Source organism: Teichococcus wenyumeiae, from assembly GCF_003696345.1.
Lineage (GTDB): Bacteria > Pseudomonadota > Alphaproteobacteria > Acetobacterales > Acetobacteraceae > Pseudoroseomonas > Pseudoroseomonas wenyumeiae.
In genome coordinates this window covers 1-56093 of sequence record NZ_RFLX01000015.1, presented here as the reverse complement: position 1 = coordinate 56093, position 56093 = coordinate 1, and the positions used below count along the sequence as shown (strand labels likewise).

At 67.9% G+C, this 56093-nt stretch carries 52 protein-coding genes (1 of these 52 running past the window's edge); 19 read left to right on the top strand and 33 right to left on the bottom strand.

Annotation, left to right across the window (positions count from 1 at the left end; translation table 11 throughout):
• Both EBE87_RS18365 and EBE87_RS18355 read right to left on the bottom strand, forming a co-directional pair.
• Positions 1 to 581, bottom strand: the 5' end (the start) of a protein-coding gene (locus tag EBE87_RS18365) for an ABC transporter substrate-binding protein (protein WP_120636571.1). 1021 nt of this gene lie to the left of the window's left edge; only the first 581 of its 1602 coding nucleotides appear in the window; the start codon lies at positions 579 to 581; its stop codon lies beyond the left edge, outside the window.
• Positions 582 to 1212: 631 nt separating this feature from the next.
• Complete coding sequence (locus EBE87_RS18355; protein ID WP_120636573.1) at positions 1213 to 2211, bottom strand: Bug family tripartite tricarboxylate transporter substrate binding protein; 999 nt, start codon at positions 2209 to 2211, stop codon at positions 1213 to 1215.
• A gap of 372 nt (positions 2212 to 2583) precedes the next feature.
• Between EBE87_RS18355 and EBE87_RS18350 the strand changes: the two genes are divergently transcribed.
• Both EBE87_RS18350 and EBE87_RS18345 read left to right on the top strand, forming a co-directional pair.
• Positions 2584 to 3273, top strand: coding sequence for a glutathione S-transferase family protein (locus tag EBE87_RS18350; protein WP_120636617.1), 690 nt, complete (start codon positions 2584 to 2586; stop codon positions 3271 to 3273).
• 61 nt (positions 3274 to 3334) lie between these two features.
• Positions 3335 to 3730, top strand: a complete 396-nt coding sequence (locus EBE87_RS18345; RefSeq protein WP_233553001.1) for a DUF4112 domain-containing protein — start codon at positions 3335 to 3337, stop codon at positions 3728 to 3730.
• A 152-nt stretch (positions 3731 to 3882) separates the two neighbouring features.
• On the opposite strand, the gene EBE87_RS18340 is transcribed toward EBE87_RS18345, so the two are convergent.
• A complete protein-coding gene (locus EBE87_RS18340; protein WP_120636618.1) occupies positions 3883 to 4743 on the bottom strand; it encodes a DMT family transporter in 861 nt (286 codons plus the stop codon).
• Between the two features lie 116 nt (positions 4744 to 4859).
• On the opposite strand from EBE87_RS18340, the gene EBE87_RS18335 reads away from it, so the two are divergent.
• The 4 genes from EBE87_RS18335 to EBE87_RS18320 all read left to right on the top strand — a co-directional run bounded on the left by EBE87_RS18335 (position 4860) and on the right by EBE87_RS18320 (position 11303).
• Positions 4860 to 6248 carry an aminotransferase-like domain-containing protein gene (locus EBE87_RS18335; RefSeq protein ID WP_120636575.1) on the top strand — a complete coding sequence of 463 codons (1389 nt, stop codon included), beginning with the start codon at positions 4860 to 4862 and terminating at the stop codon, positions 6246 to 6248.
• 307 nt (positions 6249 to 6555) lie between these two features.
• Entirely contained in the window at positions 6556 to 8130 is a 1575-nt protein-coding gene (locus EBE87_RS18330) for a GMC family oxidoreductase (RefSeq protein WP_120636576.1), read from the top strand.
• Positions 8127 to 9533, top strand: coding sequence for a M20/M25/M40 family metallo-hydrolase (locus EBE87_RS18325; RefSeq protein WP_120636577.1), 1407 nt, complete (start codon positions 8127 to 8129; stop codon positions 9531 to 9533). The genes EBE87_RS18330 and EBE87_RS18325 overlap by 4 nt, the downstream gene beginning before the upstream one ends.
• Positions 9534 to 9722: 189 nt before the next feature.
• Complete coding sequence (locus tag EBE87_RS18320) at positions 9723 to 11303, top strand: ABC transporter substrate-binding protein (protein ID WP_120636619.1); 1581 nt, start codon at positions 9723 to 9725, stop codon at positions 11301 to 11303.
• Positions 11304 to 11457: 154 nt separating this feature from the next.
• Here the strand turns inward: EBE87_RS18320 and chrA are convergent, their stop codons facing one another.
• From chrA to EBE87_RS18255, 12 genes are all read right to left on the bottom strand, one after another.
• Entirely contained in the window at positions 11458 to 12711 is a 1254-nt protein-coding gene (gene chrA, locus EBE87_RS18315) for a chromate efflux transporter (protein ID WP_120636620.1), read from the bottom strand.
• Between the two features lie 202 nt (positions 12712 to 12913).
• Entirely contained in the window at positions 12914 to 13966 is a 1053-nt protein-coding gene (locus tag EBE87_RS18310; protein WP_120636578.1) for an alpha/beta hydrolase, read from the bottom strand.
• 548 nt (positions 13967 to 14514) lie between these two features.
• The gene (locus tag EBE87_RS18300) at positions 14515 to 16134 is read right to left on the bottom strand and encodes an AMP-binding protein (protein WP_199707064.1); all 1620 of its coding nucleotides are present in this window, start codon (positions 16132 to 16134) and stop codon (positions 14515 to 14517) included.
• Positions 16131 to 16880: an enoyl-CoA hydratase/isomerase family protein gene (locus tag EBE87_RS18295; protein WP_120636581.1), complete on the bottom strand. Its 750-nt coding sequence runs from the start codon at positions 16878 to 16880 to the stop codon at positions 16131 to 16133. The genes EBE87_RS18300 and EBE87_RS18295 overlap by 4 nt, the downstream gene beginning before the upstream one ends.
• Positions 16877 to 18073 carry a CaiB/BaiF CoA transferase family protein gene (locus tag EBE87_RS18290; protein WP_120636582.1) on the bottom strand — a complete coding sequence of 399 codons (1197 nt, stop codon included), beginning with the start codon at positions 18071 to 18073 and terminating at the stop codon, positions 16877 to 16879. Before EBE87_RS18290 ends, EBE87_RS18295 begins: the two co-directional genes overlap by 4 nt.
• The gene (locus EBE87_RS18285) at positions 18070 to 18768 is read right to left on the bottom strand and encodes an enoyl-CoA hydratase/isomerase family protein (protein WP_120636583.1); all 699 of its coding nucleotides are present in this window, start codon (positions 18766 to 18768) and stop codon (positions 18070 to 18072) included. The genes EBE87_RS18290 and EBE87_RS18285 overlap by 4 nt, the downstream gene beginning before the upstream one ends.
• On the bottom strand, positions 18765 to 19739 hold the full coding sequence (locus EBE87_RS18280) for an NAD(P)H-dependent flavin oxidoreductase (protein WP_120636584.1): 975 nt from the start codon (positions 19737 to 19739) through the stop codon (positions 18765 to 18767). Before EBE87_RS18280 ends, EBE87_RS18285 begins: the two co-directional genes overlap by 4 nt.
• Positions 19739 to 20716 carry a Bug family tripartite tricarboxylate transporter substrate binding protein gene (locus tag EBE87_RS18275; RefSeq protein ID WP_120636585.1) on the bottom strand — a complete coding sequence of 326 codons (978 nt, stop codon included), beginning with the start codon at positions 20714 to 20716 and terminating at the stop codon, positions 19739 to 19741. Before EBE87_RS18275 ends, EBE87_RS18280 begins: the two co-directional genes overlap by 1 nt.
• Before the next feature lie 624 nt (positions 20717 to 21340).
• Positions 21341 to 22150, bottom strand: a complete 810-nt coding sequence (locus tag EBE87_RS18270; protein WP_120636586.1) for an enoyl-CoA hydratase/isomerase family protein — start codon at positions 22148 to 22150, stop codon at positions 21341 to 21343.
• Positions 22147 to 23070 (bottom strand): hydroxymethylglutaryl-CoA lyase, encoded by a 924-nt coding sequence (locus EBE87_RS18265; RefSeq protein WP_120636587.1) that lies wholly within the window; start codon positions 23068 to 23070, stop codon positions 22147 to 22149. The genes EBE87_RS18270 and EBE87_RS18265 overlap by 4 nt, the downstream gene beginning before the upstream one ends.
• Positions 23067 to 23936 (bottom strand): CoA-binding protein, encoded by an 870-nt coding sequence (locus EBE87_RS18260; protein WP_120636588.1) that lies wholly within the window; start codon positions 23934 to 23936, stop codon positions 23067 to 23069. The genes EBE87_RS18265 and EBE87_RS18260 overlap by 4 nt, the downstream gene beginning before the upstream one ends.
• A complete protein-coding gene (locus EBE87_RS18255) occupies positions 23933 to 25060 on the bottom strand; it encodes an ATP-grasp domain-containing protein (protein WP_120636589.1) in 1128 nt (375 codons plus the stop codon). The genes EBE87_RS18260 and EBE87_RS18255 overlap by 4 nt, the downstream gene beginning before the upstream one ends.
• Positions 25061 to 25181: 121 nt before the next feature.
• Between EBE87_RS18255 and EBE87_RS18250 the strand changes: the two genes are divergently transcribed.
• A complete protein-coding gene (locus tag EBE87_RS18250; RefSeq protein WP_120636590.1) occupies positions 25182 to 25649 on the top strand; it encodes a MarR family winged helix-turn-helix transcriptional regulator in 468 nt (155 codons plus the stop codon).
• Between the two features lie 767 nt (positions 25650 to 26416).
• Here the strand turns inward: EBE87_RS18250 and EBE87_RS18245 are convergent.
• On the bottom strand, positions 26417 to 27307 hold the full coding sequence (locus EBE87_RS18245) for an AraC family transcriptional regulator (protein ID WP_120636591.1): 891 nt from the start codon (positions 27305 to 27307) through the stop codon (positions 26417 to 26419).
• A gap of 133 nt (positions 27308 to 27440) precedes the next feature.
• On the opposite strand from EBE87_RS18245, the gene EBE87_RS18240 reads away from it, so the two are divergent.
• Positions 27441 to 28196, top strand: coding sequence for an SDR family NAD(P)-dependent oxidoreductase (locus tag EBE87_RS18240; protein WP_120636592.1), 756 nt, complete (start codon positions 27441 to 27443; stop codon positions 28194 to 28196).
• 55 nt (positions 28197 to 28251) lie between these two features.
• Positions 28252 to 28698: a tautomerase family protein gene (locus tag EBE87_RS18235; protein ID WP_199707066.1), complete on the top strand. Its 447-nt coding sequence runs from the start codon at positions 28252 to 28254 to the stop codon at positions 28696 to 28698.
• A 175-nt stretch (positions 28699 to 28873) separates the two neighbouring features.
• Here EBE87_RS18235 and EBE87_RS18230 read toward each other — a convergent pair whose 3' ends face one another.
• Complete coding sequence (locus EBE87_RS18230; protein WP_120636594.1) at positions 28874 to 29761, bottom strand: LysR family transcriptional regulator; 888 nt, start codon at positions 29759 to 29761, stop codon at positions 28874 to 28876.
• A gap of 129 nt (positions 29762 to 29890) precedes the next feature.
• On the opposite strand from EBE87_RS18230, the gene EBE87_RS18225 reads away from it, so the two are divergent.
• From EBE87_RS18225 to EBE87_RS18215, 3 genes are all read left to right on the top strand, one after another.
• Entirely contained in the window at positions 29891 to 31246 is a 1356-nt protein-coding gene (locus EBE87_RS18225) for an acyclic terpene utilization AtuA family protein (RefSeq protein WP_120636595.1), read from the top strand.
• Positions 31247 to 31257: 11 nt separating this feature from the next.
• The gene (locus tag EBE87_RS18220; RefSeq protein ID WP_120636596.1) at positions 31258 to 31614 is read left to right on the top strand and encodes an AtuA-related protein; all 357 of its coding nucleotides are present in this window, start codon (positions 31258 to 31260) and stop codon (positions 31612 to 31614) included.
• A gap of 175 nt (positions 31615 to 31789) precedes the next feature.
• Positions 31790 to 32737: a Bug family tripartite tricarboxylate transporter substrate binding protein gene (locus EBE87_RS18215; RefSeq protein ID WP_199707069.1), complete on the top strand. Its 948-nt coding sequence runs from the start codon at positions 31790 to 31792 to the stop codon at positions 32735 to 32737.
• Positions 32738 to 33074: 337 nt separating this feature from the next.
• On the opposite strand, the gene EBE87_RS18210 is transcribed toward EBE87_RS18215, so the two are convergent.
• The gene (locus EBE87_RS18210; protein WP_120636598.1) at positions 33075 to 33497 is read right to left on the bottom strand and encodes a DUF6525 family protein; all 423 of its coding nucleotides are present in this window, start codon (positions 33495 to 33497) and stop codon (positions 33075 to 33077) included.
• A gap of 136 nt (positions 33498 to 33633) precedes the next feature.
• Complete coding sequence (locus EBE87_RS18205) at positions 33634 to 34602, bottom strand: aldo/keto reductase (protein ID WP_158600796.1); 969 nt, start codon at positions 34600 to 34602, stop codon at positions 33634 to 33636.
• Between the two features lie 330 nt (positions 34603 to 34932).
• Here EBE87_RS18205 and EBE87_RS28675 point away from each other — a divergent pair, with 330 nt between their 5' ends.
• The 4 genes from EBE87_RS28675 (at position 34933) to EBE87_RS18190 (ending at position 38176) form a co-directional block, all read left to right on the top strand.
• The gene (locus tag EBE87_RS28675; RefSeq protein ID WP_147425933.1) at positions 34933 to 35151 is read left to right on the top strand and encodes a hypothetical protein; all 219 of its coding nucleotides are present in this window, start codon (positions 34933 to 34935) and stop codon (positions 35149 to 35151) included.
• A 69-nt stretch (positions 35152 to 35220) separates the two neighbouring features.
• Positions 35221 to 36906: a DUF2491 family protein gene (locus EBE87_RS18200; protein WP_158600797.1), complete on the top strand. Its 1686-nt coding sequence runs from the start codon at positions 35221 to 35223 to the stop codon at positions 36904 to 36906.
• A gap of 29 nt (positions 36907 to 36935) precedes the next feature.
• A complete protein-coding gene (locus tag EBE87_RS18195; RefSeq protein WP_120636601.1) occupies positions 36936 to 37349 on the top strand; it encodes a DUF350 domain-containing protein in 414 nt (137 codons plus the stop codon).
• Positions 37350 to 37375: 26 nt separating this feature from the next.
• Complete coding sequence (locus EBE87_RS18190) at positions 37376 to 38176, top strand: hypothetical protein (RefSeq protein WP_120636602.1); 801 nt, start codon at positions 37376 to 37378, stop codon at positions 38174 to 38176.
• A gap of 166 nt (positions 38177 to 38342) precedes the next feature.
• On the opposite strand, the gene rsgA is transcribed toward EBE87_RS18190, so the two are convergent.
• The 5 genes from rsgA to EBE87_RS18165 all read right to left on the bottom strand — a co-directional run bounded on the left by rsgA (position 38343) and on the right by EBE87_RS18165 (position 43496).
• On the bottom strand, positions 38343 to 39419 hold the full coding sequence (gene rsgA / locus EBE87_RS18185) for a ribosome small subunit-dependent GTPase A (RefSeq protein ID WP_199707071.1): 1077 nt from the start codon (positions 39417 to 39419) through the stop codon (positions 38343 to 38345).
• 341 nt (positions 39420 to 39760) lie between these two features.
• The gene (locus EBE87_RS18180) at positions 39761 to 39964 is read right to left on the bottom strand and encodes a cold-shock protein (RefSeq protein WP_120636603.1); all 204 of its coding nucleotides are present in this window, start codon (positions 39962 to 39964) and stop codon (positions 39761 to 39763) included.
• Between the two features lie 219 nt (positions 39965 to 40183).
• Positions 40184 to 40390: a hypothetical protein gene (locus EBE87_RS18175; RefSeq protein ID WP_120636604.1), complete on the bottom strand. Its 207-nt coding sequence runs from the start codon at positions 40388 to 40390 to the stop codon at positions 40184 to 40186.
• 347 nt (positions 40391 to 40737) lie between these two features.
• Positions 40738 to 42303 carry an ABC transporter substrate-binding protein gene (locus EBE87_RS18170; RefSeq protein ID WP_120636605.1) on the bottom strand — a complete coding sequence of 522 codons (1566 nt, stop codon included), beginning with the start codon at positions 42301 to 42303 and terminating at the stop codon, positions 40738 to 40740.
• 20 nt (positions 42304 to 42323) lie between these two features.
• Complete coding sequence (locus EBE87_RS18165) at positions 42324 to 43496, bottom strand: lactonase family protein (RefSeq protein ID WP_120636606.1); 1173 nt, start codon at positions 43494 to 43496, stop codon at positions 42324 to 42326.
• An 82-nt stretch (positions 43497 to 43578) separates the two neighbouring features.
• On the opposite strand from EBE87_RS18165, the gene EBE87_RS18160 reads away from it, so the two are divergent.
• The 3 genes from EBE87_RS18160 to EBE87_RS18150 are packed head-to-tail and all read left to right on the top strand — an operon-like array spanning position 43579 to position 46899.
• Positions 43579 to 44517, top strand: coding sequence for a polysaccharide deacetylase family protein (locus EBE87_RS18160; RefSeq protein WP_120636622.1), 939 nt, complete (start codon positions 43579 to 43581; stop codon positions 44515 to 44517).
• A 43-nt stretch (positions 44518 to 44560) separates the two neighbouring features.
• Complete coding sequence (locus EBE87_RS18155) at positions 44561 to 46135, top strand: ABC transporter substrate-binding protein (protein ID WP_120636607.1); 1575 nt, start codon at positions 44561 to 44563, stop codon at positions 46133 to 46135.
• Positions 46132 to 46899: an IclR family transcriptional regulator gene (locus EBE87_RS18150; protein ID WP_158600798.1), complete on the top strand. Its 768-nt coding sequence runs from the start codon at positions 46132 to 46134 to the stop codon at positions 46897 to 46899. The genes EBE87_RS18155 and EBE87_RS18150 overlap by 4 nt, the downstream gene beginning before the upstream one ends.
• Positions 46900 to 46995: 96 nt before the next feature.
• On the opposite strand, the gene EBE87_RS18145 is transcribed toward EBE87_RS18150, so the two are convergent.
• From EBE87_RS18145 to EBE87_RS18105, 9 genes are all read right to left on the bottom strand, one after another.
• The gene (locus tag EBE87_RS18145; protein ID WP_120636608.1) at positions 46996 to 48603 is read right to left on the bottom strand and encodes an MFS transporter; all 1608 of its coding nucleotides are present in this window, start codon (positions 48601 to 48603) and stop codon (positions 46996 to 46998) included.
• Positions 48590 to 48973: a DoxX family protein gene (locus EBE87_RS18140; RefSeq protein WP_233553003.1), complete on the bottom strand. Its 384-nt coding sequence runs from the start codon at positions 48971 to 48973 to the stop codon at positions 48590 to 48592. Before EBE87_RS18140 ends, EBE87_RS18145 begins: the two co-directional genes overlap by 14 nt.
• Before the next feature lie 35 nt (positions 48974 to 49008).
• Positions 49009 to 50964: an amidohydrolase gene (locus EBE87_RS18135; protein WP_120636610.1), complete on the bottom strand. Its 1956-nt coding sequence runs from the start codon at positions 50962 to 50964 to the stop codon at positions 49009 to 49011.
• Positions 50964 to 51344 (bottom strand): DUF1427 family protein, encoded by a 381-nt coding sequence (locus EBE87_RS18130; RefSeq protein WP_233553005.1) that lies wholly within the window; start codon positions 51342 to 51344, stop codon positions 50964 to 50966. The genes EBE87_RS18135 and EBE87_RS18130 overlap by 1 nt, the downstream gene beginning before the upstream one ends.
• A gap of 47 nt (positions 51345 to 51391) precedes the next feature.
• A complete protein-coding gene (locus EBE87_RS18125; protein WP_120636612.1) occupies positions 51392 to 52228 on the bottom strand; it encodes an alpha/beta fold hydrolase in 837 nt (278 codons plus the stop codon).
• 144 nt (positions 52229 to 52372) lie between these two features.
• Entirely contained in the window at positions 52373 to 53020 is a 648-nt protein-coding gene (locus EBE87_RS18120) for a hydrolase (protein ID WP_233553006.1), read from the bottom strand.
• Between the two features lie 123 nt (positions 53021 to 53143).
• The gene (locus EBE87_RS18115) at positions 53144 to 53497 is read right to left on the bottom strand and encodes a response regulator transcription factor (protein WP_199707073.1); all 354 of its coding nucleotides are present in this window, start codon (positions 53495 to 53497) and stop codon (positions 53144 to 53146) included.
• Positions 53498 to 53608: 111 nt separating this feature from the next.
• Positions 53609 to 54226 carry a response regulator transcription factor gene (locus EBE87_RS18110; protein ID WP_120636615.1) on the bottom strand — a complete coding sequence of 206 codons (618 nt, stop codon included), beginning with the start codon at positions 54224 to 54226 and terminating at the stop codon, positions 53609 to 53611.
• A gap of 2 nt (positions 54227 to 54228) precedes the next feature.
• On the bottom strand, positions 54229 to 55659 hold the full coding sequence (locus tag EBE87_RS18105) for an MASE4 domain-containing protein (RefSeq protein ID WP_199707077.1): 1431 nt from the start codon (positions 55657 to 55659) through the stop codon (positions 54229 to 54231).
• Positions 55660 to 56093 lie beyond the last annotated feature (434 nt).

Below are 56093 nucleotides of genomic sequence, written 5' to 3'. Positions count from 1 at the left end.
GGGCCGCAGCCGGTGGTATCGCGGATCTGGGTGAAGGCGTCGGTCCTGGCCAGCCGCTCGGGAATAATGAAAGGTGGGCTGTTGCTGACCTGCGCCAGGGCATTCAGCAGCAGTGGAAAACGGCGCTTCATGCGGAAGCGCAGGCGGCGGTCGTCCACCACCACCAGTTCATCCACGAATGTCGCCAGCTTCTGGCCCATCGGGCTGCGCTTCATCCAGCGGTTCAGGCTGGCAACGGCATCCTGGGCGCGCACCTTCTCGCCATCGTGGAAGCGAGGGCCATCGCGCATGGTGATGGTGACGGTGCGGCCTTCATCCTCCTCGACCGCGCCTTCCGCCAGTTGCGGACGCGGTACGAAACCCGCATCCATGCCGTACAGCATGTCGTGGATCATGTAGGCATGGTTGCGGGTGACGTTCGCCGTGGTCCACACCGGGTCCAGGCTGGTCAGATTGGCTTGCGGAACCAGTTTCAGGACGCGCTGGCGGGCGGGCTGGGCGATGGCGAAGCGGGATGGTGCCGCCACGGCAAGGCCGGCGGCGGCGCCTGCCCCAGTGAGCAGTGAACGTCTTTGGATCATGAAGCTTCTCCCATTCTTGTCGCGCCATGGAATGGGAGGTTGCGCGAAAGTGCAACCCTTCTGGAGGTCCGGAGCATCAGCGCGTCGGCAGAAACCAGCGCAGCTGGCTGAGAAGCAGGATGATGCTCTGTCCGAGGTCGAGCCCCGAACCAGCCACTCTCTGAACAACGGATCCGAAAACCTACATCTGCCGACGCGCCGGCGGGAGCGACAGATGCAGCGCTTCAAGTGGCAGGAGCAGGCCCAGCGATTCCTCGCGGCATACATCATGATTTGCGGCCACTTTGGTCCAGTGCGGGACCTCATCGCCGCCGTATATGTGAAGGCCTCCCGGGCTGGCGCGAGGGGAGATGCGTCCAGACAGTGGCGCAAAATCGCGCACGCCTATGCATGCAGATAAACCCGGCGCTGCGCTGAACAGGTTGGCAGTCTTCGCCAGGTTGCTGGAAAGGAAGGCCGGGGGAAGGTAGCAGGAATCACCTGCATCAGGCACCAGGATGAGGCATGGCTCAGTCGCGCTGCCGAGCACGCCGGCCTGAGAACCGACTGATGCGGCGCATGTGCCAGGCCTCAACCCAGTGGCTGTCATGACCGGCCTCGCACCTCCTACCGATCCATGTCGATCTCCGCCCTAGTCCAGCTTCAGCCCGATGCGCTGGACGATGTTCTGGTAGAGCGCGAATTCGCGGTCCAGGAAGGCGCGGGTAGAGGCGGGGGTGCTATCCAGCACGGGGGTGGTGCCGGTGCTTTCCAGCCGCTCACGCACACGCGGCTCAGCGAGTGCCGCATTGGCGGCCTTGCTCAACGCCCCGGCGATGTCCTGCGGCATATCCTTGGGCCCGACCATCACCGTCCAGGTGGTCAGCTCGTAATCCGGCAGCACGGCTTCCGCGACGGTGGGCACGTCCGGGAAGTTCGGGTCGCGCTGGCGGGTGGTGACGGCCAGCAGCCGCAGCGCGCCGTCGCGCACTTGGCCGACGACGGAGCCAAGCTGGTCCACGGCATAGAGCGTCTCTCCCTTGATGAGGGACTCCGCGGTCTGCGAGCCGCCGCGGTAAGGGATGTGCTGTGCACTGGTGCCGGCAAGGTTCGCCAGATAGTCGGCGCCGAGATGCGCCACGCCGCCGACGCCGGAACTGGCATAGGCGATCCGCCCGGGCTCGGCGCGCAGCCGTTCGACCAGTTGCTGCAGCGTGGTGATGCCGGAATTGGCCGGCACCACCACGCCGAGCGGACTGGTGCCGACCACGGTGATCGGCGTGAAGTCTCCGGTCGGGTGGTAGCGCGCGGCGCTCGCGCCCGATGCGGGCGCAACGGCCAGGGTGGAAGCGGAGCCCACCAGCAGCGTGTAGCCGTCCGGGCGGGCGCGGCGGACATAATCCGCCCCGATCGCGCTGCCGCCGCCCGGGCGGTTCTCCACCAGGGCGCGGCCCTCGGCGGTGAGAAGCGGGCCGATGCGGTCCGCGAGGAGGCGGCCGGCCAGGTCATTCGCGCCGCCAGGGGCGAAGGGGACGATGACGGTGATCGGGCGGTCTGGAAAAGCGGCCCAAGCTGGTCGCGCAAAGGTGAGCCCGGTGGCGGTGAGGGCAAGAGTGGCGGTTCGGCTGCCAAGGCAGCGTCGGGTCAGCATGGTTACGTCTCCTCGCCGGCCTCTCGTGGGCCGGTCAGGGAGCAGTCTGCCCAAACCGGAGCGCAGCGTCACCCGCCGTAGTTCCCCGGACATTTGCGGACGGCCTCCCGGCCAGTCAGAGGCAGAAGCGGCGCCACCCCGGGGTGTGCGGCCCTGAATGCCCGGTGCTGATCTTCGCCAGGAGCCGCCCCCCTGGGGAGTGGCACCATAGCGCCCTTTCCCGCGAGTCTTGCCCATGGGGGACTTGTGCGATCATACTTTCCCCAACGCGCCGACCGGCGCGCGGCCGGCAGCCGCCATCTTCCAAGTGCTTCCCGCTTGTGGGCGGTCCAGGCCTTCCCTGGAAACCTGTTCCGGCACAAGATGCCTGCCATGGCCATGCAACTGCACGATCTGGCTGGCGCGGATCCTCGCCGGCGCTTTTCCCCTTATTGCTGGCGGACCCGTATGGCCCTGGCACACAAGGGCTTTGTTCCCGAAGCTCTGCCATGGCGCTTCACGGACAAAGCGGCGATCGCGGACTCCGGCAGCGACAAGGTTCCCGTGCTGCGGGACGACGGCCGCGTCATCGCTGATTCCTGGCATATTGCCGAATATCTTGAAGACACCTATCCGGACCGCCCAAGCCTGTTCGGCGGCCCGGGCGGCCGTGCCCTGGCCCGCTTCGTCAACGCCTGGGCGGATGCGACCGTGATCGCCGGGCTGGCGACGCTGATCGTGGCTGACATACCGGCCATTCTGGCGCCCGACGACCTGGCTTACTTCATCCGCAGCCGTGAGGCCCGCTTCGGACGCCCATTGCCGGAAGTGACCGCCGACCGGGACGAGCGGGTTGTGCAGTTCCGCCAGTCTCTGCATCCGGCGCGCATGATCCTGCGTGAACAGCCGTTTCTGCACGGCGATGCACCGGCTTACGCGGACTACATCCTGTTCGGCGGCTTCCAATGGGCGCGCTGCGTCAGCTCCTTCCCGATCCTGGTGGCTGATGACCCACTCTACGCCTGGCGGGAGCGCATGCTTGATCTGTTCGGCGGCCTGGCGCGGAGCGCCCCCACCGCCTGAGTGGTGTCAACGATGAGGCGTGGCAAGCGTTAGCCTGCTATCGCCTGTGCAGAGGAGTGTTATGGGCCGCTACACACCTCCGGTTGCTCAGCGGCTAGGCATGGGCACCGGAAGCGGGTCGGAGGCCCGCCTCGAGATCCTGGCGCGCCTTTTGGACAGCCGGTGGCGAGTTCCCGGTACCGGTATCCGGTTCGGCGCCGATGCCCTCATGAGCTTGCTGCCGGGCGTGGGCCCGGTGGTGTCCACGGTCGTCTCCGCATACATCATCTGGGAAGCGCGCCGGCTCGGCGTGTCCGGCGGAACTCTGCTCCGCATGATCGGCAATGTCGGCCTGGATTCGTTGATCAGCTCCGTGCCGCTGGCTGGCTCTGTCGGCGATGTCTTTTTCCGGGCCAACCTCCGCAACATGGCTCTCCTGCGGCGGCACATGGGGCGGCAGAACCATAAGCCGCGCTGAGAACGGCCCCGGCGCCAAGTCACCAAGGTGGCCTACCCTGCGCCCTTCCTGACCCAACACCACCCCGCACGACATGGCCACGGTCCCTTTTAAGAAGGGCTTCGATGACAGCGGCCAGTCCTCTCCCGGCCAGCAATTCGCCCTGCCTTCCGTCAGGCAGACCGCTTGGCGCCCGCGACGCAGAGCACCACGAGACCAGTGGTGGCGAGCATGGGCCAGGAGACGATCTCGCGCAGCAGCAGCGCGGACAGGACCAGGCTGATGAACGGCTGCAAGAGCTGGAGCTGGCCGACACGGGCAGTGCCACCCAGCGCAAGGCCGCGGTACCAGAAGACGAAGCCGATCAGCATGCTGAACACCGAGACGTAGGCGAAGCCCAGCCAGGCAGGGGCACCGACGGCTGTCCAGGAGGCAGGAAGCGTGGCCAAGGCGAATGCCGCCATCAGGGGCAGTGCCAGGAGCAGGGCCCAGGAGATGACCTGCCAGCCTCCGAGACGCCGGGAGAGGACGGCGCCTTCCGCATAGCCGAGGCCGCACAGCAGGACGGCCGCGATCATAGAAAGGTCGCCGCGGAGCGACCCGGCACCGCCATTGACCAGAGCGAAACCAGCGACCGCCGCCGCCCCGATGCCCGAGAAGAGCCAGAACATCGGGCGCGGCCGTTCGCCTCCGCGTAGAACGCCGAACAGCGCCGTGGCCAGCGGCAGGAGGCCGATGAACACCACGGAACGCGCCGCGCTGATATGCTGGAGCGCCAGGGCAGTCAGCAGCGGGAAGCCCACCACCACACCGGCCGCCACGGGGATGAGGGCAACCCAGTCCGCACGCGCTGGCAGCTTCGGCCGGAACATGGCCAGGATGGCGGCGGCCAGAACGGCCGCGACCACGGCCCGCCCTGAGGTCAGGAACAGCGGTGATAGGTCGGCGACGGCAAGGCGCGTCGCTGGCAATGAACCGCTGAAGATCACCATGCCCATCAGGCCGTGAATCCAGCCCTCCACCGAACGATCCATCCACATTCTCCTCGGCGGCATTCATTGGAGAACTGGCTGCCCTATGCCAGAAACAGTTCGAGCAAACTGTACGGGTGCAGGTGGCAGCACAGTTGCTGCCTCCAGGAGGAGTGGGCATGGGCGCGACACGTACGGGGGAGGTCATGGAGGCCATCCGGGCGAAGCTTGCCAGCCGCGCCCTCGCAACGGGCGACCGGCTGCCTTCGATCCGCCAGTTCGCGGCGGCCATGGCCGTCGCGCCCTCCACGGTGGTTGAGGCCTATGACCGGCTTGCGGCCGAGGGCCTGATCCGCTCCCGCCGTGGCTCTGGCTTCTACGTGACGGGAACGGGCCTGCCGCCCATGGGCCTGGCAGCGGCCGGAGCGCCACGCGACCAGGCCGTTGACCCGTTCTGGGTCTCTCGGCAGTCGCTCGATGCGGACCCCGCCGCACTGAAGCCTGGGTGTGGCTGGCTTCCGGCGGGTTGGATGCCCCATGCCGCGCTGCGCCGCGGCTTCCGGGCCCTGGCACGCGCCGATGACAGCACGCTGGCGGATTACGGCCCGACCCGTGGCTCCCTCGTCCTGCGCCGCCTGCTGGCCGGGCGCTTCGCCGGGGAAGGCTTGGATATTGGCCCTGACCAGCTGCTGCTGGTGACCTCCGGCACCCAGGCCATTGACCTGATCTGCCGGTTCCTGCTCAGGCCGGGCGACACGGTATTGGTCGACGACCCCTGCTACTTCAACTTCCAGGCGCTGCTCCGGGCGCATCAGGTGCGGATCCTGGGTGTGGCCTATACCCGGTCGGGGCCTGACCTGGATGCCTTGGCGGCAGTGCTCCGGGCGGAGCGGCCGCGCCTCTACATCACCAATTCCGCGCTACATAACCCGACCGGCGCCACACCCAGTGCCCAGACGGTGCACCGCCTGCTCACCATGGCGGCTGCGCACGACCTGACAATCGTCGAGGACGACATCTTCGCCGACTTCGAACCCGAGCCATCCCCGCGCCTGGCGGTGCTGGATGGCCTGCACCGGGTGGTTCGCATCGGCAGCTTCTCCAAGACCCTCTCGGCCTCGATCCGCTGCGGCTACATCGCCGCTCGCGCTGACTGGATCGAGGGGCTGGTGGACCTGCAGCTTGCCACCGGCTTCGGCGGACCAAGCCCGGTGGCGACCGAGGTCATTGCCGGTGTCCTCTCCGGCGGCAGCTACCGCAAGCACATGGACGAGCTGCGGCAGCGGCTCACGCGCGCCCGGCGCGACACCGCTCGCCGGCTGGAGCCGCTCGGCATCCAACCCTGGCTGATGCCGCGTGGCGGCTTCTACCTGTGGTGCCAGCTTCCCGCAGGCCAGGACTCAACCGACATCGCGCGCGCTGCCCTGGCCGCCGAAGTCGTGCTGGCGCCAGGCAACGTCTTCAGTGTGTCGGGAACCGCGTCCAGCTTCCTGCGCTTCAACGTCGCACAAGCCGTCGATCCGCGGGTGTACGAGGTCCTGGCGCGGGTCATGGCGGCAGCGGGGTAGGGCGCGGTTCAGTCCTGCTTATTTCCGGAAGCGGAGAGACCGCTTCCGGCCACACCTTTCCGTTCCAGTCGGCACGGTTCTGAACAATGGTGCCGCAAGACTGCTGTTGCTCTGCAACGCAAAGTGCGTGCCGCGCGGCTGATCGAGGTCCGCGCTTCGCGGCATCGGCGCTTGTTCGGAAAAGACGCCGGCGAGTTGCCACGCGCCGCCATGACGGTGCAACGCCTGTTGAGCGACACGCCGGGTGGACTTCCCAGCAGCACGAAGAGCGCCCACAATCCCCGCAGGCAGGGGGAAGCGACCGGGCATGATCGAGGCCGAATACGATACCATTGTCATCGGCGGCGGCTCCGCCGGCGCCACGCTGGCCGCCCGCCTCAGCGAAGACCCGGCGCACCGCGTGCTGCTGCTGGAAGCCGGGCAGGACCTGCGCACCGCCGACACGCCCGAGCACATCCAGATCCCCAACCCGATGCGCGCCATCGGCGACGACGACTTCCGCTGGCCCGCCTTGCTGGCCCGCCGCACCGAGCGGCAGGAGCCGCGGCTGCTGTGGCGCGGGCGGGCCATGGGCGGCAGTTCCACCATTAACGGGCAGATCGCCATCCGCGCCGTGCCCGACGACCTGGACCGCTGGGAAGCCCAGGGCTGCGCCGGCTGGGGCTGGGACGCGATGCTGCCCTACTTCCGCAAGCTGGAAACCGACCGGAACTTCCCCGACGCGCCCTACCATGGCGACAGCGGCCCCATCCCGGTCTACCGAGCACCAATCGAGGACTGGGGCAGCGTCGATTGCGCGCTGCGCGAGGCGTCGCTGGGCCTTGGCTACGGCTGGTGCGAGGACCACAACGCCCCCACCGGCACCGGCGCCTCGCCCTATGCCATCAACAGCACCGCCGGGCGCCGCGTCTCCACCAATGACGGCTACCTGGAACCCGCCCGCGCGCGCGCCAACCTGCGCATCGTCGGGCATGCGCTGGTGGAAAGCATCCTGCTGGAAGGCAACCGCCCGCATGCCAGCGGCGTGCAGGTGCGCGTGGGCGGCGAAACCTATCGGCCGCGCGCCCGGCGCGAGGTGATCCTCTGCGCCGGCGCCATCCATTCCCCCGCCATCCTGCAGCGCTCCGGCATCGGCCCGGCGGCGCTGCTGGAACGGCTGGGCATCGCCGTGCGCGCGGACCTGCCGGTGGGCGAGAACCTGCTGGACCACCCGATCATCGGAGCCTTCCTGCACCTGCGGGACACGGCGCAGGTGGGCACGCTGATGCACCGCCACACCAACTGCTGCCTGCGCTACGGCTCGGGCCTCGGCGGCGCGGGCGAGAACGACATGATCATGATCGCCGGCAACCTGGCCGGCGCCGCGCTGTCGAAGAACGGGCCGGATTCCACGCGCGGCCGCATCGCCGTCTCGGTCTACCAGGCCTTCAGCCAGGGCCATGTCCGCATCACGACCCCCGACCCCACGGTCGACCCGGCGGTGGAGGAACGCATGCTGTCCGACGAGCGCGACCTGATGCGCATGCGGGACGGGGTGCGCCGCCTGCGCGAGATCTGCATGGCGGAGGGCGTGACCAAGGTGGCCCACCGCGCCGAATACGGCCTGACAGGCCGCTCCATGGAAGATGCGTTGACAGATGCCGAGCTGGACGACTGGCTGTTCAGCGAATGCGGCGACGCGCAGCACGCCAGCGGCACCTGCCGCATGGGCGCCGAGGATGACCCCCGCACGGTGGTGGACAGCGAGTGCCGCGTGCTGGGCTGCACCGGGCTGCGCGTGATCGACGCCTCCATCATGCCGGAGGTGCCGCGCGCCAATACCCACCTGACCACCGTGGCGATCGCCGAACGCATGGCCGACCGGCTGAAGGCGGCGTCGTGAGCGGGGCCGTCGCCGACGCGCTGGCCGCGCAGTCCGACGCCGTCCGCGCCCGGCTGGAAGCACTGATCCGCCTGCCCAGCGTCAGCACCGACCCGGCCTACGAGCCCGGCATGCGGGCCACCCGCGCCTATCTACTGGACTGGTTCCGCGAGATGGGCCTGCAGGAGGTGCAGGAGCTTGATGGCGGCGGCCACCCGGCGCTCTACGGCAGTTGGAGCGGCGCGCCGGGCAAGCCGACCCTGCTGATCTACGGCCACTACGACGTGCAGCCGCCGGACCCGCTGGAGGAATGGATCAGCCCGCCCTTCGAGCCCACTGAGCGCGACGGCTGCCTGTTTGGCCGCGGCGCCTCGGACGACAAGGGCTCCAGCGTCATCGCCATCGCCGCCGTGGAGGCCTGGCTGCGGCAGCCCGGCGGCTGCCCGGTCAATGTCAAACTGTTCCTGGAAGGCGAAGAGGAAGTCGGCAGCCCGACCTTGCCCGCCATTGTCGCCAGATACGGCGCGCTGCTGCGGGCGGATGCCATGCTCTCGGCCGATGGCGGCCGCGCCAGCGCGACCATCCCAACCATCAATGTCGGCGCGCGCGGCAATACCGGCTTCGAGGTGAAGCTCACCACCGCCGCCAAGGACCTGCATTCCGGCAAATATGGCGGCGCCGTGCGCAACGCGCTGCACGAGATGGCGAAGCTGGTCGCCAGCTTGCACGACGCGGAAGGCCGCATCGCCGTCGCCGGCTACCTCGACAGCGTGGCACCGCCCGGCAACCAGGCCCGGCACGACACCGCCGCCTTCGCGGTGGACGAGGCCGCCTTCTGCGCCGAGGTAGGCGCCGCCCCGCTGGGCGAGCCCGGCTACACGCTGCGCGAGCGGCTGACGTTGCGGCCGTCCATCGATGTCAACGGCATGTGGGGCGGCTATACCGGCGTCGGCGCCAAGACCGTGATCCCGCGCGAGGCCCGGGCCAAGCTGACCATGCGGCTGGTGGCGGGCCAGGACCCGGCGCAGGCGCGCGCGCTGGTGCAGGCACATCTCCAGGCGCAATGCCCGCCCGGCGTGCGGCTGGAGTTCAGCACGCAGGGCGGCGGCTCGCCGGCTTCCAGCCTGCCGCTCGGGCACCCGCTGGTGCGCGCCGGCAGCACGGTGCTGGAACGCCTGCTGGGCCAGCGGCCGGTGCCGGTGCGACTGGCCGCGACGGTTCCTATCACCGCGTTGTTCAAGCGGCTGCTGGGCATCGAGACGCTGATGTTCGCCTTCGGCCTGCCGGACGAGGACGTGCACGCGCCCAACGAGTTCTTCCGCCTGTCCTCCATCCCGCTGGGCCTGCGTGCCTGGGTGATGCTGCTGGAGGAACTGGGCCGGGTGGACCCCGCTGCGTTCCACGGAGCTGACGCTGCGCCGTGAGGCGGCTTTAATCCGCCTGCTCGCCTTCGCTGTGCTGCCTGCCTTGCCGCGACGGACATGGCGGCGGCTGACTCGCTGCCCAGCGCGCGTGCTGGCGTACCTTGCAGGAGCCACTCGAATCAGCGGCCTTGGGGCCAAGTGAGAAAGCTGCGTATCGTGACTGATTCGCAGCCCTTGAAGGAGACCTTCATGCGTCGTCGTTCACTGCTGCAGGGAATGGCAGTCTCCACCGCCGCCCTGGCCGCCCCGGCCCTCGCGCAGGGACAGTCCCGCACCCTGCGCTTCATCCCGCAGATCGACCTGGCCTTCCTCGACCCGCATTGGACCACGGCCAATGTGACGCGCAACCACGGCTTCATGGTGTTCGACACGCTCTACGGGCTGGACCAGAACGATGTGCCCTACCCACAGATGGCCGAAGGCCATGTGGTGGAGGATGACGGCCGGCGCTGGACCATTCGCCTGCGCGAGGGACTGTTGTTCCATGACGGCACGCCAGTGCTGGCGCGGGATTGCGTGGCCAGCATCCGCCGCTGGGGCGCGCGCGATGCCTTCGGCGGTGCCCTGATGCGGACGACCGAGGAGATCGCCGCTCCCGACGACCGCACCATCGTGTTCCGCCTGAAGAAACCTTTCCCCCTGCTGGCAGATGCGCTGGCCAAGACCACCGCCATGATGCCGGCCATCATGCCGGAGCGGATCGCGCGCACCGACCCTGGCGCGCAGATCACCGAGATCATCGGCAGCGGCCCCTTCCGCTACGTGCAGGAGGAGCGGCTGCAGGGTGCGCGCAATGTCTATGCGCGCTTCGACCGCTACCGGCCGCGCGAGGGCGGGCCGGCGCTGGGCACCGCCGGGCCCAAAGTCGCGCATTACGACCGCGTGGTCTGGACCACCATCCCGGATTCCGCGACCGCCGCCGGCGCGCTGATGACCGGCGAGCAGGACTGGTGGGAGCAGGTGGCGCATGACCTGAAGCCCATGCTGGCCCGCAACCGCGACATCCAGCTGCGGGTGCAGGAGGAAGCGGGCACCATCGGCATGCTGCGGCCGAACAGTACCCAGGCACCCTTCAACAACCCGGCCATCCGCCGCGCCGTCATGGGCGCCATCGACCAGGCCGCCTATATGCAGGCCATTGTCGGCGACGACCCCGCCAACTACCACGTGCCCACCGGCTTCTTCTGCCCCGGCACGCCGATGGCCAGCGAGATCGGGCTCGACCCGCTCCGCAAGCCACGCGACGACGAGGCGGTGAAGGGCGACATCCTCGCCGCCGGCTACAAGGGCGAGAAAGTGGTGCTGCTGGTGCCGACCGACTACGTGACGATCAAGGCGCTGGGCGATGTCGCGGCTGACATGCTGCGGCGGATCGGCATGAATGTCGATTACATCGCGACCGACTGGGGCTCGATGCTGCAGCGGCGGAACAACCGCGGCCCGGTGGAAACCGGCGGCTGGAGCCTCTTCGCGACCAGCTGGACGGGCACCGACTGGCTCAACCCGGCGACGCATGTGGGCGTGCGCGGCAATGGCGCGGCGGGCTATGCCGGCTGGTACGAGAGCGCCAAGCTGGAGGGCCTCTGCAGCGACTGGTTCGATGCGCCGGACCTCGCTGGCCGCCAGGCGATCTGCCGGGACATCCAGCATGTTTGCATCGAGGAAGTGCCCTACTACCCCCTTGGCCAGTTCAAGCAGCAGACGGCAACGCGTGGGGTGCAGGGCCTGCAAACCGGCTTCACCAAGTTCTGGGGCGTGCAGCCAGGCTGACCGGCGGAAGGCCCGGACAAGGCGTCCTCATCAAGGCACGGGCGGCATCCGTTCCGCCACCCGTGGTGCGACGCCGCCGCCTCAGCATTCCGATGGTGCTGGCGCTGCTGCCGGCGGCGCTGAAGCACCGATCGCCGCAGAGCCAGCCGCCTGATCATCCGGCACCCGGCAGGGCAGCCGCAGCCAGCCCCGCGGCACTGGTGAGCACTACCACCAGCCATGCCGGAACCCGCCACAATACGAGCGCAGCAAAGGCCAGCAGCGCGATGGCGAAATCCGCCGGGGTGCGAACGGTGGAAGTCCAGATCGGGTCGAACAGCGCTGCCGCCAGGATGCCGACGACAGCGGCGTTGACGCCCATCAGCGCGGCGCGTGCGGCCGGGCGTTGCCGCAGGGCGTCCCAGAACGGCAGCATGCCGTACATCAGCAAGATGCCAGGCAGGAACACCGCGAGGAGCGCGATTGCACCGCCCAGGACGCCGTTGGGCCAGGGGGACTGCGCCGCGCCGAGGAAGGCCGCGAAGGTGAAAAGCGGACCCGGCACGGCCTGCGTCACACCGTAGCCCGCGAGGAAGGCATCGGCCGAGATCCAGCCGGTTGGCACCATCGCCCGCTCAAGCAACGGCAAGACCACGTGGCCGCCGCCAAAGACCAGTGATCCAGCGCGGTAGAAGGCGTCGATGGTCTCCACGGCGTGAGAGCCGGTCGCCGTGGCCAGCAGCGGAAGCCCGATCAGCAGGACGGGGAACAGCGCGAGGGCGAGCACCGCCGCGGCGCGCGGCACCCGGAAGGGCAGGGCGTCGTCGGATGCCGCCGCCGTGGTGCTCCGATACAGCGACAGCCCGGCCGCCGCCCCCGCCAGCAGGACGCCCACCTGCGTGAGCGCCGAGGGAAGCAGCAGAAGGGCAACAGCTGTCAGAATGGCCAAGGTGGCCCGCGGCCGGTCCGGGCAGAGGCCATTCGCCATGCCCCAGACCGCCTGTGCCACGACGGCGACGGCCACCAGCTTGAGGCCATGCACCACGCCCGCGCCGGTCTCGCCGGCCAAGGCATCGACACCGTAGGCGGTCAGCAGCATCACCAGCGCGGAGGGCATGGTGAAGCCCAGCCAGGCTGCCGCGCCCCCCGGCAGGCCGCCACGCAGCAGCCCGAGCGCGAAGCCCACCTGGCTGCTGGCCGGGCCGGGCAGAAACTGCCCGAGGGCCACCAGATCGGCGTAGCCTTTCTCGTCCAGCCAACGCTGCCGCGTGACGAACTCCTCACGGAAGTAGCCGATATGGGCGATCGGCCCGCCGAAGGAGGTCAGCCCGAGGCGGAGGAAGACCAGCAGGATCTCGAAGAAGGAGTTCCGCGCCGGAGCTTCCCCCTCCCTGTTCGGTGCCGCGGTTGAGGGGGCAGATGTATCCATGTAGCGGTCCTTGACCGTTGCTGCGGGCAGATCATGCACAGCGGCAGCTTGCGCTCCAGTGACAGTCTCAGAAGAAGGCCAGTGACTTGATGACCTGACGGCGACAGGCCTACCTTGGGGCAACTGCCGCTCTCATTTTCAGCATGCGGCCGGCTGCCACAGGCCGGGTGCCTCTGGCCAGCGAAGACCATTGCTGCCCGGGTTACTGGCCCAGGTGCCGGTTAAAGAACAGGCCGATCTCGTCGAAGGCCTCCTTCACCTCGGGGATGCGATCATCCCGGTAAAACTGGGCATGGGACTGGCCCTCGAAGACCTGCAGCACGGCCTCCGTCCCGGCCTGTCGCAGAGCCCGGTGCATGCGGACGGTGTTGCTGAGCAACAAGTCACGCGTGCCAGTGGTCAGAATGGTGGGTGGAAAGCCACGGACATCCCCGTAGACCGGCGACAGGAACGGGTCCTTGAGATCGTGCCCATTGGCATAGAAGCGGGTTGCCGCGTCACAGAACCCGTCGGGCGAAACCAGGACATTGTCCACCATGGCGTTGGTCTGGAACGAATCGCCTTGCTTGGTGACATCCGACATGGGCGTACCGGGCGCGATGGCGCCGGGCATGGGCAGGCCTTCCTGCTTGGCCCGCAACATCATCTCCAATGTCAGGGCACCGCCGGCGGAACTCCCGAAAACGGCGATATTCGCTGGCGGCACCATCTTGATCGCCGCCTTGTACACCGTCACCGCATCATCCAGCGCGGCCGGGAAATAGGCTTCCGGGGGCATGCGGTAATCCACGGCGATCACCTTCATGCGCGCGAAACCTGCCAGGAAGATCGCCTCCGGCAGTGCGGCCTCCCGCGGGTTCAGCACGTAACAGCCGCCATGCACATGGACCGCGAGACGGTTGCGGTTCTGCGGCGGCATGTCGGCCGGGGTGATCGTGTAGATCCGGACCCCGTCGAGCATCGACGGTTCGATGGAGACCCGCATGCGCTCGGCCATCGCGGGGATCTGCGGTGCGACCGTGGTGACGTTGCTCTCCGAGAGCTCGCGCCAGCCGTCGGGCGTTGTGGGAGGCTTGTCCCAGTTGGTCCGTAGCGGCTGGGCGATGATGGCCTGCATCTGCGGGCTGACCGTCGTCGGCACCGGCAGGGTCTTGGCTGGCACCTCGCGGGGTGCGAGTGTCTGAGCCGCCACAGGGACAGCCACCAGCAAGGCCGCCGCAGCCGATACGGCCAGGGGAAAGAATCGCGTGACCATGAATGTCTCCTCCAGCGGGCCTTATGGCTGGCCTGCTGTGGCGAGACTGAACTTGCCCTGGACAAGCCGCAAGAGGAGCTGCCGCTCAGCTCGCAACGATGAGCCACGGCCCATGTCTACTCAGCGGCAAAGCCGTGGTGCCCAGAATGCCTTCGCCTTTCCCATCTGACAGCCTGTTTGGGAAGAGTCCGGGTGAGGTGTTCGGGCGCCCTGGAGTGCTCAGATGGGCTGGATGTGGACCAAGGAGCATCGCGCTGGGCAATGAGGGTCTGAATGGCGCCGCGATGCGACTGATCTGACCGATCGGAAGCGGCGGGTCATCCAGCCCCTGCTGCCGCTTGGCAGCACCCACAGCAGGCGGCCAGGCATTGACCTACGTACGGAGGTGTTGAACGCGCTCCACTGCCTGAAGCGGGCAGGGTGCGGCTGGCGGCTGCGGGTCCATTCCTTTTGGATGGCCGGTAAATGCCCGAACAGGCTCAGAGCAGCCTGACGAGAATAGTCACTGGCGGATGAGCATGACCGCGAGCATCCACTTCAGGTGTAGTTCAGGCACATGCGAGCCCCAGCAGCCTCACCGCATGCTCCACCAACAGGCGCTTCTGGATCTTGGAGCTCGCAGTCATGCCAATATCCTCGAAGCCTTCCACCACACGCACATAGCGCGGCACCTTGAAGGCGGCCATGTTCTGCCGGCTCCAGCCGATCAGCTCCTCTTCCTCCAGCCGCTGGCCTTCGTTGAGAATGACAAAGGCGCAGGGCACTTCCATCAGGCGCTGATCCGGCACACCGACCACCACGGCCTGCCTGATAGCGGGATGGCGGTTGAGGATGTCTTCGACCTCGGCCGGAGAGACGTTCTCGCCACCCACCCGCACAATGTCCTTGGCGCGGCCAGTGAAGAGCAGACGGCCATCCCGGTCCAGCCGTCCGAGGTCGCCGGTGGCAAGCCAACCCTCGGCGTCCAAGGTGCGCGCGGTTTCCTCGGGCTTGTCGAAATAGCCCTGCATGAGGTTCCAGCCACGCACAAGGATCTCTCCTTCAGCCTCCGGCAGGCAGTCCTCGCCGCCGTCCAGCGCGCGGATGCGGATGTCCACGCCCGGCTCGGGGCGCATCCTGCCCTCGACGCGGATATTCTCCGCTTCCCACCAGCAGGATTGCGACACGTTGGGTGAAGCTTCGGACAGGCCGTACCCCACCACGCATTCCCGCGCGCCAAGTTCGTCGATGATCCGGCGCACGATGGTGGGAGAGGCCGCGGCCCAGGCGCCGCGCAGCACCAGCCGGCGCTGCGGCCGGTCCGGGTGGTTCAGCAGCATCAGCGCCATGGTGTCGTTGCCGGAGAAATGCGTGCAACGCTCTTCCTCCATGATCCGCAGCGCCTCGCCCGGTTCGAAGCGGTCCATGGTCACCAGCGTCACCACATGCTGCAGGCAGGACAGGATGGACAGCGTGGTGCCGGCGACATGGAAGAAGGGGCGCGCGCTGTGGAAGCGGTCGGCGATGCGCAGCCCCATCCGCCCGCCGGAGAAGAAGGCATCGGCGCACATGTTCCGGTGCGTCAGCAGCACGCCCTTGGGAAAGGAGGTGGTGCCGGAGGTATACTGGATCAGCAGCACGTCGTCCGGCATGCAGCATGGCGCCACTGGCCGCCCTTTCCCTGCCGCCAGGAAATCGTCCCAGGCCATGGCGGCAGCGGGTACCTCCTGGCCCAGCACCACCACCTGGCGCAGGTCCGGCAGCGCCGCGTCCGGCAGGGCGGCATCCAGGCCCGGGCAGATGCCGCGCAGCATGCCGACGAAATCCACGCGCAGGAACCTGTCGGACAGGATCAGCATGCTGACGCGGGACTGCTTCAGCGCATAGGCCATCTCGGCCGCCTGGAAGCGCGTGTTCACCGGCACCGTCACCGCGCCCAGCGAGCCGATGGCCAGGAAGATCGCCACCCAGCGCGGCCCATTGCCCATGCAGAGGCCGACATGGGCGCCCCGCCGCACGCCGGCAGCGGCCAGGGCGGCACGGATGGCCGCCACTTCCTCCGCCAGCGCGGCATAGGTGATGCGGCCGGCAGGGGCGACGATGGCCTCCACCTCCGGCGCGATGACCACGGCACGGCGCAGCGCGGCTTCCGTGGTCAGCGGGCAGATGCCCTCCAGTTCCATGCTCATTCCGCCGCCTTCCCGAAGCTGGCCATGGTGCGGCGCCAGGCCCCTTCGGCCAGATTCTCCTCGATCGCCATCAGTTCCGTGGCCAGGGCGCCGCGCGGGTCGCGCTCCACGCCCTCATCGATGCAGCGCTTGGCCTGCCGCAGCGCGCTGGCCGGAGCGGCGGCGATGACCCGCGCGATCTCCGCCAGCGTCTCCTCCAGCGCATCCACCTCCACCAGGCGGGACACCAGCCCGGCCTGCACCGCCTCGGCGGCGGAGAGGCTGCGGCCGGTGAACATCATGTCCTTGGCCAGCCGCTTGCCGATGATGCGCGGCAGGCGCTGCGTCGCGCCCACCGTGCCCCAGAGCGCCTCCGGCGTGCGGAAGGATGCGGCGGGGGTGGCAATGATGAAGTCGCAGGCTGCCGCGATCTCGCCGCCCGAGCCCACGGCGGCGCCCTCCACCACGGCGATGGAGGGCATGGTCAGCCGCTCCAGCGCGTCATAGGCCACGAAGCCCTTCAGGCGGCGGGCGCGGACCTGGTCCTCGTCCATGCCCTTGCGCTCCTTCAGGTCGGCGCCGGCGCAGAAGACGGGGCCATTGGCGCGCACCAGGACCAGCTTCGCCTCCTCCGCCACGGCGCGGCGGGCGCCGGCCAGCAGCGCTTCCGCCATGGCGGTGTTCAGGGCGTTGCGCGCCTCCGGCCGGTTCAGGGTCAGGGTGACGACGCCCGCTTCCGTCTTGGCCCATAGAACAGCTTCGGTCATAGCGCTCCCATCTCCCGCAATTCGGCGACGCGCGCCGCATCCATGCCGAGGCGCCGGGCCAGCACCTCCTCCGTATGCTCGCCCAGCAATGGCGGGCGGCCCACTTCCGGGTTGGCCCAGCCCTCGAAGCGCAGAGGCACGGGCAGGGCCGGGAACTGGCCCAGCACCGGGTGGTCGAAGCGCGACACCATGCCGCGCGCCTGCACGTGCTCGTCGACCAGCACCTCATCCAGAGCCAGCACGGGCCCGGCGGGCACGCCGGCCCCGTCCAGCCGTGCGAAAGCTTCCCCGCGCGGCAGGGCCGCCAGGGCGCGGGACATGGCCGCCATCACCTCCTCCCGCCGCGCGACGCGGCCGGCATTGGTGGACAGTTCCGCATCCGTGGCCAGGTCATCCAATTCCAGCGCGGCGCAAAGCGGCGCCCAGTGCTGGTCGCTGGCAGTGATATGCAGGTAGCGGTCATCCGCGCAGCGGAAGCTGGCGCTGGGCACCCGGCCCGGATGCTCGGTGCCCAGGCGCGGCGGCACCTCGCCCAGGGCGAAGTTGCGTGCCGCCGCGATGGTCAGCAGCGCCACCTGCGCGTCGAACATGGACAGGTCCACATGGCCGCCCTTGCCGGTGCGGTCGCGCCCGCGCAGGGCCGTCAGGATGGCGATGGCGGCCCAAAGGCCGGAGGACAGGTCGGCCACCGGCAGCCCCGGCTTCACCGGCCCGCCGCCGCGCTCTCCAGTGAGGCCCATCAGCCCGCCCATGGCCTGGAAGACGGTGTCGTAACCTTTGCGCTTGGCGTAAGGCCCGGTCTGGCCGAAGCCGGTGCAGGACAGATACACCAGCCGCGGATTGACTTCCGCCAGCTCGGCATAATCCAGCCCGCGCCTCGCCAATGTGCCGACGGGAAAGTTCTCCACCAGCACATCCGCCTGCGCGGCGAGGTCGCGGATCACGCGCCGCCCCTCCTCATGCCGCAGGTTAACGGTGATAGAGGACTTGGAGCGGTTGCAGGCCATGTAGTAGCCACTGACACTGCCGCCGGGCGCTTCGGCGAAGGGCTCGAAGCTGCGGGTCTCGTCGCCGCTGCCGGGTTGCTCCACCTTGATGACCTCGGCGCCCATCTCGGCCAGCAGCATGGTGGCGAAGGGGCAGGCCAGGACGCGTGACAGGTCCAGGATCACCAAGCCGTCCAAGGGCTTCATGCGAACTCCTCCCGCATCGCGCGTGCCTGCGCGAAGCCTTCCTCCAGGGGACGCGCGCCGGCGGCGCAGAGCCGTTTCAGCGCCCGCATGCGCGGCGGCGGCAAGGTGGCCAGGGATGCCGCCAGGCTCATTGCGGCCTCCAGCAACTCATCCTCCGGCACCAGTTTGCCGCAGAGGCCCAGCCGCCACGCTTCGTCCGCCGGCAGGTCCTCGCCGGTGGCCAGCAAGCGGAAGACCTCGCGCGGCGGCAGGTGCCGCAGCAGCACCGGGGCCATCAGAGCGGGCAGCATGCCGTGCCGTGCCTCGGGGAAACCCAGCTTCGCGCCCGATGCCATCAGCATGGCGTCGCAGCCCAGCGCCAGGGCGGCCCCGGCACCCAGCGCGGCGCCCTGCACCGCCGCCACCACGGGCTTGCCGATGCGGCCCGGCGCCAGCAGCACCGCCTCGCTCAGCGCCGCCCTTGCCGCACGTGCACCAGGATCGGCGGCGATGGCGCGGATCTCGCCCAGGTCGGCTCCGGCGCAGAAGCCGGGGCCATCCGCCGCCAGGACCACGGCGCGCACCGCCTCATCCCCCCCTGCCGCCGCCAGCGCATCCACCAGGCCCTGTGCTGTGGCCGTGTCCAGAGCGTTGCGCTTCTGCGGCCGGGACAGGAACAGCAGCCGCACGCCGTCCCGCGTGTCGTGCCGGATCATGCCGGCGCCAGCGCGGGCAGGCCGGCGAGGCGGCGGCGGGCGGCCTCGGCACCCTCGACGAGCCGTCGCATCACCACGGCGGCCGGGGGGATGTCGTCGATCAACCCGGCGGTCTGCCCGGCCTCGACCTTGCCCCACTCCACATCGCCATCCAGCGCGGCCAGCTTCAGGCTGCGGCTGTTGTAGAGCAGCGCCAGCGCCTCCTTCTCATGCCCGGCGCGCTCGGCGGCATCGACCTCATCCGTGAAGCGGTTGCGCAACTGCCGCACCGGCAGCCCGCCGCGCCCCACCAGCGTGGTATCGGCCAGGGCGGCCTTGCGTACCATCTCCTTGTAGGCGGGGTGCACCGTGGCTTCCTCCGTCATCAGGAAGCGGGTGCCGAGCTGCGCGCCCTCCGCGCCCAGAGCAAACATGGCAGCGATGCCCTCGCCATCCGCCACGCCGCCGGCCCCGATCACCGGTAGCGACACCGCCTTCACCACCGCCCGCACCATCACCATGGCCGAAACCTCGTCCGGCGCGGGGTGGCCGCCGGCCTCGCCGCCCACGACGATCAACCCATCCACGCCGGCTGCTTCCGCCTTCATCGCATGCAGCGGCGAGGCAACGACATGCAGCCACTTCGCGCCATAAGCGCGGAAGCGCGGCAGATGCGCCTTGGGCCCGCCCTGGGAGCCGATCACCACCGGCACGCGTTCGGCCTCGGCAATATCGAGGAACTCGGCGGAACGCTTGTTGTAGAGCGGGATATTGACGGCAAAAGGCGCGTCGGTGCCGGCGCGCACGGTGCGGATGGCCTCCAGCAGCGCCTCTGGCCGCATCGGGCCGGCGGCGATCGTCCCCAGCCCGCCCGCACGCGCCACGGCCAGCGCCAGTGAGGCCGAGGAAGAGGCCCAGCTCATTCCTCCCTGCACAATGGGATAGCGGATGCCAAGAACGCCCGGCAGCCGCGAGGGGAAGCCGAATTCCATCACAGCGATTCCGCGCCGCTCTGCTTCACCAGCGGCCCCCATTTGGCAGCCTCCGCCTGCAGGAAATCAAGATAGGCTTCCGGCGCCAGTGGCGCCGCTTCACCGCCCTGCGCCGCGAAACCCTGAACCAGTTCCGGGCTGTTCAGCGCGCGTGTGGCGGCGTCGCGCATGCCCTCGCGAATATGCGCCGGCGTGGCGGCGGGCAGGGCCAGGCCATACCAGTTGTCCGAAATGACGCGCGGCAGGCCAAGTTCCGCCGTGGTCGGCACATCCGGCAGGCTCGGCACGCGCTGCGCGGTGGTGACGGCCAACGGGCGGAAGGCCCCCGCCTCGATATGCGGCCGCAGCGCCGGCACGTCGGCGATGAGATAGGTGAAGCGGCCGCTCAGCAGGTCGGTGGCCGCCGGAGCGACGCCGCGATACGGAATGTGCAGCGCCTCCATCTTCGCTTCCGAGGCCAACAGCGCGCTCGCCAGATGCGTGATGGAGCCAACCCCGGCCGAGCCATAGTTCACGGCACCCGGCTTCTTCTTCGCCAATGCCACCAGCGCGGCGAGATCCCTGATGTCGGATTTCGCATTCACCACCAGCACTTCCGGCACGCGCACCACCAGCGTCAGATGCGCCAGATCCTTGTAGACATCGAAAGGCATCTGCTGCTGCGGCATGGCCGGCGCGATGGACAAGGCACCGGGGCCGGTGAAGCCGAGGGTTGACCCATCCAGTGCGGACTTGGCCACGGCGTCGGTTCCCAGCAGGCCGCCGGCGCCGCCACGGTTCTCCACCACCACAGGCTGGCGCAATTGCTTGCCGAGGGCATCGGCGAAGACGCGGCCGAAGATATCGGCGGGGCCACCTGCCGCGAAGGGAACGATCATGCGCACCGGGCGATCTGGCAACCAGTCGCCGGCGGCGCGGGCCCGGACCGCCGGAAGGGCCAGCACGGTCGCCAGCAGGGTGCGTCGCTTCAGCATCATCGTCCTCCTTGCGTGGGCTTGCTGCCCCTTCGCCAGGGAACCTAGGCCTGTTTGTTGATAATATCAACCATCCGTCGCAGCCTTCTGCCGTTCGGAAACAGGGCGGGAAACTGAAGGGGAAACCGAGATGATGGCCAGGCGGCGCGGGCTACTGACGGCCGCAGGCGCCTTGGCGATGCCGCTGGCGGCCCATGACACAAGCGCGGCCGTGACCAGACAGGGCCGTGCGTTTCGTCATGCCCTTTGCACCTAGCGGGAGACTTGCTGAAGGTGCGCATGGCCGCGACATCCTACACGTGCCCTGTCGGGGCGGACGCAAGCGGTGAACGCGCTCTATGCCGGCGATACCGGCATGCCGATCACCGAACTGATCAAGACGATGACGCATGTGCCGGATTGGAGAAATTGCCAAACCACAGCCTCGACATATGGTACGGCCTGTCGGGCCTCATGGCACGCCGCCGGGCGTGGTGCAGCGCCTGGCGCAGGAAGCGCGCCGCTGCGCGAGGACACGCCGCTGGACGCGCCAGTCACGAAGCTGCTGCTGGATGGCTCCGGCCCGCTGGAAGCGCGTATGCGGGCCGAGGTGCCCCTGTGGAAGAAGGTGGTCGCCTTCCGCCGGAATCAGGCTGGAACAGGCGCCCAGGTCGGCTGGCGCCTGGCCTTGAAGGCAGCAATACCCTCCTCGGCCTCGCCGCCGGCTGCGCAGCGGGCAAAGGCCTGGGCACCGGCCTCGGCGTAATGGCCGGGGACCGCATCGCCCAGCGCCGCCAGCAGGGCCTTGGTTTCCGCCAGCGCGCCGGGGGCGCCTTGCAGCACATCCGCCACCAAGGTGGCCGTGCGAGCGGCCAACGCGGCGGCGTCAGGCAGTACTTCATGCACCAGCCCGGTGGCCAGAGCATGCGGTGCATCGATGGTGGCGCTCTGCAGCACCAGCCGGCCAGCTTGGCTGCGGCCCATGCGGTGCGCCAGCCAGGGCAGGATCTGCGCGGGCACTAACCCGCGCCGGACCTCCGGGGCAGCGAAGCGCGCCTCCCCGGAGGCCAGCGCGATATCTGCCGCGCAGACCAGACCAAGGCCGCCAGCGAAGGCCGAGCCCTCGACCTCGGCGATCACCACCTGCGGCAGCGTGGCAATCGTCGCCAGCCGTGCGGCGGTGCGCCGGTTCCGGCTCAGTTGCCGGGCGAGCTTCTCTTCCGGCGGCAAGGGCGCGCCGGCTTCCGTGAGGTCGAGCCCGGCGCAGAAGTGCCCGCCCGCGCCGGAGATGACCAGCACGCGCGCGGTACGGTCCTCGGCCAGGCCCGCCAGCAGCGCGTCCAGTTGCTCGACCATCTCAGCATTCATGGCATTTCGCCGCGCCGGGCGGTTCAGGATGGCGCGGACCACGGCGCCGTGGCGCCGCACCAGCAGCGGGGCCTCATCGGTAGCGGTCATGCATGTTCTCCCAGCCGCGTGGTGCGGGCATGCAGGCGGCGGCCCAGCAGGGTTTCGGCGGCGCGGCCGGCGTCACGCAGGCGCGTGATGTCCAGACCGGTGCGGAGGCCCATGGCCTCGAACAGCGTCGCCAGATCCTCCGTGCAGACATTGCCGGTGAAGCCTTCGCCATAGGCGATCTCGGCCGGATGCCCGCCGGTGCCGCCCAGCGCCGTGTCGAAATAGGTGATGCCCGCCTCCAGCGCCGCGACGCAATTGGCCAGGCCAGTGCCGCGCGAATCATGGAAATGCGCGATAACTACGACGTCCGGTGGCAATTCCGCCTGCAGCAGCCGCATCAATTCCCGCACGCGCGGCGGCGTGGCGCTGCCGATTGTATCGCCCACCGCAATGCGCTTCACGCCCAGCGCCAGGTAGCGCTGCGCATCCTCCACCACGCGCGCTGGCGGTGTCGGGCCATCGAAGGGGCAGTCGAAGGCAACCGAAATGGTGCCGACGGTGGTGAATGCATTTCCGGCCAGCGCCGCCATCTCCTCCACATTGCGCCACTGCTCGGCACGGGAGCGACGGAGGTTGCGCTGTGTATGACCTTCGGAGGCCGAGACCAGAAAGCTGATCTCCTCCGGCGGCCGCGCATTGCGGGTGGCCAGCGCGCGCTGCACGGCGGCAGGGTTGGGGCAGGTGGCCTTGAACAGCACGCCCGGGCGCGGCGGCACCGCATCCAGCAACTCCACCGCATCGGCGAATTGCGGCACGTATTTGGGATGGGAGAAGGAGGTGATCTCGATGCGGCGGAAGCCGCAATCCGCGATGCGCTCCAGCATGGCGGCCTTGTCGGCGGCGGGCAGCACTGTGGGTTCGTGCTGCAACCCGTCGCGGGCGAAGCACTCGTTCAGGATGACGTCGGGCATCTCGGTCATGCGGGGAGGAGATCCTTTAGCAGATCGATGGCGTCGTAGGGCGTCAGCGCGACATGGGCGCCGGCCTCGCGCAGGGCGTCCAGCTTGGCGGCGGCGCCCTCCCGCGCATGGCCGATCAGGGCGCCGGCATGGCCCATCTGCCGCTCCGCCGGCGCATGGCGGCCGGCGACCGTGGCGACCACCGGCTTGGGGAAGGCTGCCAGCGCCTCGGCCAGGGCATATTCCTTGTCGCCGCCGATCTCGCCGCAATACAGCACGGCGGCGGTGCCGGGGTCTTCCGCCAGCCCGGCCAGATACTCATGTGGGTTGCGGCCGATGACGCCGTCGCCGCCCAGGTGGATGGCGATGCGCTGCCCGATGCCCGCCGCCGTCAGCAGCCGCGCCATGGTCAGGGTCAGCGTACCGCTGCGGCCCAGCAGCGCCACCCGCCCTGGCATGCAGAAGGATGGCGCGACGGAGCCCAGCAACCCTTGCCCCGGCACGCAGAGCCCCAGCGTATTCGGCCCCACCAGCCAGCAGCCGGCGGCGCGGGCCGCCTGCGCCGCGCGCAGCGTGTCATGCAGCGGCACGTATTCGGCGGCGGCGACGATGGTCGGGATGCCGGCGGCGGCACATTGGCGGATGGCGTCGCCCGTGCCTTCCGGCGGGGTGTAGAGGATCGCCGCATCCGCCGGGACCTCCAGGGCCCTCAGGCTGTCCAACAACGGCAGGTCATCCAGCGTGCCGCCGCCCTTGCCCAGGGCGATGCCGGCCACCATCGGCGTTCCGGCCTCCCGCATTCCCGCCACCTGCCTTGCGGCGTAGCGGCCGGTTGGGTTGAAGACCACGACGCGGCGGGGGAAGGCGTGCAGGAAGGGCGGCATCATGCGGCGAGGTCCGTGGCCAAGGCGCGCACCAGCTCCAGCGGGTCATCCCGCAGGGCGGCGATGCCGGCGGCGTTCAGCCGGCTCCGCGCCGCTTCAGCGTCGAAGCCCCGCGCGGCGGCATGAGCGGCGGCGAAGCCGAGATAGAGGGGCTTGGGCGGCGGGTTGCGCGCCAGGAAAGCCAGCAGGGTTTCCACCCGCTCCGCCAGCGGGCGCGAGGCGAGGGTCGTATAGAACAGGATGGCGCGCACCTCCGGCCGGGCCGCGATGGCGAAGGCGGCCTCCAGCCGTGCCTCCGTGGTATCGGCCGGGCCGCCCTGGAGGTTGTCCATGAAACTGGCGGCGCGCAGGCCGTGGTCGGCCAGCAGGTCCAGCAACTGCATGCCGAGGCCGGCGCCGGCGGAAACCAGGGCCACGTCGCCCGGCATCTCCACCAGCGCGAAGCCGCGCTGGCGCGCCTGCCGCTCCAGCGGCGTCAGGGCGGCTTCCTCCAGCGCGGCGCTGACGGGGAGGGCATCGTGCCGCGCCACGGCCGCGCTGTCGCGCACCAGCTTCGCGTCGCAGGCGACCAGCCCGGCCGGCGTCACGGCCAGCGGGTTCAGCTCCAGCAGCTCCAGGTCTTCCTCTCGCAGGATGCGGGCCAGGCGCGGGACCAGCCGGGCCACGCGTGCGGCAAGATCGGGCGGCAGGGCAGCGGCGACGGCGGCAAAGCTCACCTCGGTGGCGAAGGGGTCCTCCGGGTCCAGATCCCAGCGTGCCGGCGGGGCCGCCTGTTCGATCTCGACGCCGCCATCGGTGGAGAACAGGCACTCGATCCGCTGCGTGGTGCCGTTGACGCGCAGTGCCAGGTAAAGCTCGCGCTCGATCTGGACGGGCTCCTCCAGCAGGAAGGACACCTCGCCGGTGATGGCGATCATGTCCTGACGCAGGGCCGGGATATCCGCGGCAGCGGCGCGGCGCACCAGGCCACGCTTGCCACGCCCGCCCTCCAGGATCTGCGCCTTCAGCACAACCTCCGCGCCGAGGTGCAGCGGCACAGGGTCGGAGGCACCCAGCACGACGCTCCGTGGCACCGCGATGCCGTGCCGGCGTAGCAGCGCCTTGCCGTCCATCTCGGTCAGCCGCACGGCCCAATGCTCCTCCCGTTGTCGCGGGCCAGCTAGCGCCGTTTCGTTGATAGTGTCAACTATCTGCGCGCGGGCCGGCGGCGGCCTAGGACAAGTCGTGCTTCCCGCTTAGAATGCACACATGCCTGCATCCCGCACTGCAGCCCAGGCCAAAGCTGCGCTGACCATCAAGGACCTGCTGTCCTACCGCATCCATCAGCTTGCCAACGCGCTGAGCCGTGGCGCGGCCGCGCGCTACCGGCGGGAGTTCGATGTCAGCCTCATGGAGTGGCGCACGATCGCGTTGCTGGGTGACTTCGCCCCCATGACGCTGAAGGATCTGGCGCGTCAGAGTGGCTTGGACAAAGGCCTGGCCAGCCGCGTGGTCAGCGGGCTGGTGCAGCGTGGCCTGGTGAAGCGTGGCACAGCCTCCGATGCGCGGGAACTGGCGCTGAGTCTGACCCCCGCTGGCAAAACTGTTTTCCAGGGCCTGATGCGCGCCGCCAGCGAACGCGACGCGGCCTTCCGCGCTGTGCTGACAGACGACGAGTCCGCCTGCCTGGAAAGCGCGATCGGCAAGCTGATCCAGGTCGCGAGGACACAGGCTTGAATCGGGGCGGTTAACGCTGCGGTTGCCAGCCTCCTCCGCAGTTCATGCCGCCGGACCACAGTTGCCGCGGAGGGCGCTCTATTCCGTGCAGCAGCCATTCAAGAGAGCTCTTCTGACTGGACACGAGCCAGGCGGCATGGCTGGCAAGCCGAGCTTCTTTGCTGTCTCCACTGAAGGCCGGACGATCGATCCCGATCTGCAGCGCCATATGGCGGCTCTCGTGGGCGCCCGTATCATGGACTTTAAGCCAGCCATGTTTCGCTTATCTCCCCCGCAGGAGATTGCCGCACTCGTCCTGGACGCCGCTGCTCAAGACGGTGCTCCTGGCCGTCAGCAGCCAGGCGCTACCTCCAAAATCCCGGGCACCCGAAGAGCAGAATCAATACATCTCTATACCAGCACTGCGACTGGACGAAGGATGTCGTAGACTTCGTTTGCGATCCTAATAAAAGGGCCCGAAGATTTGGCGCCGTCGTCAGAGCAGGCGCTCCGCGACGGCAGGGACCATCCTGTGCTGCGGGAAAGCCAACTGCCCGATGGTTACTAAGGAGAACAGCCGAGCCGGCATCTTCTCGGCTACGGCGCAGTGGGCGAGTAGCCCGAGCATTATCGTTCCTTCGAGCAGGACTCAGCGGCCCTCTGCTCTTGCGGCCTGAGGTGAGACAACAGGCGAGGGCGCCTTACCCGCTGCTGCCGGATGCGCCCCACCTCAGCGAACTGGTTTGGGAACCGCACAACACCAGGTCGAGCATGCGGCGGCCCTGGTGTCATGTCGGCGTTTCGGCAGACCGCCGCGCCGCTTCCGCGTCTCGTGCCGGAGGCAAGCCGAACAGCCTGCCGTACTCGCGCGTGAACTGGGGTACGCTCTCGTAGCCAACAGCAAAGGCCGCGCTGCTGGCCGAGCGGCCTTCTCCTTGCATCAGGCGCCGCGCCTCTATCAGCCGCAACTGCTTCTGGAACTGGAGGGGCGAAAGCGAGGTCACGCTGCGAAAGTGCTGATGGAAGGAGGATGGACTCATCCCCGCGACGGCCGCCAGGCTCTCGACCGGCAGCGGCTCCGCGAAGCGGGTGCGCAGCACCGCCACGGCACGCGAGACGCGCTCCACATGCCCCCCTGGCCAGCCGATCCGCCGCACCGCCGCCCCATGCCGTCCGGCGAGGAGCCAGTAGTGCAGCTCGCGCATCAGGGATGCCTGCAGCACCGGCAAGGCCGCCGGGCGGTCAAGCAGACGCATGAGCCGGGTCGCCGCCTCCGCCACCTCAACCTCGGTCGGTTCGACCCGCACCGCGTCAGCATCGGTTGCGGCGGTCCCGTCCATCTGCAGGCTCAGATCGGCGATGATGCCGGGGTTCAGTTCGACCACCAGCGACAGGTATGGCTCGGCCGTGCTCGCCCGGGTCACCTGGCTGACAGTGGGCACATCGGCCGTGATCAGCAGCAAGTCTCCCGCCCCAAAGTTGAAATCCCGCGTTCCCATGGTGACGCGCTTGCCGCCCTGCACCACCAGGCAGGCGAGCGGGCGGGAGATGTCGTGCACCAGTTCGCTGGGCGCCGTCGCGTGGACGGTGCTCAGGCCCTGGATGTCACTGCGGGCAATGCCATAGCCATCGGCATGCGCCTTTCCGTGGCGCCGGACCAGGTCAAGGAGGCTGCTCATGGCGCCACCCTAGCGGCGGCAGGCCGCGGCCGCACCAGCTTTGGAGAATCAGGCAAGCAAGCCCCAGGTTCCGGTAAGGACGGCAGCCGGGCCCAGGCCGATGATGGCGGCGGAATTCACCAGGGGTTCAGCCATGACCACCATCTCCCTCGTTACCGGTGCCAGCCGCGGCCTTGGCCGCAACACGGCGCGCAGCATCGCCGCCCGCGGCGGCGACGTCATCATCACCTACCAGAGCCGGGCCGGGGAAGCCCAGGCAGCCGTCGCCGAGATCGCCGCCATGGGACGCAAGGCGATCGCCCTGCAGCTCGACGTCGGCGATGCCGCCGCCTTTCCGGCTTTCGCCACCGCGTTGCGGGCGGCACTGGGCGAAACCTGGGGGCGCCACACCTTCGACCACCTGGTCAACAACGCCGGGCACGGCGATTACGCGCTGATCGCGGATACGACCGAGGCGCAGTTCGATCGGCTGGTCGACGTGCATTTCAAGGGCGTGTTCTTTCTCACCCAGGCGCTGCTGCCGCTGCTGGCCGATGGCGGCCGTATCGTCAACCTGTCCTCCGGACTGACGCGGGTTTCGGCGCCGGGCTGGGCCGCCTACTCGGCGGTGAAGGGCGCGGTGGAGGTGCTGTCTCTCTATATGGCCAAGGAACTTGGCGCGCGCGGCATCGCGGTCAACACCGTGGCGCCCGGCGCCATCGAAACCGACTTCTTCGGCGGCGCGGTGCGGGACACCCCAGAGTTCAACAAGTTCTTCGCGGACATCACCGCGCTGGGGCGCGTCGGGGTGGCCGACGATATCGGCCCGATGATCGCCAGCCTGCTCGGCCCCGACAACCGTTGGGTCAATGCGCAGCGCATCGAGGTGTCTGGCGGCCAGGGCATCTGACCGCCGCGCAGACGGAAACAGGCAGCCACCACCTAGACGGGCGGCGGCTGCCAGTATGCGGGAGGAAATGCCGATGCCCAAAATGTTCATCCACGCGCCGGAAGGCACGTTCGATCTCGACGCCCGGACGCAGGTCGCCTCGGAACTGACCGAGCTTGGCTTGCGATGCGAGGCCATTCCGGCAACCGCCTTTGTACGGAGCGCGGTCTGGCTCTACTTCAGCGACTATCCCGCGGGGATGGTCTTCAGCGGTGGCCAGCAGACTTCGGCCAAGGTCATGAGCCTGCTGGTCTATGTTCTGGAAGGCGGGCTGGACAGCCAGGGCAAGCAGGCGCTGATCGCGGGCGCGACCGAGATCCTCGGCCGCCATGCAGGCATCGAGGGCCGGATTCCAGCCTATGTCTGCATTCGGGAGGTGCCGGAAAGCAACTGGGGCATCTTCGGCGCGGCCGGAAGCCTGGAGGCCCTTCGCGCATCGCCGGAAGGCGCAGTGCCGATCTAGGATGCGCCCGCGCGGCAGCGCGAGCCAGCCGCCCGGGTGCAAACCTTATGGTCTGCTGGATGGCCAGGCCTCATGGGCGGGCCTCGCCGCCGCGTGTCCACCAGCGGATGGGCCGGGGAAGATGCCGGCCGCGAAGGCCGGACCCGCCATCTGCCCAGGGAGTGTCAGCCCTTCCTCACCGTAGCTGGCGGTGCAGGAAGTCGATCACGGCCTTCACGCGCGGCGCCTGCACGCGCCCGCGCGGATACAGCAGGTAGAAGCGGTCATCATCCGTCCGCTCCTGGAAGTCCTTCAGCAGCGGGACCAGGGTGCCGCGCTTCAGGTCCTCGGCGATGTGGAATTCCGCCAGCCGGACCACACCGAGGCCCACCAGCGCCAGGGTGCGCAGCAGCTCGCCCTGGTCGGCGCCGATGAAGCTGGGGATGTCGATGAACTTGATCGCGTCGTCCTCGTGAAAGGTCCAGGAGTTCCAGAGCGTCCGGATGGTGAAGTTGAGGCAGCGATGCTCCAGCAGGTCGTCCGGCCGCTGCGGCGTACCGTGGCGCGCCAGGTACTGCGGGGCGGCGGCGATGCTCCAGGGGCGGCGCCTCAGGGGCCGCCCGATCAGCGACAGCTCCGTCGGCCGGCCGCTATGCACCGCCACGTCGAGGCCCTGGCGCACGAAGTCCGCCCGCTCAGTGCCCAGCACGAATTCGAGCCGCAGCTTCGGGTGCCGCTCCATCAGCGCGGGCAACTGGGGGGCAATGATGTACTTGGCCGTGGTGAGCGCGGTGTGGATGCGCACCAGGCCGGAGATCTCGCCGCTGGTGGCGGTGACGGCATCCTCAGCCTCTTCCATGGCATCCACCACGCGCTCGCTTGCGACACGGAAGGCCTGGCCCTCCTGCGTCAGCCGGATGGTTCCCGCCACGCGCTCGAACAGACGCACCTGAAGGCGTTCCTCCAGCCGGGAAACAAGCTTGCTGACCGCCGAGGGCGACAGGCCGAGCTTGCGGCCGGCCGCCGAGAAATTGCCAGCCTGCACCACCTGAAGGAAGACCGTCATCTCGCTGAACTTGTCCATGGCCTCCCCCCTTGGCTTGCGCGACTGTGAACCTGCTTCACAGCCGCTGTGACAAGCTTGGCATTGCGCCATGGCAGCACGGGTGAAGAATAACGGCAATCGAGAACAAGAACCTTGGATGGAACGCTCATGAGCAAGTCGATCAGGATAGGCTCCGGGTCCGCCTGGTGGGGTGACCGCGTCGAGCCTGCCCGCCTCAACGCCGAGCGTGGTGACCTGGACTACCTTTGCTTCGAGACCATGGCGGAAGCGACCGTATCGGCCGCGCAGGTGCGCTCGCGCCGCGATCCGGATTTCCCTGGATACGACACCTATCTGGAGGACCGGATGCGGGCGGTGCTGCCGGCGGTGCTGGCCCGCGGCACCCGCATCATCTCCAACCAGGGCTGGATCAATCCGGACGGCGCCGCAGCGCGTGTGGTGGAGATGCTGCGGGAGATGGGCCATCCCGGCATCAAGGTTGCGGCCGTCAATGGCAGCCTGATCACCGACAGGGTGCTGGAACTGACGGACACCATCCTGGAGAACGACGCGCCGACGCGCAGCTTGAGCAACAGCCTGATCTCGGCCGAAGCCTATCTGGGTGCCGAGCCGATCGTCGAGGCGCTGCGCGGCGGCGCGCAGATCGTGATCACCGGCCGTGTCGCCGACCCGTCGCTCTTCCTGGCGCCGATGATGTTCGAGTTCGGCTGGACGGCGGAGGACTACGAGAAGCTCGGCGCCGGCAACGGCATCGGGCACCTGATGGAATGCGGCGCGCAGGTCACAGGCGGCTACTTCACCGACCCGGGTTTCAAAGACGTGCCGGAGCCCTGGAACTTCGGCTTCCCCATCGCCGAGGTGGAGGCGGATGGCAGCGTCGTCATCACCAAGACGCCGGGCACCGGCGGCGCCGTGACCCTGCAGACGGTGAAGGAGCAGATGCTCTACGAGGTGCACGACCCGGCCAACTACATCACCCCCGACGTGGTGGTGGATTTCACGCAGGCGCGGCTGGAGCAGGCGGGGAAGGACCGGGTGCGCGTCACCGGCCTGACGGGCAAGCCGCGCACGCCGACGCTGAAGGTTTCCATGGGCTGCACGGAAGGCTTCATCGGCGAGGACATGTTCTTCTACGCAGGTCCGGGCGCGCTGCGGCGCGCGCAACTGGCGAAGACCATCCTGCAGGAGCGCTTCAAGATCGTGGGGCTGAAGGCGGAGGAGATCCGCATCGACTTCCTCGGGCTGAACGCGGTGCATGGCGCCGCCACGCCGGCCGACGCGCCCGAGCCCTACGAGATCGCGGTTCGCGTCGCCGCCCGGACCAGCACACGGGCGGAGGCGGCCAAGGTGGGGCGGGAGGTGGACGGCATGGCCGTGTCCGGCATTGCCCATACCGGCAAGCGCGTGCCGCACCAGGACCGGGTGCGCGAGGTGATCGGTGTCTGGTCCAGCCTGGTGCCGCGCGAGGCGGTGCATCCCGCCATCACCTATTTCCAGAGCTGAGGAGCACGACCATGCCGAGCGTGAAGCTCCAGCACCTGGCCCATGCCCGTTCAGGCGACAAGGGCAATACCTCCAACATCTCCGTCTTCGCCTATGAGCCGGAATTCTACCCGCTGCTGAAGCAGCAACTGACCGCGGATCGCTTCAAGGCCTTCTACGGCGCCGCCGTGACAGGCCCCGTGCTGCGCTACGAGGTCGACAATATCGAGGCGCTGAACTTCGTGGCGCATGGGGCGCTTGGCGGCGGCGTGTCCCGCAGCCTGGCCCTGGACAACTACGGCAAGGCACTTTCCGCCGCCGTCCTGGGCTTCCTCATCGAGGTGCCGGAGGAGCTGGTGCCGCGCCTGCGGCAATACGAAGCCGCCTGAACCGCGACAGCATGGGCGGAAGGGCAGGAACATGCCCGCCGCCACGCCCGGAGACCTGCGCCGCCGCACCCCGCGGTGGCGCAGGCGGATGCGTTTAAAGAACAAGAACGGAAACGTCCTCATGCCAAGCATGCCATTGAACAGGCGCCGCTTCCTCGGCCGGGCGCTCGGGGCCATGGGCCTCCTCCTGCCGGTGGGGGTGGGGCAGGGCCACGCCACGGAGCCCTATCCCTCCCGGCCGGTGCGCATCATCGTGCCCTATCCGCCGGGCGGCACCACGGACATCGTCGCGCGCATCATCGCGCAGCAGTTGAGCGAGCAGCTTGGCCGGCCCTTCGTGGTGGATAACCGTGCCGGTGCCAGCGGTGCCATCGGGGCATCCGCCGTGGCGAAATCGGCGCCCGATGGCTACACGCTGCTGATGGGCACCGCCAATTCGCATGGCATCAACTCGGCCCTGCAGGCCAACCTTCCCTATGACGCGGTGAAGGATTTCGCGCCGATCACCGTGGTAGCCAGCACGCCCAACGTCGTCATCGTCAACGCGAAGCTGCCGGTCCGCAGCCTGGCCGAGCTGCTGGCTCTGGCCAAGGCCGATCCGGGCAAGCTGAACTATGGTTCCACGAGCCCCGGCGGCTCGCCCCACATGAGCGCCGAGCTGTTGCAGGCGATGACCGGCACCCGGATGACCCATGTGCCCTACAAGGGCGCCGCGCCCATGCTGACCGACCTGGTCGCGGGCACCATCCAGGTCGGCTTCGACAACCTGCCGTCTTCCATGGGCATGATCCAGTCGGGCGACGTACGCGCGCTGGCTGTCACCACGCCGGAGCGCTGGCCCGGCACGCCGGACCTGCCGACCGTGGCTGAGAGCGGGGTGCCGGAATACGAGGTCTCCGGCTGGTTCGGCCTGCTGGCACCGGCTGGCACGCCCGCCGCCATCGTGGAGCGTATCCAGGCCGCCGTCGTGCAAGCCGTGCGCAAGCCCGGCGTGCAGGAGCAGTTCGCGGCGGCCGGCGCCAAGCCGGTAGCCGACCGGCCGGAAGTCTTCGCCCGCCAGATCGCCGCAGATGTGGAACGCTGGAAGAAGGTGGTGGAGACCACCGGCGTCAGGCTGGAATGAGCGGCGCGCAGCCTCCAGACGGCGCTGGTGCGGGGAGGTGAGCAGGCAGCCTTGGGGCCAGCCCGTAATGGTTCCTTGGCAGCAGTCCCGTTGTGGTGCCGCGTCACCAGATCCGGTCTTCTGTCCGTGGCCGGCACCCATGGCTCCTCTGAGGCATTGCAGCCTTAGTGAGCGGCTCAGTCAGCGCAGCGCGCCTCTTCCCACATGTTACGCTGCGGTTCCTGTGGCGATCCGCGTCCCAGCCTGTATGTCCTTGGACTAAAGCCACCCGTCACGAAGAGATCGACGACCCAGGCCGCGGCGCCCGCGGGACGACCGGATGGCTGTGGCCCCGCCCTCAACGCCGACGGCGGCGGCTGCCTTTCGGGCGCTTCACCCGCGCTTTGGGCTGCGCCTTCGCCGGAGGGAGGCGAAGGGGCTCAGCGGCGGGAATGCCGTCTGCCCCCACGTAACGCTGCAGCGTCGCGCCAGCGGCAAGGTGAGGATAGGCCTGGGCGCCGCTCGACCATGTCTTCGCGAAGGCGGCGACCTCGGCGTGATCCTGGCTGCGGATGGTCTGGACCAGATAGGAGGCCGCCTGAGCCGGCCGCAGACGCTGCCGCTGCAGCAGGTGCTGATGCCATTCGCGGATGCGCAGGGGACACCAGTCCACCAGGGCTTCCTGCAAGGCACGGCGCACCTCTCCCGGCAGTTCCTCATAGGCCCGATAGGGGTCGCCCTTGAGCTTGCTGTAGGGCTGGGCCGCCATGCTGTTGTCCATGGCCGCCTTCTACCGAAGGGCGGGCCGCCGGGAAACTACGTCGCCAACCGCTGGGTGCCGGGCACCTATGCCGCCGCGTTGGGTGTGGCGGCGTTTCCACCCGCCTGGCAGGCCGCCTGAAGCCTGCTTCCCTGGCTTAGTGGCCTTCGCCAGGAAAGCCAGCGGTGAGTTCGGCCACGCGCTGGAGTGCCTCCCGCGGCAAGGGGCCCTTCAGCACGGCCTCCAGCGCTGTCTCGAATTCCTCCACGCTGGCCATGCCGACCAGGACCGTCCCCATCGCGGGGTGGCTGATCACGAAGCGAATGGCGGCTTCCGGCAGAGAGGCGGCGAAGCCTTCCTCCACCAGCGGCATCAGCCGGGCAGCACGGCTCAGATCGTCCTCATAGGAACGTCCCGAACCCATCGGCTCCGGTGGCGGGCTGGCGACGGGATGGCGCTGGGTGGAGCCGCTCAGGGCCCCTCCGGCCAGGACACGGATGCCGACCGCGCCCATGCCTGCCTCCCGCATGCGGTCAAGCAACCGCCCGTAATCCTGCGCCGGGTAGCCCGCGGGCAAGGCGGCGCCAGCCGAGGGGTTCAGCATATTATAGATGACCTGCGCCGCGCCGAAGAACCCGGCGTCGACGATCCGGTGCAAGGCCTCGGTTTCCCCGACTGCCGTCCAGCCGGGCAGCCGCAGCTTGCCGGCGGCCTGAAGCGCCTGGAAGGCGGGCACTACCTCCTCCAGCACCTGGCTCACGCTCAGGTTCTCGCCGCCGCCGTGCAGGGTGACTTCGTTGTGGAGGTAGAAGATGTCCGCCTGATCCCGCTGCAAGCGCCGCAGGCTGCCCTCCAGGGATGCCGTCACAGCGGCGGCGATGTTGCCGAACTCGTCCGACCGCAGCCGGACCTTGGTACCGACCAGGACATCCTTGGCCTTGAGCCGCCGCAGGGCGTTACCCAGGTTCTGTTCCGAGGCGCCGTTGCCGTACTGCACGGCAGTGTCGAAGTAGTTGATGCCGGCTTCGAGCGCACGGGCGATGGCACGCTCCTGGTCCGCGACCGCACCGCGAACCATCAGGCCCCCGACCCCGCCGCAGCCAAAGCCGAGCAGCGATGTGGACATCCCATTCGGACCGAACCTGCGTGTCTCGATGACCATAGCTTTCTCCCGCGCACCGTCAGATGTCGGCCATCTTGCTGTTCCGGCGGCGGGAGCGCCAGGGCAGGGGAAGTACCCAACGACAGGCTTCCATCCGCGGGCCATCTCTGGGTCAGAAAAGAAACGGCCGGCCAGATCGCGGCGACCGCAGTGAGTATCCGTTGCCACCCTGCCGCTCATCTGGCACGCGATGTGAAGATCATCGTGCCGATCGGGCTTGCAAAGAGGCATGTAAGCATTGTTAGGCTGGAAAACTGTGAGGGACTGTGGGCGTTTGGCTGCAAGGAGGCAGCCATGGCTGAGATTGTACACCCGCATGACGATCCTTTTCACGGGGAACTCAGAGCTTTCGCCAACCGTGACGGCTTTGTTGTTATTGAGATGAAGGAAGAAAGAGACGCACCTTTCCTGGTCCTGAGTGCGCTGGAAGCGGCCCGCCTGATGGCGGCCATGCGTCACGCCATTTCCGGAATAAATGAGGATGTGAAGAAGGCCATTCCGCCGGAAGATTGACCGTGCACGGCCGGCAAGACCGGTGGCGCGGCCAACAGCAGCCCATGAATGGCTAGGAGCCCTGTCGGGATGAGCGCACGTCTGCCGGTAGGCCTGCTAAGCCTGCTGCTGCTGCAAGGGCCGGGGAGCACCTCGTCGCTGCCGGTGACACTGGCCCTGTCGGCTGGGGCTTTATCTGCCGGCGTGGCGGGCTTCAGCGCGCCCGCGGAGGCGCGGCCCCGCTCCAGCGGCGGCTATTCCCGCCCCGGCGGTTCCTTCCGCACGCCGTCCGTGGGTGGCTCCGGCAGTTATGCCCGGCCGCGTACCCCCTCTTCCGGGGGCTATGCGCTGCCACGTTCCGGCGGCACGAGCACACCCTACGGCGGCGGGGCCTCGGCCGGCGACCGCAGCTACAACCGTGCCCAGGCGGCCGATGCCCTGCGCAGGATGCGGGAGAACCAGGCCGCCGCCGAGCGCGCGGCACGCCCGGCACCCATCCCATCCCCGGCGCCCTCGAGAGATCCCCGGGGTGGTGGTTCCGGCTTCCCGGGCGGCGGCTATGCCGGAGGGTATCGCACGGCGCCCGGCACCAATTACGGCGGCTGGTACCGTGACCGCGGCTGGCGCATCCCGGGCACCGTGCTCAGTGGCCCGCGCTCCTTCGGCATCTGGGACGCGGCCTTTCTCTGGTTTCTGTTCAGCACGCTGAATCGCCCGGGCCACTCCGACTTCTTTCGGAACCATCAGGACGACCCAGGCTACCGGGAGTGGCGGCAGGAAGCCGAGCGCCGCGCCCAGAGCGACCCCGAGGTGCGTGCCCAGCTGGAGGACCTCGACCGGCGGATCGCTGAGAAAAGCGACCAGCCGCGCGACCCCAGCTACCTGCCGCCCGATGTGCCGGCGGAGGTCGCCACCGGTGCCGAGGGTGCCGAGCTACCTGACCGGCGCACGCCCAGCTTGGTGCCGGTTGAGCAGGGCGGTCAGGGCCTTCCCGCCTCGGTGGTCGGCGTGGTGGTGTTGGGGGGCGGCCTGCTGGCGGTCCTGGCCTGGCGCCGCCGCAGCGGCCCGCGTTCCGCCGGAAGCCAGCCAAGCGGAGCAGGTGGAATGGGGCAGGGCGGAACTCTGGCCAGCGGGGCCAACATGCTGCGCCACAAGACGTCCGGCGGAGGCTATGTGCCATCCCGCTTCCGGGTGGGGATGACACTGGCGATAGACCCGACGCCGTTCCTGCTGGCAGCGGGGGCCACGCATCTGTCCAGCCCTCCCGGTGCAGGCGAGATGATCAGTGTGGAGGAGGTCGGCCGCATCGGCGGCGACGTACCAGGCGGGCTGGTGCGCCTGTACCTGCCGGGCGACAGGGCCATGCTGCAACTGCATCTCGGCGAGAACAACGAGCCGGACGAATGCCGCTACTTCGCGTTGCTCGATGAGGTCACGCCGGCCGATGAAGCCGAGTGGGGCGCCTGGCTGGACCCGCGGGAAGGCATGATCGGCTGGCCCGAGTTCCAGACCAAGGATGGCAAGATTTATGCCCGGGCCTGGTCGCCCGGCCAGTCACGCGTGCAGCCGCGGCAACTGGTCGAAGAGGTCGATTCAGCCTCTGGCCATCGGACCATCGCCAGCCAGAGCATGCTTTATGCCGCACCCACGGGCCTCGCCATGCCTGCCCCCCAGACGGAATACATCCTGGTCTCCGCTGTCGAAGATAGCGGGCAGGCCTGGGTTGAGATCCGTGCCGGGCTGGACATCAATCCAGCCTCCCTGTCACTGGCCTGAACCACCGCAGCGAAGGATGAAGCGACAACATGGACGTGATCCTCGTCACCCTGCAAGAAGGCCTGCCCGTTCTCGTGGTGCAGTTCGCACTGACCCTGGCGCTGCTGATCGTGGGTGTGGCGGTGTACATGGCCATCACCCCGTTTCATGAGATGCGGCTGGTTCGCGCGGGCAATGCCGCCGGCGGCATCGTGCTGGCGGGCAGCGTGGTGGCCCTCGCCATTCCCCTGGCGGCCACGCTGGCGACAAGCCGCTTCTCGCTCGACATCCTCATTTGGGGTCTGGTGGCGCTGGTTCTGCAGCTGCTGACCTTTGTCGCCGCCACGCTGCTGATCCGTGGCCTGCGCGGCATGATCGAGGCCGGCAATATCGCCGCCGCCTGGTTGCTGGTGGGCGTGCAGCTCGCGGTGGCGCTGCTCAACGCCGGCGCCATGGCTGGCTAGTCGGAACAATCAGAAGGGAGATCGCCATGCTTGCCTTTATCCGGAACCTCGTCGGCGTGAAGACCGACCAGGCCGTCAACAATGCCGTGGAAGCCATCGTCCGCTGGGACCCGAAATCCGCCACGGAGGCGGAGCTGCGGACCATGGAGCAGCACCTCGACCAACTGGGCCTGCAGGTTGCCGAGGCACGCCAGGCTTACGAGCGGGAGAAGCGCGAGGCCGACACCATCCAGGCATTGTCGCAGCAGCGCCTTGCCGCCGCCGAGCAGCTCCAGAGCCGCGCGGAGGCGGCGACGGATCCGACCCAGAAGGGTGAGCTGGAACGCTCGCTCAGCACGCTTCTGATAATGCTGGAAGAGATGGCTCCCGAGGTGGAGCGGGAGAAGCAGGATGCGGCCGATGCGCAGGACTTCCTGAACATGCTGCAGCAAACCTACGAGCAGGCCGGCAGCAAGTTGAAAGCCGCGCGCTCAGAGCTGGTGCGCGCACAGCGGGACATGACGCGCGCGGATGCGCAGCGGCAGGCTGCGGAACGCCGTGCCGAGGCCGCGCGCCAGGCTGCGGGGTTGAGCGGCGCCACCAGTGGCCTGAGCGTGGCGCTGAAGTCGATGCGGGACGCTGCCGCCCGGGACCTGGCACAGGCGGAGGCCGCCAACGCCAAGGCCAAACTTCTGACTCCCACGCAGCCAGAGAAGGACGACCCGAATATCGCCGCCGCCATGGACGCGGCGGCGGGCCGCCTGCCGGCTCCAACCAACCTCAGCGACCGGCTGGCGGCAATCCGGCAGAAGCAGGGCACCCAGCGGCGCATCTCCGGAGCAGATTAGGACACCCGCTCACCAAGCTCGGCCTGAGATCCCTTGTCCTGGCGGATTTGCAAACGGCTTGGCAAGGCAAGGGATGCCAGGCCGAGCACGGTCTTTGGTGGTGTGCATCGTTCTGTTCAGCATCTGCGGCCGGTGAGGGCATTCGTGGCCGGGCGCCGGCCTGGAATCACAGGCTTCGCAGATCTCTCTTGCTCGTACGATAGGTCTTTTGCAGCAGAGCCAGGCGCCGGCGCTCGACCTCATGCACCACCTGGGATTTCATCAGTGCTGAAGATGCCAGTTCCTGGCTCAGCTTCTGGAAATGCGCCCAGCGGCCGGCGTCGAGGGTGCCCTCGTCCAGTGCGGCGTGTACCGCGCAGCCCGGCTCGCTGCTGTGTCCGCAGTTGCGAAAGCGGCAATTCAGCGCCAGGTTTTCTATGTCGTCGAAGACCGTGCTGAGACCCTCATCCGCCTCGACCAGGCCCACTTCGCGTATGCCGGGCGTATCGAGGATCATCCCGCCGCCAGGAAGAAGGACGAGCTGGCGATGGCTGGTGGTGTGACGCCCCTTGGCATCCGCCGCGCGGATGTCCTGGGTCGCCATCCGCTCTTCGCCCAGCAAGGCATTCACCAGGGTGGATTTGCCGACGCCCGATGAGCCGATCAGCACACAGGTCTCGCCCGGCGCAATGTGATCCCGCAGGCCGCCCAGGCCATGATCCTGGCGCGCCGAAACAACAAGCACCGGGCAGCCCGCCGCCAGGGTGGCGATCTCGGCGGCCAGGCTCTCGGGTTGCTCGCACAGGTCGGATTTGGTCAGCACCACCACCGGCCGTGCCCCGCTCTGCCAGGCAGCCGCGAGAAAGCGCTCAAGCCGGCGTGGATTGAGGTCGGCATTCATGGAGGTGACGACGAAAACAACGTCGATATTGGCGGCGATGACCTGCAGCGTCTGCACGCTGTCGGCTGCGCGGCGTACGAAGGCTGTACGGCGAGGCAGGACGGCATGAATGGTGGCTTTATCTTCGCCGGCTTTCACCGACAGGGCCACCCAATCGCCGGCAGCCGGATGGCCCGCCTCCCGAGCCTCGTGGCGCAGGCGGCCGGAAAGTCTGGCGCTCAAGTTGCCGCCAGCCGTGGCCACCAGATGCGCTTCACGTTGCTGGACGACGATACGTCCTGGGACATGGCCGGCGCGCGCATGCGGCTCAAAGGCCAGCCGCAGGGTGTCAGACCAGCCATACTGTTCAATCAAATGGAGCACTCTCACATGGGATGGGCGCTGCGGCATCGCCTGGGTAGAGAACCAGCCTACCGGGCCAGTCTTGGAGCCAGCAATCCACCACTGCGCGAGCCATGGCGCGTTGTGCCCACGATGGCCATTGCACCAAGTGCTTGAAGATGGCGGGCCAGGCGCAGGGAGTAGCGGTGGGTCGTGCCCATTGGCAGAAGGCGCAAGGCGGGGCTCACGCGCGAGGCGCGGCCGGATCGGATCTGAAGGCACAGAAAAAGCCTCGGCTGGATCTCCAGCCGAGGCTCAAACCCATCGCAGCGCGAGCGCTGCGGTGGCATTGGGGAGCGGCCATATGGCCGCTCAACCCTTGGTTAGGCCTGGCGCAGATTGCAGGCCGAGACCTTGCCCTGCTGGCCGCTCTGGACGTCGTAGGAGAGCTTGTCGCCCTCACGAACGTCCATGCCGGCGCGCTGAACGTCGGAGATGTGCAGGAAGACGTCCTTGGAGCCGTCCTCGGGCTGAATGAAGCCGAAGCCCTTGGTCGTGTTGAACCACTTAACGGTGCCGATAGCCATGAGATTATTCCGATCAAAACGGAAAACCGCCGTGCAGTATTGCGCGGCGTATCATCTTCAATTTGAAACGGAAACAAGCTCAGAACCCAAATGAATGGGCAGGAGAAGCAAACCGGAACAACGAAACTGACAAAACCTATATAGAATCCGGCCACTCGATTTACAAGCACTATTAATGTCCAGCTTTGGCAACGACTGGTATTTATCTGGGCTCGGGACCTATTCACGATCCTCTTGTGCTTTGATCCTGCTGTGATTCCATGGCGGCCAGAATGCTGCCATGGCTGAGCTCTTCTGGCTGATAAAGGCGCAGATCCAGCGGACCGGGGCCAGTTCCCGCTCCCGCACGGAGGCCCGCAGGCCGATGATCAGCGGGTTTTCCACGGCATCATCCACGTAACCCGCAATGGCCTTCTGCGGATGCAAAGGCCAGCCTGATCGATCGACACCACTCACCTCAAGGCGCAGCGTTGATGCTGAATGGCCCGCCGTCCGTCCGCGCCCTGATCGGCGACGAGGGCTGTGACAGAGACAGCCTCCGCCAAGCCCTGGCCGTTCGTGGCATCGAGCCCGCTCCCGGCAGTGCCATGAACCCCGCCACGTCGCGGCCGCAAGCAGTGCGGTCCATATCCCAGCGCGCTCCGCCAGCGGCACGGCACCGGGAACATGTTCAGCAGGCTCAAGGACCGGTGCAGCATCGCCACGCTCTCTGCGCCACCAGCCTTGCCGCTGCCGTCCTCTCGTGAATCAACGATGTCTGAAGCCTGCTCTCCTCAGGCGGGACGCAGTCCCCAGAAGACCGGCAACCCAGGGATCATCCCGGTGAAGTTGCTGCGCATCGCCGTCAGCATGGCGGTCTGCCCCAGCGGAATATAGGGTACATCCGTGTAGGCGATCTCCTGCAACCGGCGCGCCGCATCAAGTTGCGCCGTGGCATCGGGAGCGGCGAACCACGCATCACGCGCGGCCTCGATCTCCGGACTGCGGCACCAGCCATTGCCCAGGCTGCCATCGCCCCGCAGCGTCGCATGGACACCCGGGTTCAGCTGGTCCGTCCCGGCATTCAGTACGAGCCAGGCGCTCCACCCACCCTGGTCGATCGGCTCCTGCTTCATGCGCCGCTGCAGCACCGAGCCGAAATCCATCGTCGCGACATCCACCTTGAAGCCGGCGCGGTCGAGCGCATCGGCAACCACGGTGGAGGCGAGCTGGTTCAGCGGCAGGTCGCCCGGCACCAGCAGCCGCAGCGTCTCGCCGCGATAGCCGGCGGCCGCCAGCGCCGCCGCGTCATGCGGTGCCTCCAGCGCCGACATGCCGGCCTCGCTCGCCAGTTCCGTGCCGGGGCAGAAGAAGCCGACGCGCTCGCGCCACAGGGTCGGCTCGGTGCCAGCCATCGCCATGACGACATCGCGCTGGCTGATCGCGGCGAGCATCAGCCGGCGGATGGCGGGATTCGCGGTCGGGCCCTGGAGGTGATTGACGCGGAGCGAGGCAATATAGCCCGTGGGGTCGAGCGTCCCGATCCGCAGGCGGCGGCTCCGGCGCAGCAGCGGCAGCATGTCGCTATGCGGTTGTTCCCACCAATCCACCTCGCCGGATTGGAGCGCGGCACTGGCGGTGGAGGGATCGGGCATGACCACCCACTCGACACGGTCGAGGGCCACGTGCTTCGGGCCGGCCGTGCCCTCGGCGCTTCCGGTCTCGCGCGGCCGATAATCCGCGAACTTCTCGTAGACCAGGCGGCTGTTGGCGACATATTCGTCGGGCTTGAAGCGGAAGGGCCCGCTGCCGACCATCTCCGCGATGGGCCGGTCCGGATCGCCCGCCGCCAACCGCTCGGGCATCATCGCCGCCGTCATCAGGCAGGTTTTGCCCAGCGCCATGGGCAGCAAGGGATAGGGCCGCTTCAGGCGGAACACGATGTCGCGGTCACTGGCCGCCAGCAGTTCATCCGTCGCCGCCATCAGGGCACGCCCGATGTCGTCGCGGCGGGCCCAGCGGCGGATGCTGGCCACGCAGTCCCGCGCCAGCACCGGCGTGCCATCGTGGAACTTCTGGCCTTCCCGCAGCCTCAGCGTCCAGCGGAGGCCGCCATCCGTGGTCTCGAACCCATCCAGCATCTGCGGCTGGTAGCGGAAGGCGGCGTCCTGGCCGAACAGCGTGTCGAAGACCAGATAGGCGTGGTTCCGCGTGACATAGGCGGTGTTCCAGGTGGGGTCGAGCACCGCGGGCGAGGCATGCGGCACGAAGCGCAGCACGCTGCCACCGGCGGCGCGCGCCAGGCGCGGCGCGGCCAGCGCGGCGCCCCCCAGCGCCAGGATTTGGCGGCGATTGATCATGGTCGTCTCCGAAGCTTGAATCAGGGGCGGCCGCGGATGGCCGCGGGCTGGCCGGGCAGGGGCAGCAGCACGCCGGTATCGACCAGTGTATCGCCGTCGATGCGGTAGACCTGCAGGTTGCGGTCGAGAAAATTGGCCACGTAGAAGAAGCGGCTGTCGGGGCTGAAGGCGCCGCCTTCCGGCAGGCCGCCGGCCGGCAACTCGTTGAGCGCCTTGAGCACGCCGTCCGGCCCGATGCGCAGCAGCCGCACGCTGCCGTTGCGCGTATAGGACCACGCCGCATGCGGTGCGACCGAGCCACGCAGCAGCACCGCAACGGCGAAGCGCCCGTCGGGGGAGATCACCAGTCCCTCCGGCCCGTCGCCAACGGTGACATGGTCGACGACGCGCGGCGGGTTCGCCCTGGCATCGATCACGCTGACGGTGTCCACATGACCATCGCCCTGCACGCCGGTATTGGCGGCCAGCGCGTAGCGGCCATCGGGCGTCACCTCCACCGTGTAGACGCCGATGCCGGTCGCGATGTCCCTGGAGCGGTCGTAGGTGACGGCCGTGCCGTCGATCTCCAGCACGCCGACGCGGTGCACCGTGTGCTTGGTGATGAAGGCGCGCCTTCCATCCGGCGTGATGGCCACGGAGCCGGCCTCGTCCTCCACCGACACCTCGGCGATCTGGCGTACGCTGCGGCCGTCGATCGACAGCACGGAGATGCTGCGGCTCGCCCGGTTGGCCACCAGGGCGAAGCGGCCGTCGCGGGCAATGGCGAGGCCGGAGGGCTGCCGGCCCACAGTGATGGTCTCGATCAGCCGTGGCGGCTGCGCGGTGAGGTCGATGACATGCAGGCTGTTGTCGGGTGCGGGGCGCCAGGTGGCGCCGTCCTGCTGCATCACCACCGGGTTCGCCACCAGGCCGAGCGTGCCATCTGGCGTGATCTGCAGGTTCGTCGGCGGCCCCTGCACGCCGTTCATCAGCGGCAGGCTGGCGGCGACGCGCGGCTGCGCCGGATCGGTGATGTCGATGATCGAGACACTGTCGTTGCCGGGCGCACGGACGCTGGTGCCGGCCGGCGCGTTCTGGGTTTTCTCGTCATTGCCGACGATCAGATAGTTGCCCTCTGCGCAGGCGGCCCCGGCATGGAGGCCGGCGATCAGGCAAGCGGCCACGCCGGCCAACAGGATGGGTCGCGCTGTCATGACGCCTCTGGCCACTGTTTCATTCAACAAAACGATGTTTCATTATCTTGTCAGCCTGCCGGCGCCTGCGCAAGATGCCGCGATGAACGGCAATCCCTTCCATCCCGCGACATCCGGCTACCCGCGTGACCTGCGCGGCTATGGCCGCGACAGGCCTGATCCGGCATGGCCGGGCGGCGCCGCCCTGGCGGTGCAGTTCGTGCTGAACTACGAGGAAGGCGGCGAGCACAGCGTGCTGCATGGCGATGCCCACGCCGAGAGCTTCCTCGCGGAGCATTTCACCGGCCCGCCGCGAGCAGGACGCCATGCCAGCATCGAGGGCATCTTCGAATACGGCTCGCGCGTGGGCTTCTGGCGCTTGTGGGACCTCTTCACCGCTCGCGCCGTGCCGGTGACCGTCTTCGGCGTCACCATGGCACTGGCGCGGCACCCGGAAGCCGTGGCCGCGATGCGGGAGGCGGATTGGGAGATCGCCAGCCATGGCCTGCGCTGGATCGACCATTCCACCCTCGCCGAAGCCGATGAGCGGCGCTACCTCACCGATACCATGGCCCTGCACCGGACGGTCTGCGGCGCCGGGCCAGAGGGCTGGTATCTCGGCCGCGCCTCACCCAACAGCCTGCGGCTGCTGACCGAGCTGACCCAGCCGCTCTACCTCTCCGACTTCTACAACGATGAGCTGCCCTACTGGCGCGTCATCGGCGAGGCACCGCAGCTCGTGCTGCCCTATACGCTCGATGCCAACGACATGCGCTTCCTGACGGCACCGGGCTTCGGCAATGGCGAGGATTTCGCCCGCTACCTCATCGACAGCTTCGACGTGCTGCTGGCGGAAGGGCTGCGCGGCTCGCCGGGCCTGATGAGCATCGGCCTGCATCCACGCATCACCGGCCGCCCCGGCCGGCTGGCCGGGCTGGCGCGCTTCCTTGACCACGTGGCGAAACACCCCCAGGTCTGGCTGGCGCGGCGGGACCAGGTGGCGCGGCACTGGCGGGCGCGGTTCCCCTACCGCGCGCCCTAGCCCGGGGTTAACAACGGCGGGACACTGACCGCCGAGCCCGCCGATGTACCGCTCTCTCCTGCCCGCACTGCTTCTTCCCGGCCTGCCCGGGCTGGCCACGGCGGCCGAACTCACCATCGGCCTGGGGGCCGCCATCACCTCGGTCGACCCGCATGTCGCCTTCGGGCCGAACCGCGCCCTCGCCATGCATGTCTATGAGCCGCTGGTGCGGAGCGGCGACCGGCAGGAGCCGGAGCCGGGGCTCGCCCTGTCCTGGACAACGGCCGACGCCATGCAGTGGGAGTTCCGCCTGCGGCCGGGGGTCACCTTCCAGGACGGCACCCCCTTCACCGCGGAGGATGCCGCCTTCTCCCTCCGCCGCGCTGCCTCGGGGGAGGGGCCGCGCAGCTACCGCTCCTATACGCGCGGCATTGTCGGGCTCGAAGTGAAGGACCCGCTGACGCTGGTCGTCGTCACAGGGCAGGCCGCGCCGCTGCTGCCGCGGAACCTCAGCACCTTCGGCATGGTCTCCGCCCGTGCTGCGGCCGATGCGGCGGAAGCGGATTTCGACGGCGGCCGCGCCGCGATCGGCACCGGCCCCTTCCGCCTGCTGGGCTGGTCGCGCGGTGCCGCCGTGACGCTGGCGCGGAATGAGCGCCATTGGGGCGAATGGCCCGCCTGGGACAAGGTGACCTTCCGCTTCATCCCGAATGACACCGCCCGGGTCGCCGCGCTGCTCGCCGGCGACCTCGACCTGATCGACGCCGTGCCGGCCAGCCTCAACCAGACAATCCTCGGCCGCCAGGGGCTTTCGCTCACCGCCACCACCACCGGCATGCTGAACTATCTCCAGCTTGACCAGCGCCTGCCGGTCCCGGCCGGTGTTTCGGCCTTCGACGGGGGCGCCCTGCCGGGCAACCCCTTCCGCGACCTGCGGGTCCGGCAGGCGATGACACTGGCGGTCGACCGGGACGCCATTGCCGGCCGGGTCATGCAGGGGCAGGCGGAACCCAGCGGCCAACTCGTTCCGCCCGGGCTGAGCGGCCATGTCGAGGGCCTGCCGCCAGCCACCCCCGACCCCGCGCGCGCCCGCGCCCTGCTGGCCGCGGCTGGCTATCCCCAGGGCTTCCGTGTCACGTTGCGCTGCACGGGCGACCGTTACCCCAATGACGCGAAGGTCTGTGAAGCCCTGGCGCAGATGTTCAGCCGCATCGGCATCCGCACCACGCTGGAGGTGCTGCCGGCTGCCGTGTTCTTCCCGCGCTTCGACCCAGCGGGCACGGCCGGCGATGCCGGGCTGGGCCTCGCCATGGCCGGCTTCGGCCCGGCCAATGGCGATGCGGCGGCCTCGCTGGCGGGCCTGCTGCACAGCCACGACCGGGCGCGCGGCCTTGGCAGCGCCAACGGCGGACGCTACGGCCGGCCGGATCTCGACAGCATCATCGAGGCCGCGCTGCACCTCGCCGACCCTGCCGCGCGGCAGCGCCAGGCCGAAGCAGCGACCAGGCTGGCCATGGAGGATGTCGGCATTATCCCTATCCACTTCATCCGTGCCCAATGGGCATACCGCGACCGGCTGCATCTGCGTCCGCGCTCGGATGGCGCGACCTTCGCCATGAACATTCGGCCGAACCCATGAGCACGCCCCCGAAAGACCCGGCGAACTACACCGTCGATGCCCTCGATACGGCCCTCGAGCTGGTCAACATCATCGCGGAGGCGCCGGGGCATGGCGTCACCGAACTGGCGCGGCGCTGCGGCCAGACCAAGGCGCGCACCTTCCGGCTGCTCTGGACGCTGGAGCAGCGCGGCGTGATCAGCCGGGCAGGGCAGGACGCCACCTACCGGCTTGGGCATGCCGCCTTGATCTGGGGCGCAGCGGCGGCGACGCAGCACGACCTGGTGCGGGTGGCGCAACCGCTGCTGAAAGCCCTGGGCGAAGAGACCGGCGAGACCACGAAGCTGCGCATCCGCGATGGGCTGGATTGCCTGACCGTCGCGAAATGGGAACCGGACCGGGAATTGCGGTGCCACAGCCTGGTTGGCCGCCGCCACGCCTTGCAGGAGCAGCCGGGCCTCGTGCTGCTGGCCCATGCCGAAGCCGATATCCAGCGCCAGGTTCTCGGCAGCCTGCCGCCCGCCGCCGCGCGCGACCTGGCACAGACATTGGACCGGATCCGCGAGCAGGGCTTCAACGTCACCCGAAGCGAATTCGACGGAACAAGGGAGTCGATCTCGATCGCCGCGCCCGTCTTCGACCAGACGGGAATGATCGCCGCCTCGGTTGCCGTTGCCGCGCCAGCCAGCCGCATGGACGAAGCACGCCAAACTGTTGTTGCGGCGGCACTGGGCAAGGCTGTGCGGCATCTCTCGACGGCACTGGGCCATCGTCATCGTTTCTGAGGATGACCTTTCCCGAAAGAAGGGGAAAGCATTCGGGAGCGCCGGTGACTGCCCTGGTGCCGCGGCGGCGCAATGGCGCAGGACAGCCTGCGCCGCTCAGGCCTGCCCCGCCCCGAGGCCCAGGAAATGCCGCACCGCCGGTGTGCCGGGTCCCATGTGAAAGCGCAGCACCCCGCCTTGCAGGTCGGCATCGGCATGCGACACGCGCCGGTGCTGGCGCAGATGCTCGGCCCATGACTCGACCATGAACCACTCCATCACGCATTCGGGGTCTGCGGCGTCTTCCGTGACGCCCCAGGCATAGGCGCCATCCCGCCTGCGTTCCTGCGAGAGGCGGGTGAGCATGTGCAGGAAGGGCGCGCGGTTCTCCTGCGCGACGCGGTACTCGATCAGGATCAGCACAGGGCCGCGGTCGTGCTCGACAGGGCCTGCCGTGAGAGGCTCCGGCCAGTGGTTGGACGGGACGAGATCCGCCTCGCCCACCGGCAGCTTGACGCGGTGCAGCAGCAGGGCAGCGAGGATCAGGCTGGCGGCGCCGGCCAGCAGCGTTGCGGGCACTCCGATGGCCTCGGCCACCGTGCCCCAGCCGAGGCTGCCGAGCGCCATGGCGCCGTTGAAGACCGTGAGATACACGGCCAGTGCACGCCCGCGCACCCAATTGGGCAGAATGGCCTGCGCCGTGCCGTTCAGCGTGGTCAGGGCGGTGATCCAGGCGGCGCCGAGCAGCAGCAGGATGACAGGCGCGGCCCACTGCGGCGGGGCGAAGGCCAGGGAGGCCGTCGCCAGGGCCGTCACCATGGCGGCGCCCAGCATCAGCCCATCGGCATCCAGCCTAGCGCGGAGCCTTGGCAAAGCCAGCGCGCCAAGGATGGCGCCGGCCCCGACCGCACCCAGCAGAATGCCGTAGAAGCCGGCATCGCCGCCCAGCAGGTTGCGGGCGACCAGCGGCAGCAGGGCCCAGACGGCACTGGAGCAGACGAAGAAGACGGCGGCGCGCAGCAGGACGATGTGCAGATCCCGGCTGGCGCGGGCATAGCGTAGCCCGGCGCGGAAGGCGCCGAGGAACTGCTCGGACAGGACATCACCGGCCCCGGCGGGGCGCCGCCACCAGAGAAGGGCGGCGATGACGATGACATAGCTGGCGACATCCATCCCATAGGTCGTGGCTGCGCCGAAGGAGGCGAGCAGCAGGCCACCCATGGCGGGGCCGATGGAGCGGGCGATGTTGATGCCAAGGGAGTTGAGGGCGACGGCACTCTTGAGATCCCGTGCCGCCACCAGCTCCGGCACGATGGCCTGCCAGGTCGGCGCCATGAGGGCAGCGCCGATGCCGCCCACGAAGGTCAGGGCCACAAGGGAGCTGACCGTCATCAGCCCCAGGTAGGACAGCGCCATCAGCGTGATGCTGACGGAGGCGAGCAGGAGCTGCACAGCGATCAGGAAGCGCCTGCGGTCCAGGATGTCGGACAGGACGCCGGCGGGGATGGCGAGCAGGAAGACCGGCAGGGTGCCCGCGGCCTGGATGAGCGACACGGCGGCCGGCCCGGCACCAAGGTCCGTCACCAGCCAGGAGCTGGCCACATCCCGCATGAAGCTGCCGGTATTGCCGAGGACGGTTGCCGCCCAGAGCACCGCGAAGGTGGTCTGGCGGAGGGGCGCGAAGCTGCCGGCGGGGGCCGCCTTTGCTGGGTCAGGCGCGGTCATGCCGCAGGTCCCACAGGGCCAGGAGCAGGAAGGCGCCGGCGAGGCCAAGATGCTCGTAAAAGGCATTAGCCGCCATGAAGCGCTCCTGTCCCAGTGGCAGCGCCCAATAGCGGTTGGCGATGAAGGTGGCCGCCAGGGTGAAGGCGCAGAGCGCCAGCGCGCCCAGCCAGCGCAGCCGCCCGGACAGGATGAGAGCGCTCGCGAGCAGTTCCACCGCGATGGTGGCGGCCGCCGTGAGGCCGGGCACCGGCAGGCCGAAATGCGCGGCCTCGGCCACCGCGCCGGGATAATCGAGCAGCTTGTTGAACCCACCCTGCAAATAGGCGGCGCAGAGGCCGAGCAGGCCGAGGAAGATCAGGGCCTGCCGCAAGGGGACGGGGAGGCTGCCTGCGGGCGGGCGCATCCTCAGAAGGCCCAGCAGGAGCAGCCGAGGGCTCCCCAGAAGCCCTGGTCCTGGCCAGCAGGGGTGGAAGCGGCCCAGGCGCGCGCATGCTCGTGCCCATGGACGCCGCAGGCACTGTCGCAGCAGCGGGCGAGGCGGGCCAGGGCATTCCTTGTGCCGGTGGCGGAGGCGCGGCGATCCTGGTAGCCGCCGAAACGCCGGACGGGGGACCAGTCCGGCATGGCGGGCGGCAGAGGCGGAGCGAGGCTGGCATAATCGCCCGCGCCATGGACCACGCGGCCGCCGAGGATCGTCAGGACAGAGGTGATGTCCTGGATCTCGTCTTCCGGAACGCCGAAGTAGTCGCGGTCCAGCACCGCCATGTCGGCGAGCTGACCGACTGCGATCTGCCCCTTCTTGCCTTCCTCATTGGAGAACCAGGTCACCTTCTCCGTCAGCATCCGCAGCGCCGTCTCCCGGTCCAGCCTGTTGCGTTCGGGCGTGATGCGCATGCCGCCGACGGTCCTGCCGGTGGTGAGCCAGGAGAGCGCCACCCAGGGATTGTAGGATGCGACGCGCGTGGCGTCCGTCCCGGCGGAAACCTTGACGCCCATTTCCAGCATCTTGGCGACCGGCGGCGTCGCCTCGGCGGCTCGGGCGCCGTAGCGCTCGACGAAATACTCGCCCTGATAGGCCATGCGATGCTGCACGGCGACGCCGCCGCCCAGGCGCGCGATGCGTTCGAGGCTGCGGTCGCTGACCGTCTCGGCATGATCGAAGATCCAGTGGAGATCGCCGATCGGCATCTCGCGGTCCACCTTCTCGAAGACATCGAGGGCGCGGGAGATCGTCTGGTCATAGGTCGCGTGCAGCCGCCAGGGCCAGCGGTTCTGCACGAGGATGCGCACCACCGCTTCCAGTTCCAGTTCCATCTCAGGCGGCAGCTCGGGCCGCTCCATCCGGAAGTCCTCGAAATCGGCGGCGGAGAAAACCAGCATCTCGCCCGCGCCATTGAGGCGGAAGTAGTCGTCGCCCTGCTGGTACTTCGCGTTGCTTGTCCAGCGAAGGAAGTCGTCCTTCTCCTGCTTCGGCTTCTGCGTGAACAGGTTGTAGGCGATTCGCACCGTCAGCTCGCCATCCGCGGCCAGCTTCTGGATCACCTCGTAATCGTCCGGATAGTTCTGGTAGCCGCCGCCCGCATCGATGGCGCCAGTCACGCCCAGCCGGTTCAGGTCGCGCAGGAAGTGCCGCGTGGAATTCAACTGGTAGTCCAAAGGCAGCACCGGCCCCTTGGCGAGCGTCGCGTAAAGGATGGTGGCATTCGGCTTGGCCAGCAGGAGCCCCGTGGGCGTGCCATCCGGCGCGCGTTGAATCTCGCCGCCCGGCGGATTGGGGGTGTTCTTGTCATAGCCGACGACGCGCAAGGCCGCGGCATTCAGCAGAGCACGGTCATAGAGATGCAGGATAAATACCGGTGTGTCCGGTGCGGCAGCATTGATCTCGTCCAGCGTCGGCAGGCGCTTCTCGGCGAACTGATGCTCGGTGAAGCCGCCGATGATGCGCACCCATTGCGGCGGCGGCGTGATGGCGACCTGCTTGCGCAACATGTCCATGGCATCGGCGAGCGAGCGGACGCCGTCCCAGCGCAGCTCCATGTTGTAGTTCAGACCGCCACGGATCACATGCAGGTGGTTGTCGATCAGGCCAGGGATCAGGCGCCGCCCGCCAAGGTCGATCACGCGCGTGCCAGGGCCGGCCGTCGGCAGAAGGGTCGCAGCCTCGCCCACGGCAGAGAAGCGTCCCGCGGTGACCGCCACGGCCTCCGGCGCCGGATGGGCGCGGTCCAGCGTGGTGATCCGGCCATTGTGCAGAATCATGTCGGGGGCGGCATCGGCGGCCATGGCGGGGCTCCGGCTGGAAAGGGCGAGGCTGAGGGCCGCCAGGCCCCCGGCAACGGTGCGGCGTGTAGGAGCGGTCATCAGACGGTGTCCCTTCCACTTCGGCCGGGCAACTGGCCAAAGATGTGCTGCCTTGCTTCCGCGTGCAGCACCGAGAGGCTGAGAGGATGGCCATCCAGCAGCCGCTTGGCGATCGGGACGAGCTGCTCGCCCAGCAGGATGCCGAGGAGTCCGACCAGGGCCACGACCGGCGGCGCCGGCGAACGGACGTTCAGCAGGCTGTAAAGAACGCCTACCAACAGCCCGACACCAAGCGCGAGAAGATAAGGCTTCATATGAAAGACCTCTCTAGAAGTATGGCAAGCGCCGATCATGGACGCGGCATCAACGGTGATGTCCGCAGCAGCCCAGGCGCGGTGGATGAGCACGGCCGTGGCGCCGTTCGAAGGTGAACTCGTCACGCGTGCGCTCCTCCTCCGCCTGAAAGATTTCCGAGTGCGCCGGTGGATCAGCTCTGCACAAAGGCCAGCAGATCTGCGTTGATGCGTTCCGCATGGGTCGAGAGCATCCCGTGCGGGTAGCCTTCGTAGACCTTCAACGTGCCGTTCTTCAGCAACTTGACGGACTTCAGTGCCGCATCCGCGATCGGCACGATCTGATCGTCGTCACCATGCAGCACGAGCGTCGGCACAGTGATCGCTTTCAGGTCCTCGCTCTGGTCGGTTTCCGAAAAGGCCTTGATGCCGTCGTAATGCGCCTTGGCGCTGCCCATCATGCCCTGGCGCCACCAGTTCTGAATCACGCCTGGATAAACCTCCGCGCCTGGGCGGTTGAAGCCGTAGAACGGGCCGGATGCGACATCGAGGAAGAGCTGCGCCCGGTTGTCGGCGACACCCTTGCGGAAGCCGTCGAATACCTCGACCGGAAGGCCCTCAGGATTGCTCTCGGTTTTCAGCATTAGCGGTGGCACAGCGCTGACGAGCACTGCCTTGACAACACGCCGCGCCGGCTGGCCATGCTTCGCGACATAGCGGGCGACCTCACCACCGCCAGTGGAATGCCCGACATGGACGGCATCTTTCAGGCCCAGATGCTCGACGACAGCGAAGGCGTCGGCCGCATAATGGTCCATGTCGTGACCTTCGCTGACCTGTGCCGAGCGCCCGTGGCCACGGCGGTCATGAGCGACGACGCGATAGCCCCTCTGTACGAAGAAGAGCATCTGCGTGTCCCAGTCATCGCTGGAGAGCGGCCAGCCATGGTGGAACATGATTGGCTGAGCGTCCCTGGGCCCCCAGTCCTTGTAGAAGATCTCAACACTATCGCTGGTGGTCACATATGCCATAGCGTCCCATCCTTCTGTCCTGGGGTGCGTGGTTGCTTCTGTCAGATGTGGCAGGAACGGTGGCCGCCGGCTCGATGTCCTGCCCCTGCCTCGTGTGATGCAAGCCGGCAGGCATCTGTCCATCCGGGGGCACGACGCTGTCCTTCAGTGCCCTTCGGAGGCACCGAACATCGTTTTGGCGTAGATGATGCCGAGGCCATAGGCACCGCCGAACCGCTTGGCGATGCCGGTGGTCATGTCGTAGGTTTCGCCGCGCGCCCAGTCGCGTTGCAGTTCCAACAGGTATTGCAGCGACGTGATCGGACGGGCGCCAGCCTGGATCATGCGTTCCATGGCACGCTCATGCGCTTCCTCGGACACGTCACCGCATGCATCGGCGATGACATAGACCTCGAAGCCCTGGTCGATGGCAGAAAGGGCAGGGCCCACGATGCAAACCGAGGTCCAGAGTCCGGCCAGCACGACGCGCGGCGCGCCGATGCGGTTGACCTCCTCGATGACCGCGACATCTTCCCAGGTATTCATGGAGGTGCGGTCGAGCAGCGTCTGGCCCGGAAAGGCGCGGGTGATCTCCTCGAACATGGGGCCGGAGAAGGATTTCTCGGCGACTGTGGTGAGGATGGTGGGGACACTGAAGCCTGCCGCAGCCTCTGAGACCAGGGCAGCGTTGTTGCGCAGCGTGACTGCGTCAATCGACTTGGTCGCGAAGGACATCTGCGACTGAAAGTCGATCAGGATCAGCATGTGGTTCCGGGGGTCGAGCAGGCCCTTCCCTGGGACTGGTGCGGCCATAGGCATCGAGCGTCTCCTTGTTTGGCTGGGCGGAAGCCTAAGGAAGGAAGCGGGATCGGGGCCATCGTACCTTTGGATCGGTCTGCCCCTACCTGGGCAGCATGGGATCAGGCCAGCGGAGCGTCAGGGGCCCAGAATGGCGTGCAGGTGCGCGAGCAGCTCGTCAGGCTGCACAGGCTTGGCGAGATAGGCCTGGATGCCTGCCGCGATCGCATTCCGGGACGACACCGGGTCCGGGTAGGCGGTGATCAGGATGGTCGGCAGTTCCCGCCCCGCGGCGCGCAGGCGATGATGTAGCTGGATTCCGCTGATGTGCGGCAGGCGCACATCGGCGATCAGACAGCGCACCTCATCCAGATCCTCGAAGGCCAGGAAGCTGGCGGCGTCCGGAAAGCCCAGGCCCGTGAAACCCAGGGCTCCGACGAGGCTGATCAGCGCAGCGCGGGCAGACGCATCATCCTCGACAATGGCCAACATGTTCCGCACAGGCCCGCCAGCTCTACCTGGGCCGCGGCTATCGCGCCCCTGGCAAAAGGCTCGGCGCAACCGGTGCTTGCGGCAATCATATGAAAGTATCGGCAGCTCAGATCATTCTGGCTCAGCGGCAAGCTTGTCGACAGCACGCACCAGATCGGCAAAGGAATTCGCGCGAAGCTTCTGCATGATCTGCGCACGATGCGCCTTGACCGTGACCTCGCTCAGCTCCAGCTTGGCCGCGATCTGCTTGTTCAGCAGACCGCTGGCGACGAGCGGTGTCAGTTCCTGTTCGCGTGGTGTCATGGCGGCAAAGCGCGCCCGCAGCTCCGCGAGTTCGGCGGCGCGTGTTCGGCGAAGCCGGTCCAACTCGACCCCTTTGTGCACGGCATCAAGCAGATCCTGGTCCCGATAGGGCTTGAGGAGGAACTCGATGGCACCGGCCTTCATGGCCGCGACCGACATGGGGACATCGCCATGGCCCGTGATGAAGAGCACCGGCATCCTCAATCCGCGGCGGCTCAATTCACGCTGAAATTCCAGCCCGCTGGCGCCGCGCAGGCGGACATCGAGCACGAGGCAGCCTGGAAGGTCCGGACGGTTGGCGTTCAGGAAAGCTGGTGCAGATTCGAAGGCCTGAGTGACATAGCCCTCTGAGGAGAGGAGGTTTTCCAGGGAAGCGCGGATAGATGGATCGTCATCGACGATGAAGACGATGGACTGTTCTGCCATATTCATCTCCCTCTATCGGGACCGGTCATCTCCGCCCCAGGCAGCGAGAAGTGGAATTCAGCTCCGCGTGGAAGATTTGGCGACGTCCAGAGGCGCCCGCCATGGGCTTCGATCACGGCCCGGCAGAACATCAGTCCCATGCCCATTCCCTCTGGCTTCCTGGAGAAGAACGGCTCAAAGATCTGCTCCTCAGTCCCAGGTTCCAGCCCGACACCAGTATCCTGAATCGAGACCTCGACTTCCCCATCGTCGATCGGGCGGGCCTTGATGCGAAGCTTGCGTTGGCGCTCCTTGCTTGTCCTCATGGCGTCGAGGCTATTCTCAACAAGATTCCAGACCACTTGCCTGAGCTGGACCGGATTGCCGATCACAGCCGGCGTACGCGGGTCGAATTCGACCTCGACAGAGATACCGGCAAGTTCCGCTTCGACTGCCACGGATCCTGTGACGTCCCTGATAATGCTTGCCAAGTCCACTGGCACGCGCTCCTGTGCGCCTTTCATGAACATGGCGCGGATGCCCGATACGATCTTATTGGCGCGGTGACCATCGGATACGATCGCCTGCAGGCTCGCATGTACCTTGTCGATGCGTGGCTCTGCTCTGGCCAGCCAACGCAGCCCTGCATCGGCATTGGTTACGATGCTTGCCAGTGGCTGGTTGATCTCATGAGCGATCGAGGCGGACAGGGCCTCCATGGCGGTGAGACGGTTCTGCCGGGCACGCTGCTCGGCAGCCACGGATCGGGCAAGCTTGGAATAGACTGTTGTTGTCTCGGCCAGCAGAACGAGCAGCACAATGCCTGCAGCGGTAAGCCCGTAAACCCGCCCGGCCCACCAGCCTATGCTGAACCTGACGCCGCTGCTGATATAGGAGAGCAGCGTCAGTTCGATGACCAGCGAGAAGAGAACGAGGCAGACCCAGATGTCTAGCGATGATCGCTGCCGCCGAATCAGGACCGCGATGCTCAGCAGGTAGATCGCCATCACAGTGCCTGGAACGAAGGACCAAAGGGCTGTTACATGATGTGCGTCTTCCATGAAGACAGGTAGCGGCAGTATTTCTTTGGTAATCAACCACGTTATCACTGTAGCCACTGCAAAAATGCAGAATACGGATTGGATTATAATTCTGACAGCAGGCCTAACCGTCAGATTACTTGCTGGAGCAAGCGCATAGCCTAGAACAAAGAGCGCGAAGGCAAAGCGGCGTAACGCAGCGATCGTGGCAGTGGTCTGGAGGCTGGCTTCGATGCCTAGGGAAGCGAAGAGGCCTGGAAAGGTTATTGCCCATCCCGGGACCATCAGGGCCGCAAAGAGGTAGCCGGAAGCCAGGATCAGCAAAGCAGAAGATCTCTGAACATTAAACATCGTATAAAGAAGAGCTGATGTTATGATCTCAAGAACAAATATTGCGGACGCGTAGGCAGGCAAAATAATTTCTGTGCCGGTTGTTCTAAAGTGCGCAAAGGGAATTGTGAGAAGGAGTGCGCTGAGCAGAGCAGTGGCTACCGCTGCCACTAAGCATAACTGCGGTCGATTCAGGCTGACGATTGGATCGCGTCCATACGGCAAGAGGGCCTCGTATCTCAGGATGGCTCTGGGTGTTTCGTGCTGCCACTCGTTCAGGATTACATGGCAGATAAGCTTAGTAAATGAGACCTTCAGCAGGGCGGCTATCCTGTCTCATCCTATGCCCCGAGCCGCAGTGATATAGCCCGGATCCTGTCCGCGGCTATTGCGGCCTTCCATCCAAGCCCGTTGGCACGACATCTGGACGCCTCTAAAAACCTCGCGGTTGACACGCTGAGCTGATTCAATGAGGTCAATCAGCGGAGGCAGTGGCGATGGCAGATCAGCCGGGCTTC

Excerpts from the sequence above, each read along its gene's own strand:
- EBE87_RS18345 (WP_233553001.1), top strand. The coding sequence starts at position 3,335 with ATGGGCCGCTACACACCTCCGGTTGCTCAGCGGCTAGGCATGGGCACC.
- EBE87_RS18220 (WP_120636596.1), top strand. The coding sequence starts at position 31,258 with ATGCCGAGCGTGAAGCTCCAGCACCTGGCCCATGCCCGTTCAGGCGAC.
- EBE87_RS18215 (WP_199707069.1), top strand. The coding sequence starts at position 31,790 with ATGGGCCTCCTCCTGCCGGTGGGGGTGGGGCAGGGCCACGCCACGGAG.
- EBE87_RS18240 (WP_120636592.1), top strand. The coding sequence starts at position 27,441 with ATGACCACCATCTCCCTCGTTACCGGTGCCAGCCGCGGCCTTGGCCGC.
- EBE87_RS18260 (WP_120636588.1), bottom strand. The coding sequence starts at position 23,936 with ATGATGCCGCCCTTCCTGCACGCCTTCCCCCGCCGCGTCGTGGTCTTC.
- EBE87_RS18235 (WP_199707066.1), top strand. The coding sequence starts at position 28,252 with ATGCGGGAGGAAATGCCGATGCCCAAAATGTTCATCCACGCGCCGGAA.
- EBE87_RS18125 (WP_120636612.1), bottom strand. The coding sequence starts at position 52,228 with ATGGCATATGTGACCACCAGCGATAGTGTTGAGATCTTCTACAAGGAC.
- EBE87_RS18295 (WP_120636581.1), bottom strand. The coding sequence starts at position 16,880 with ATGACCGAAGCTGTTCTATGGGCCAAGACGGAAGCGGGCGTCGTCACC.
- EBE87_RS18265 (WP_120636587.1), bottom strand. The coding sequence starts at position 23,070 with ATGACCGAGATGCCCGACGTCATCCTGAACGAGTGCTTCGCCCGCGAC.
- EBE87_RS18225 (WP_120636595.1), top strand. The coding sequence starts at position 29,891 with ATGAGCAAGTCGATCAGGATAGGCTCCGGGTCCGCCTGGTGGGGTGAC.
- EBE87_RS18330 (WP_120636576.1), top strand. The coding sequence starts at position 6,556 with ATGATCGAGGCCGAATACGATACCATTGTCATCGGCGGCGGCTCCGCC.
- EBE87_RS18275 (WP_120636585.1), bottom strand. The coding sequence starts at position 20,716 with ATGATGCTGAAGCGACGCACCCTGCTGGCGACCGTGCTGGCCCTTCCG.
- EBE87_RS18160 (WP_120636622.1), top strand. The coding sequence starts at position 43,579 with ATGAACGGCAATCCCTTCCATCCCGCGACATCCGGCTACCCGCGTGAC.
- EBE87_RS18340 (WP_120636618.1), bottom strand. The coding sequence starts at position 4,743 with ATGGATCGTTCGGTGGAGGGCTGGATTCACGGCCTGATGGGCATGGTG.
- EBE87_RS18170 (WP_120636605.1), bottom strand. The coding sequence starts at position 42,303 with ATGATCAATCGCCGCCAAATCCTGGCGCTGGGGGGCGCCGCGCTGGCC.
- EBE87_RS18155 (WP_120636607.1), top strand. The coding sequence starts at position 44,561 with ATGTACCGCTCTCTCCTGCCCGCACTGCTTCTTCCCGGCCTGCCCGGG.
- EBE87_RS18150 (WP_158600798.1), top strand. The coding sequence starts at position 46,132 with ATGAGCACGCCCCCGAAAGACCCGGCGAACTACACCGTCGATGCCCTC.
- EBE87_RS18165 (WP_120636606.1), bottom strand. The coding sequence starts at position 43,496 with ATGACAGCGCGACCCATCCTGTTGGCCGGCGTGGCCGCTTGCCTGATC.
- EBE87_RS18200 (WP_158600797.1), top strand. The coding sequence starts at position 35,221 with ATGAGCGCACGTCTGCCGGTAGGCCTGCTAAGCCTGCTGCTGCTGCAA.
- EBE87_RS18335 (WP_120636575.1), top strand. The coding sequence starts at position 4,860 with ATGGGCGCGACACGTACGGGGGAGGTCATGGAGGCCATCCGGGCGAAG.
- EBE87_RS18300 (WP_199707064.1), bottom strand. The coding sequence starts at position 16,134 with ATGAGCATGGAACTGGAGGGCATCTGCCCGCTGACCACGGAAGCCGCG.
- EBE87_RS18110 (WP_120636615.1), bottom strand. The coding sequence starts at position 54,226 with ATGGCAGAACAGTCCATCGTCTTCATCGTCGATGACGATCCATCTATC.
- chrA (WP_120636620.1), bottom strand. The coding sequence starts at position 12,711 with ATGGATACATCTGCCCCCTCAACCGCGGCACCGAACAGGGAGGGGGAA.
- EBE87_RS18115 (WP_199707073.1), bottom strand. The coding sequence starts at position 53,497 with ATGTTGGCCATTGTCGAGGATGATGCGTCTGCCCGCGCTGCGCTGATC.
- EBE87_RS18190 (WP_120636602.1), top strand. The coding sequence starts at position 37,376 with ATGCTTGCCTTTATCCGGAACCTCGTCGGCGTGAAGACCGACCAGGCC.
- EBE87_RS18350 (WP_120636617.1), top strand. The coding sequence starts at position 2,584 with ATGGCCATGCAACTGCACGATCTGGCTGGCGCGGATCCTCGCCGGCGC.
- EBE87_RS18180 (WP_120636603.1), bottom strand. The coding sequence starts at position 39,964 with ATGGCTATCGGCACCGTTAAGTGGTTCAACACGACCAAGGGCTTCGGC.
- EBE87_RS18230 (WP_120636594.1), bottom strand. The coding sequence starts at position 29,761 with ATGGACAAGTTCAGCGAGATGACGGTCTTCCTTCAGGTGGTGCAGGCT.
- EBE87_RS18270 (WP_120636586.1), bottom strand. The coding sequence starts at position 22,150 with ATGACCGCTACCGATGAGGCCCCGCTGCTGGTGCGGCGCCACGGCGCC.
- EBE87_RS18245 (WP_120636591.1), bottom strand. The coding sequence starts at position 27,307 with ATGAGCAGCCTCCTTGACCTGGTCCGGCGCCACGGAAAGGCGCATGCC.
- EBE87_RS18120 (WP_233553006.1), bottom strand. The coding sequence starts at position 53,020 with ATGGCCGCACCAGTCCCAGGGAAGGGCCTGCTCGACCCCCGGAACCAC.
- EBE87_RS18210 (WP_120636598.1), bottom strand. The coding sequence starts at position 33,497 with ATGGACAACAGCATGGCGGCCCAGCCCTACAGCAAGCTCAAGGGCGAC.
- EBE87_RS18285 (WP_120636583.1), bottom strand. The coding sequence starts at position 18,768 with ATGATCCGGCACGACACGCGGGACGGCGTGCGGCTGCTGTTCCTGTCC.
- EBE87_RS18205 (WP_158600796.1), bottom strand. The coding sequence starts at position 34,602 with ATGTCCACATCGCTGCTCGGCTTTGGCTGCGGCGGGGTCGGGGGCCTG.
- EBE87_RS18135 (WP_120636610.1), bottom strand. The coding sequence starts at position 50,964 with ATGACCGCTCCTACACGCCGCACCGTTGCCGGGGGCCTGGCGGCCCTC.
- EBE87_RS18250 (WP_120636590.1), top strand. The coding sequence starts at position 25,182 with ATGCCTGCATCCCGCACTGCAGCCCAGGCCAAAGCTGCGCTGACCATC.
- EBE87_RS18195 (WP_120636601.1), top strand. The coding sequence starts at position 36,936 with ATGGACGTGATCCTCGTCACCCTGCAAGAAGGCCTGCCCGTTCTCGTG.
- EBE87_RS28675 (WP_147425933.1), top strand. The coding sequence starts at position 34,933 with ATGGCTGAGATTGTACACCCGCATGACGATCCTTTTCACGGGGAACTC.
- EBE87_RS18320 (WP_120636619.1), top strand. The coding sequence starts at position 9,723 with ATGCGTCGTCGTTCACTGCTGCAGGGAATGGCAGTCTCCACCGCCGCC.
- EBE87_RS18290 (WP_120636582.1), bottom strand. The coding sequence starts at position 18,073 with ATGAAGCCCTTGGACGGCTTGGTGATCCTGGACCTGTCACGCGTCCTG.
- EBE87_RS18355 (WP_120636573.1), bottom strand. The coding sequence starts at position 2,211 with ATGCTGACCCGACGCTGCCTTGGCAGCCGAACCGCCACTCTTGCCCTC.
- EBE87_RS18145 (WP_120636608.1), bottom strand. The coding sequence starts at position 48,603 with ATGACCGCGCCTGACCCAGCAAAGGCGGCCCCCGCCGGCAGCTTCGCG.
- EBE87_RS18280 (WP_120636584.1), bottom strand. The coding sequence starts at position 19,739 with ATGGAATTCGGCTTCCCCTCGCGGCTGCCGGGCGTTCTTGGCATCCGC.
- EBE87_RS18310 (WP_120636578.1), bottom strand. The coding sequence starts at position 13,966 with ATGGTCACGCGATTCTTTCCCCTGGCCGTATCGGCTGCGGCGGCCTTG.